Origin of the sequence: Pseudonocardia alni (genome assembly GCF_002813375.1) — a bacterium.
Taxonomy (GTDB): Bacteria; Actinomycetota; Actinomycetes; order Mycobacteriales; family Pseudonocardiaceae; genus Pseudonocardia; species Pseudonocardia alni.
This window is the reverse complement of record NZ_PHUJ01000003.1, coordinates 57,529-115,199: the sequence shown is the minus strand read 5'-3', so window position 1 is coordinate 115,199 and position 57,671 is coordinate 57,529. Positions and strand designations below refer to the sequence as shown.

Annotated in this window: 32 protein-coding genes and 1 pseudogene (2 of these 33 only partly in view); 16 read left to right on the top strand and 17 right to left on the bottom strand. The window is 70.3% G+C overall.

Annotated features, from left to right (window positions below):
• From ATL51_RS01845 to ATL51_RS01820, 6 genes are all read right to left on the bottom strand, one after another.
• Positions 1-286 carry the start of an ABC transporter ATP-binding protein gene (locus tag ATL51_RS01845; protein ID WP_073574472.1) on the bottom strand. It extends 719 nt beyond the left edge of the window, so the window shows 286 of its 1,005 coding nt (coding positions 1-286); the start codon lies at positions 284-286; the stop codon falls past the left edge of the window.
• Positions 283-1,257 (bottom strand): ABC transporter ATP-binding protein, encoded by a 975-nt coding sequence (locus ATL51_RS01840; RefSeq protein ID WP_073574471.1) that lies wholly within the window; start codon positions 1,255-1,257, stop codon positions 283-285. Before ATL51_RS01840 ends, ATL51_RS01845 begins: the two co-directional genes overlap by 4 nt.
• Positions 1,254-2,192, bottom strand: coding sequence for an ABC transporter permease (locus ATL51_RS01835; RefSeq protein ID WP_157818193.1), 939 nt, complete (start codon positions 2,190-2,192; stop codon positions 1,254-1,256). Before ATL51_RS01835 ends, ATL51_RS01840 begins: the two co-directional genes overlap by 4 nt.
• Positions 2,185-3,111: an ABC transporter permease gene (locus ATL51_RS01830; protein ID WP_073574469.1), complete on the bottom strand. Its 927-nt coding sequence runs from the start codon at positions 3,109-3,111 to the stop codon at positions 2,185-2,187. Before ATL51_RS01830 ends, ATL51_RS01835 begins: the two co-directional genes overlap by 8 nt.
• Before the next feature lie 95 nt (positions 3,112-3,206).
• Positions 3,207-4,817, bottom strand: a complete 1,611-nt coding sequence (locus ATL51_RS01825; protein WP_100877444.1) for a peptide ABC transporter substrate-binding protein — start codon at positions 4,815-4,817, stop codon at positions 3,207-3,209.
• A gap of 773 nt (positions 4,818-5,590) precedes the next feature.
• On the bottom strand, positions 5,591-6,901 hold the full coding sequence (locus tag ATL51_RS01820; protein WP_301548847.1) for a dienelactone hydrolase family protein: 1,311 nt from the start codon (positions 6,899-6,901) through the stop codon (positions 5,591-5,593).
• A gap of 333 nt (positions 6,902-7,234) precedes the next feature.
• Here ATL51_RS01820 and ATL51_RS01815 point away from each other — a divergent pair, with 333 nt between their 5' ends.
• On the top strand, positions 7,235-8,185 hold the full coding sequence (locus tag ATL51_RS01815; protein ID WP_100877443.1) for an SDR family oxidoreductase: 951 nt from the start codon (positions 7,235-7,237) through the stop codon (positions 8,183-8,185).
• A gap of 101 nt (positions 8,186-8,286) precedes the next feature.
• On the top strand, positions 8,287-9,207 hold the full coding sequence (locus tag ATL51_RS01810) for an alpha/beta fold hydrolase (RefSeq protein ID WP_100880408.1): 921 nt from the start codon (positions 8,287-8,289) through the stop codon (positions 9,205-9,207).
• 14 nt (positions 9,208-9,221) lie between these two features.
• Here ATL51_RS01810 and ATL51_RS01805 read toward each other — a convergent pair whose 3' ends face one another.
• Entirely contained in the window at positions 9,222-9,518 is a 297-nt protein-coding gene (locus ATL51_RS01805; protein WP_100877442.1) for a hypothetical protein, read from the bottom strand.
• Between ATL51_RS01805 and ATL51_RS01800 the strand changes: the two genes are divergently transcribed.
• Positions 9,513-9,827 (top strand): hypothetical protein, encoded by a 315-nt coding sequence (locus tag ATL51_RS01800; protein WP_100877441.1) that lies wholly within the window; start codon positions 9,513-9,515, stop codon positions 9,825-9,827. The genes ATL51_RS01805 and ATL51_RS01800 overlap by 6 nt on opposite strands.
• A gap of 552 nt (positions 9,828-10,379) precedes the next feature.
• Positions 10,380-10,439, top strand: a pseudogene (locus tag ATL51_RS29795) (hypothetical protein); the annotation flags it as partial.
• Here the strand turns inward: ATL51_RS29795 and ATL51_RS01790 are convergent.
• From ATL51_RS01790 to ATL51_RS01780, 3 genes are all read right to left on the bottom strand, one after another.
• Positions 10,433-11,260: a dienelactone hydrolase family protein gene (locus tag ATL51_RS01790; RefSeq protein ID WP_301548846.1), complete on the bottom strand. Its 828-nt coding sequence runs from the start codon at positions 11,258-11,260 to the stop codon at positions 10,433-10,435. The pseudogene ATL51_RS29795 and the gene ATL51_RS01790 sit on opposite strands and share 7 nt — an antisense overlap.
• Positions 11,261-11,747: 487 nt before the next feature.
• Entirely contained in the window at positions 11,748-13,859 is a 2,112-nt protein-coding gene (locus ATL51_RS01785; RefSeq protein ID WP_100877439.1) for a DEAD/DEAH box helicase, read from the bottom strand.
• 50 nt (positions 13,860-13,909) lie between these two features.
• Positions 13,910-14,464: a hypothetical protein gene (locus ATL51_RS01780; RefSeq protein ID WP_157818192.1), complete on the bottom strand. Its 555-nt coding sequence runs from the start codon at positions 14,462-14,464 to the stop codon at positions 13,910-13,912.
• 401 nt (positions 14,465-14,865) lie between these two features.
• Between ATL51_RS01780 and ATL51_RS01775 the strand changes: the two genes are divergently transcribed.
• The 6 genes from ATL51_RS01775 (at position 14,866) to ATL51_RS01750 (ending at position 32,191) form a co-directional block, all read left to right on the top strand.
• Positions 14,866-17,658 (top strand): helicase-related protein, encoded by a 2,793-nt coding sequence (locus tag ATL51_RS01775; protein WP_301548845.1) that lies wholly within the window; start codon positions 14,866-14,868, stop codon positions 17,656-17,658.
• On the top strand, positions 17,655-22,415 hold the full coding sequence (locus ATL51_RS01770) for a restriction endonuclease subunit M (RefSeq protein WP_100877436.1): 4,761 nt from the start codon (positions 17,655-17,657) through the stop codon (positions 22,413-22,415). The genes ATL51_RS01775 and ATL51_RS01770 overlap by 4 nt, the downstream gene beginning before the upstream one ends.
• Positions 22,412-28,786, top strand: a complete 6,375-nt coding sequence (locus ATL51_RS01765; protein ID WP_100877435.1) for a DEAD/DEAH box helicase — start codon at positions 22,412-22,414, stop codon at positions 28,784-28,786. Before ATL51_RS01770 ends, ATL51_RS01765 begins: the two co-directional genes overlap by 4 nt.
• Positions 28,787-30,991 carry a UvrD-helicase domain-containing protein gene (locus ATL51_RS01760; protein WP_100877434.1) on the top strand — a complete coding sequence of 735 codons (2,205 nt, stop codon included), beginning with the start codon at positions 28,787-28,789 and terminating at the stop codon, positions 30,989-30,991.
• Positions 30,988-31,176 carry a hypothetical protein gene (locus ATL51_RS01755; protein ID WP_073574115.1) on the top strand — a complete coding sequence of 63 codons (189 nt, stop codon included), beginning with the start codon at positions 30,988-30,990 and terminating at the stop codon, positions 31,174-31,176. Before ATL51_RS01760 ends, ATL51_RS01755 begins: the two co-directional genes overlap by 4 nt.
• Positions 31,177-31,450: 274 nt before the next feature.
• Complete coding sequence (locus ATL51_RS01750) at positions 31,451-32,191, top strand: hypothetical protein (protein ID WP_100877433.1); 741 nt, start codon at positions 31,451-31,453, stop codon at positions 32,189-32,191.
• Positions 32,192-33,080: 889 nt separating this feature from the next.
• Here the strand turns inward: ATL51_RS01750 and ATL51_RS29210 are convergent.
• Positions 33,081-33,203, bottom strand: coding sequence for a hypothetical protein (locus ATL51_RS29210; RefSeq protein ID WP_301548844.1), 123 nt, complete (start codon positions 33,201-33,203; stop codon positions 33,081-33,083).
• A gap of 93 nt (positions 33,204-33,296) precedes the next feature.
• On the opposite strand from ATL51_RS29210, the gene ATL51_RS01745 reads away from it, so the two are divergent.
• From ATL51_RS01745 to ATL51_RS01735, 3 genes are read left to right on the top strand one after another with little or no spacing between them, the layout of a single operon-like run.
• Positions 33,297-35,537, top strand: a complete 2,241-nt coding sequence (locus tag ATL51_RS01745; protein WP_100877432.1) for a hypothetical protein — start codon at positions 33,297-33,299, stop codon at positions 35,535-35,537.
• Between the two features lie 18 nt (positions 35,538-35,555).
• A complete protein-coding gene (locus tag ATL51_RS01740; protein WP_100877431.1) occupies positions 35,556-40,262 on the top strand; it encodes a DEAD/DEAH box helicase in 4,707 nt (1,568 codons plus the stop codon).
• Between the two features lie 3 nt (positions 40,263-40,265).
• Positions 40,266-41,537 carry a sigma-70 family RNA polymerase sigma factor gene (locus tag ATL51_RS01735; RefSeq protein WP_100877430.1) on the top strand — a complete coding sequence of 424 codons (1,272 nt, stop codon included), beginning with the start codon at positions 40,266-40,268 and terminating at the stop codon, positions 41,535-41,537.
• On the opposite strand, the gene ATL51_RS01730 is transcribed toward ATL51_RS01735, so the two are convergent.
• The 3 genes from ATL51_RS01730 to ATL51_RS01720 form a co-directional block, all read right to left on the bottom strand.
• Positions 41,516-43,981, bottom strand: coding sequence for a GmrSD restriction endonuclease domain-containing protein (locus ATL51_RS01730; protein ID WP_073574120.1), 2,466 nt, complete (start codon positions 43,979-43,981; stop codon positions 41,516-41,518). The genes ATL51_RS01735 and ATL51_RS01730 overlap by 22 nt on opposite strands.
• Positions 43,982-44,103: 122 nt before the next feature.
• On the bottom strand, positions 44,104-48,735 hold the full coding sequence (locus tag ATL51_RS01725; RefSeq protein ID WP_157818191.1) for an AAA domain-containing protein: 4,632 nt from the start codon (positions 48,733-48,735) through the stop codon (positions 44,104-44,106).
• A 707-nt stretch (positions 48,736-49,442) separates the two neighbouring features.
• On the bottom strand, positions 49,443-50,048 hold the full coding sequence (locus tag ATL51_RS01720) for a TetR/AcrR family transcriptional regulator (protein ID WP_100877428.1): 606 nt from the start codon (positions 50,046-50,048) through the stop codon (positions 49,443-49,445).
• Between the two features lie 46 nt (positions 50,049-50,094).
• Between ATL51_RS01720 and ATL51_RS01715 the strand changes: the two genes are divergently transcribed.
• Both ATL51_RS01715 and ATL51_RS01710 read left to right on the top strand, forming a co-directional pair.
• Positions 50,095-51,147: a hypothetical protein gene (locus ATL51_RS01715; protein WP_301548843.1), complete on the top strand. Its 1,053-nt coding sequence runs from the start codon at positions 50,095-50,097 to the stop codon at positions 51,145-51,147.
• Between the two features lie 68 nt (positions 51,148-51,215).
• Positions 51,216-51,422: a hypothetical protein gene (locus tag ATL51_RS01710; RefSeq protein ID WP_157818190.1), complete on the top strand. Its 207-nt coding sequence runs from the start codon at positions 51,216-51,218 to the stop codon at positions 51,420-51,422.
• A 311-nt stretch (positions 51,423-51,733) separates the two neighbouring features.
• On the opposite strand, the gene ATL51_RS01705 is transcribed toward ATL51_RS01710, so the two are convergent.
• A complete protein-coding gene (locus ATL51_RS01705) occupies positions 51,734-52,675 on the bottom strand; it encodes a restriction endonuclease (RefSeq protein WP_208622885.1) in 942 nt (313 codons plus the stop codon).
• 759 nt (positions 52,676-53,434) lie between these two features.
• Here ATL51_RS01705 and ATL51_RS27935 point away from each other — a divergent pair.
• The gene (locus tag ATL51_RS27935; protein WP_157818189.1) at positions 53,435-53,986 is read left to right on the top strand and encodes a GIY-YIG nuclease family protein; all 552 of its coding nucleotides are present in this window, start codon (positions 53,435-53,437) and stop codon (positions 53,984-53,986) included.
• Positions 53,987-55,143: 1,157 nt separating this feature from the next.
• Here the strand turns inward: ATL51_RS27935 and ATL51_RS28815 are convergent.
• Positions 55,144-55,935 carry a type I restriction endonuclease subunit R, EcoR124 family gene (locus tag ATL51_RS28815; protein WP_208622884.1) on the bottom strand — a complete coding sequence of 264 codons (792 nt, stop codon included), beginning with the start codon at positions 55,933-55,935 and terminating at the stop codon, positions 55,144-55,146.
• A gap of 63 nt (positions 55,936-55,998) precedes the next feature.
• Positions 55,999-57,671 carry the 3' portion of a type I restriction endonuclease subunit R gene (locus tag ATL51_RS01695; protein ID WP_208622883.1) on the bottom strand. It continues 628 nt past the right edge of the window, so 1,673 of the gene's 2,301 nt are visible here — the last part of the coding sequence; its start codon lies off the right edge, out of view; it ends in the stop codon at positions 55,999-56,001.

Genomic DNA, 57,671 nt, shown 5'->3' with positions numbered 1-57,671 from the left:
TCTGCCGGCGCAGCGCCCGCAGCTCCGCTCCTCGACGGGCGAAGATGTCCTCGCCGTGGAAGCGCACCGAGCCCGACGTCGGCGGCTCCAGCCGCATCAGCACCTGGGCCAGGGTCGACTTCCCGCAGCCGGACTCGCCGACGATGCCCAGCGTCTCGCCCTTGTTCAGCGCGAACGAGACGCCGTCGACGGCGCGCACGTGGCCGACGGTGCGCTTGACGACCGCGCCGACCTTCACCGGGAAGTGCTTGACGAGGTCGTCGACCTCGAGAACGGGCTCGCTCATACGAGGTCCTCCGCGAACAGGCACGCCGACGCCCGCGCTCCGGGCAGCGGGATCAGCGGCGGGTCGGTGCCGAGGCAGCGCTCCACCGCGCGCGGGCAGCGCGGGTGGAACGGGCAGCCGTCGGGGATGGCGGTGAGCGTCGGCGGGAGCCCGGTGATCGCGCGCAGCTCGGTGCCCTTGCTGTCGAGCCGCGGGATCGACGCGAGCAGCGCCTCGGTGTACGGGTGGGCCGGGTTCGCGAAGAGCTGGTGCACGTCGCCCTGCTCGACGATGCGGCCCGCGTACATCACCGCGATCCGGTCGGCGACCTCCGCGACGACGCCGAGGTCGTGGGTGATGAGGACCAGTCCCATCTCCCGTTCGCGCTGGATCTCGGCGAGCAGGTCCATGATCTGGGCCTGCACGGTGACGTCGAGCGCGGTCGTCGGCTCGTCGGCGATGAGCACGTCCGGGTCCAGCGCCAGCGACATCGCGATCATGACGCGCTGGCGCATCCCGCCGGAGAACTCGTGCGGGAAGTTCGTGACCCGCTGCGCCGCCCCGGGGATCCCGACGAGGTCGAGCAGCTCGACGGCGCGGGCCCGCGCGTCGCGCTTGCTCATCCCACGCCGCGTCCGCAGCTGCTCCCCGATCTGGAACCCGACGGTGAACACCGGGTTCAACGCCGACAGCGCGTCCTGGAAGATCATCGCGACGTTCTCGCCGCGCAGCTCACGGCGCCGTTCCTCGGTCGCGGTGAGCAGCTCCTCGCCGCGGTAGCGGACCGAGCCCGCGGTGACGGTCGCGGGCGGGGTAGGCAGGATGCCCATCACCGTGTTCGCGGTGACCGACTTCCCCGACCCCGATTCCCCCAGGACGGCGAGGGTCTCCCCCGCGTGCACCTGGTAGCCGACGCCGTTCAGCACCCGGGCGACGCCGTCGCGGGTGCCGAACTCGACGTGCAGGTCCTCCACCTCGAGCAGCGGGGTCATGACCGGCCCTTCGGGTCGAACGCGTCGCGCACCGCGTCGCCGAGCAGCACGAAGGCCAGCACGGTGACGACGAGGAACGCGCCGGGGAACAGGAGCAGGTGCGGCGAGGTCCGCAGATAGCTCTGCGCCTCGCTGATCATCACGCCCCACGAGACGACGGGGTCGCGCAGGCCGACGCCGAGGAACGACAACGTGGCCTCGGCCCCGATGAACGCACCGAGCGCGATCGTCGCGTACACCATCACCGGGGCGATGGTGTTGGGCAGCATGTGCCGCCGGATGATCCGCCACGGGCTCGCACCGAGCGCGCGGGCGGCCTTGACGTAGTCCTGGCTGCGGGCGGCGATCGCGGCGGACCGCATGATCCGCATGACGATCGGCCAGGACAGCAGCCCGATCGTGCCGATCACCAGGCCGCTGATGCCGATCACGCTCTGCCCGACCGACGCCCGGAAGGTGGAGAGCACGACGATCGCGCCGAGGATGAACGGCACGCCGAAGAAGACGTCGGCGACGCGGGCGAGCAGCGAGTCGACCCAGCCGCCGGCGAACCCGGCGACCAGGCCCATGACGGCGCCGACTCCCACGACCGCCGTCGTCGCCAGCACCCCGACGACGATCGAGACGCGGGTGCCGTAGACGGTGCGCGCGTAGACGTCGCGGCCGAGGTGGTCGTAGCCGAACCAGGCCTGGGCCGACGGGTCCTCGCGGGCCCGGGACAGGTCCCCGAGGGTGGGGTCGACCGAGGTGAACAGCTGCGGGAACGCGGCCATGACCAGCAGGAACGTGATGAGGCCCGCCGCGACGAGAAACAGCGGGCGACGGCGCAGGTCGTGCCAGGCGTCCCCGCTGAGGCTGCGGGTAGGGGCCGTCACCTCGGCGCGACCGGCGGCGGCGACGGGCGAGTCGGTGGTGGCAGTGGTGGGGTCAGTCAAGGCGGATCCTCGGGTCGAGCAGCGCGTAGGTGACGTCCACGACGAGGTTCGCGAGCAGGTAGACGATCACCAGCAGGACGACGACGCCGGTGACGACCACCCCGTCGAGCCGTTGGATGGAGCCGAAGATGAGCCCACCGATCCCGCGGATGTTGAAGATGCCCTCGGTGACGATCGCTCCGCCCATGAGCGTGCCGAAGTCCGCGCCGAGGAAGGTGATCACCGGGATCGCCGAGTTGCGGGTCAGGTGGACCCCGACGACACGTCGCCGGGTCAGGCCCTTCGCGGTCGCCGTACGGACGTAGTCGGCCCGCAGGTTCTCCGCGATCGACGTCCGGGTCAGCCGGGCCACGTAGGCCAGCGACAGGCTGCCGAGCACGTAGCCGGGCACGACGAGGTCCAGGAACCCCGGGTCCGCCGGGACGGTCGGCGGGATCAGGCCCAGCCGCAGCCCGAGGACCGACTGCAGCACGTAGCCGGTCACGAAGACCGGCACGGCGACCAGGAACAGCGTCGCGGTGAGCACGACGTTGTCGAGGAACCCGCCGGGCCGCAGCCCGGTGAGCACGCCCGCGGTCAGGCCGATGATCGCCTGGATGACCAGCGCGACGACCGCGAGCTTGATCGTGACCGGGTAGGCGTTCGCGATCAGCGTCGCGACCTCCTGGCCGCGGAAGTTCTCGCCGAAGTCGCCCTGCAGCAGGTTACCCAGGTACGTGACGTACTGGACGAAGATCGACTGGTCGAGCCCGTACTCCTCGCGCATGCGCTCGATGAACGCGGGCGGGCAGGCCTGGTCACCGCACTTGCCGGCGAGCGGGTCGCCGGGCAGCGCCCAGACCATGAAGTAGATGAGGAACGTGGTGCCGAGGAACACCGGCACGAGTTGCAGGAGTCGTCGCAGGACATAGCGCCCCACGGGTCACCTCCGGGTTCGGGGTCCGGCGGTTCGCGCCGGGCACGTGCACCGGCGGCCGGGGGTCGCCCGGCCGCCGGTGTGGTGGTGGGACGGCGTCACTCCTGGACGGTCACGCTCTCCAGGTCCAGCTCACGACCGTAGGTCAGCTCGACGTTCTGCAGACGCGGCGACCAGCCGAACTGCGCGGACTGGTCGTTGATCGCGACGGCGGGCATGTCCTGGATGAGGACGCGCTCGGCCTCGGCCCACAGCGCGTAGGCCTCCTCGGCGGTGGCCGCGGTCGAACCCTGGTTCACCAGGGCGTCGAAGCGCGGGTTGGTGTAGCCGCTGTTGTTGTTCGCCGCTCCCGTCGTGTACTGCGGGCGCAGCACGTACTCCATCGTCGGGGTCGAGGCGACCCAGCCGGAGCGGAAGATCCCGGTCAGGTTCTCGGCCCGGCGCTGGTCCAGGAACTCCGAGAAGGTCGGGACCGGGACGAAGTTGCAGGGCACGCCGAGGGTGTTGCTGATGCTGACGCAGGCGGCCTGCATCCACTCGCGGTTGATCGCCGAGTCGACGTTCGAGATCAGCTCGATCGGGCCGGTGAAGCCGGAGGCGTCGAACTGCTGCTTGGCCCGCTCCGGGGAGAAGGTGCACAGCTCGCCGCACTGGTCGTCGACCTTGCCGGGCACGCCCTCCGGGATGAACCCGGTGGCCGGCTGGACGAGTCCGTTGTAGACGTTGTCGATGATCGCCTGCCGGTCGACGGCCATGGAGATCGCCTGCCGCAGCTGCGGGTCGGCGTAGCGCTGGTCGTAGATCGGGAAGGTCATCGTGTTGATGCCGGCGTAGGGCTGGTTGCCGTTCCGGTCGGCCAGGTCCTGCTGGTACAGGTTGTCGATCAGGAACGAGCCCGGGATCGACTCGAGGAAGTCCAGGTTGCCGCTGACGACGTCCTGATAGGCGGCCTCGCTGTCGGCGTAGAAGCGGAACTCGACGCCGCCGACGGAGACCGGCTGCTCGCCGCCCCACTGCTCGTAGCGGGTCACGGTCACGTTCTGATCGGGGACGCGGGCCTCGAAGCGGAACGGGCCGTTGCCGACGGGGTTCGCCTCGAACGCGGCCGGGTCGGCGAAGAACGACTCGGGCATCGGGTAGAACGCCACGTCGCCGAGGGTGTTCACGAAGATCGGCGACGGCGCGGTCAGCGCGACGGTGAAGGTACGGTCGTCGACGACCTGCAGACCCGACATCGCCTGCGCCGTGGGCTCACCCTCGTCCGGGTTGACCTGGTCGAACCCGGCGATGTTGGAGAAGAACTCCGAGCTGGACTGCGCGTTGGTCTTCAGGGCCACGTAGTTCCACGCGTCGACGAAGCTCGTCGCTGTGACGGGCGTGCCGTCGTGGAAGGTCCAGCCCTCCTTCAGGCGGATCGTCCAGTTCTGCGAGTCGGGGGACTCGATGGACTCGGCGACCTTGTTCTCCGGCTCGCCCTGCTGGTTGTAGTCGACCAGGCCGGACCACAGCGCATCCAGGATCTTGCTGCCGCCGACCTCACGGGTGTTGCCCGGCAGCAGGGCGTTCTCCGGCTCGGTGCCGTAGACCGAGATCGTGGGGGCGCCCTGGGCGTCGCCCGTGGTGCCGCCTCCCCCGCCGCCACAGGCGCTGAGCACCAGCGCGGAGGTCAGGGAGAGCGCGAGCAGCGCCGCGACTCGAGGTGATCGCATCAGAGTCCTGTCTGTCCGGGACGGCCGCTCCCCGCGTGGTGTGCAGGCGGCCGGTGCGGTTCGGTGGTGGGTCGCACGGTAACCACAGCATCGCGGTTCTCCGGTTACGAATCCATTGCGTCCGCCGCCATTGCGCCGAGCAACACGGAATTGCGCGCGACGGTCGGTGAGCGGATCGCGACGTCCCGTCCGGCCCGATCCTCACGGAAAACACATCGGCGCAGGTCGGACGCATTCCGGTGCATTCTTCCGCTACGCAACATTGCATTGCGCATCGCAATTAGCCGGTCGAGTATGTGACGAGTACCACATCTACGAGTCAGTCCGAGCCCGTGAGCAGCAACGGCACCTCACGGAAACGCACCGACACCGGACGGCGAGTCGGGCACCGTCCCACGTCGTGGAACCGGATCGCCACGACGCGGGACCACCCGTCGCGCAAGAAACCACCGTCCGCGCGCATTTCCCGCCTGTCTTCCCGCGGAATGTCCGTCGGTATCGCGACGACAACCACCGAGCCCCGGGACACCGAATCCGACAGCGCACGGACCCGTTATCCGGTAATTCTGAAGAATGCACCGAGATCGCATCGGAAACGGGGCGCGGACACCGCCGGCGTGCGCTCCACCTGCGGAACCGCGGGATCGCGGCCCGACCGTCCCGCCTCCGGGGACGACGGCGCGCTCCCTCAGGGCGTCAAACGCTCGACGTGTGCATTCCAGGAGGATCGCCTGAAACGGTCATTCACGTACGGGCGTACCAATCATGGGCGGTCAGCGCGGCGACGCCTGCGTGAACAGATCGCCCTTCAGGTAGATGTTCCAGTCGGCCGCCTTGAGGCCGTGCCCACCGGAACGCAGGTGGTAGCTCATCGCCGGCCCGGAGAAGGCCGTGTCGGTGGCGGGCTTCCAGCCCGTCGTGCCCAGTCCGTTGTCGCCGAGGCCGTACAGGTCGTAGATCTCGCTCGCCGCCTCGTAGGCGAGGAACTCGCCCTCCGGGTCGGCGTTGGAGTCGTCGCTGGCGCTGGCGATCACCAGCTTGCGCGGCGCGACCAGCCCCATCAGCTCGTGCTGGTCGACGGGCAGCTCGTCGACCTTGTCCCCGTAGGCCTGGTAGGTCTTCGGGAACCAGTACGGGAAGGAGCTGTTGACCCGCGACACCGTCTCGGCGCCCACTCCCCCGTCGCCGCGGCGGGCGAGCTTCGCACCGGTCGACCCCGAGTTGTTGGAGATGACCGCGGCGAAGCGCGGGTCCTGGGCGCCGGCCCAGAGCGCGGCCTTGCCGCTGCGGGAGTGCCCGATGACCGCGATCTTCGACGGATCGATGTCCTTGTCGGTCTGGAGATAGTCCATCGCCCGGCTCGCGCCCCAGGCCCAGGCGGCGACGGCCCGGCCGGCGTCGTCGGGCAGGTCGCTCCCGGACGGGTGGAACAGGTTGATCATCTTGCTGCGGTAGCTGCCGCTGTCGTCCGGGGCGATGTCGTTGGCGTCGATCTGGGCGAAGGCGTACCCGGCCTTCGTGATCGTCGAGACCGGCGCGTAGTCCGAGGACTGCCCCGGGTCGTCGGAGACCGAGCCCCGGTGGTCGATCATCAGGAAGGTGCCGCGCGGGGTCTGGCCCTTCGGCACGAACAGCCGCAGTGGGAAGGACCCGGTGCCCTCCGGACCGGTGATGCCGATCGTGACCTTCTTGCTGACCACGTCGCCGTCCTCGGTGGTCTGCACGTCGGCGGTCTGCTTCGTCGGCCTGGGCAACGGCTGCCCGTAGACGTTCTCGCGGAAGGCCGTGAGCAGCTCCGCGCGCCGGGTGCCCTCCCACCGGGCCACGTCGGTGACCCCGGTGCCGTCGAGCAGGCGCAGCGGGTTCGGGTACTGCGTGCCGTCGATGGTCACCGTCGCCGCGACGGACAGGCCCGCCGCCGGGACCGACGTGGAGGCGGCGTGTGCGACCGGCGTCGCCGTGGCCCCCACCGCGCCCACGCACCCGGCCGCGGCGACCGCGCCGACGACGAACAGCGACGTCGCCGTCCTCGCGACGGGGAGCAGGACGCGACGACGACTGCGCGGGCTGATCGGAGTGGACACGGTCCGAACGCTACCGAGGCAGGGACCCTCTGCAACCGACGTTGCCGGTATCACGTCGATCGGGGGACATGATCACACACCTAACGTGTGACTCCTGTCGCCACAGGTGTTGCCGCAGGTGACAACGGGGTACGGCGGGTCCGCGCAGCACCCCGGAGGAGGTCTGCCGACGTTCGCGGCTGCGAACGGTCGGGGCCGCAGCGCGGTGTCGCGCGGTCCCCGGCCACCGACAGCGACCGCGGCTTCCCGACGGTCCTACCGCGCGCGCCGCGCCCGCAACCACGGATCGACGATCCGTGGATACCGCGCCGCGACCCGGCCAGGCTGGACCCCATGCCACGCACCCCTGACCTCACCCTCCCCGACCTGACCGGGCGCCGCGCCGTCGTCACCGGCGGCAGCGACGGCGTCGGGCTCGGCATCGCCGACCGGCTCGCCGCCGCCGGTGCCGAGGTCGTGCTGCCCGTCCGCAACGCCGCGAAGGGCGCCGCCGCCGCCGACCGGATCCGCGACCGGCACCCCGGTGCCGCCGTCTCGCTGCGCGAGCTCGACCTGTCCTCGCTGTCCTCGGTCGCCGCGCTCGGGGAGACCCTGCGCGCGGAGGGACGCCCCGTCCACCTGCTGATCAACAACGCCGGCGTGATGACCCCGCCGGAGCGGCGCACCACCGCCGACGGGTTCGAGCTGCAGTTCGGCACCAACCACCTCGGCCACGTCGCGCTCGTCGCGCACCTGCTGCCGCTGCTGCGCGAGGGCCGCGCCCGGGTGGTCTGCCAGATCAGCGTCGCCGCGGCCCGCGGCACGGTCCTGTGGGACGACCCGGACTCCGAGCGGTCCTACGACGGCATGGCCGCCTACCGGCACTCGAAGATCGCGTTCGGGCTGTTCGGCCTGGAGCTGGACCGGCGCAGCCGCGCCGCGGGCTGGGGCGTCACCGCGAACCTGTCGCACCCGGGCGTCGCGCCGACCAACCTCCTGAACGCCCGGCCCGATCTCGGCCGGGAACGGCGGTCCGCCGGGCGACGGGTGATCGGGGCGCTGTCCCGGGCCGGTCTGCTGGTCGGGACCGCCGACTCGGCGGGGCTGCCCGCGCTGCTCGCCGCGACCGCACCGGACGCCGGGCACGCCGTGTTCTACGGGCCGAAGGGTCCGGGCCGGGTGGGCGGACCACCCGCCGAGCAGGAGCTCTACCGCCCACTGCGCGACGCCGGCGCCGCCCGCCGGGTGTGGGACCTGTCGCAGCAGCGGGCCGGGGTGTCGTTCGACGGCGCGGCCACCCCCTGACAACCCCCCTCGCCGACGCCTCCAGGACACCGGCGGACCCCACCGCCGGGGGCCCGTCCGGAGGGGATCATGGAGACGTCGACGTACGGAGGTGCCCAGTGGTGGACCAGTCCCCCCAGGAGCGCGAGATCCTGCTGCACGGACAGCGTGTGAGCTACCGCGAGACCGGCCGCGGCGAGGGCCCGACGGTCCTGCTCGTGCACGGTCTCGCCGCGAGCTCACGCACCTGGGCCCCGGTGTTCGACGCGCTGGGCGGCGGGCTGCACGTGATCGCGCCGGACCTGCTCGGCCACGGTGCCAGCGAAGCCCCGCGCAGCGGCGACTACTCCCTCGGCGGCTACGCGACCGGGCTGCGGGACCTGCTGGCCGCGCTCGACGTCGAGCGGGCGACGATCGTGGGGCACTCGTTCGGCGGCGGCATCGCGATGCAGTTCGCGCACCAGTTCCCCGAGTTCACCGAGCGGGTCGTGCTCGTGTCCTCCGGCGGTCTCGGCCACGACCTGACCCTCGCGCTGCGCGCGGCGAGCCTGCCGGGCACCGAGCTGGTGCTCCGCTCGGCGGCGTCGCTGACCCCGCCGTGGATGCGCCGCGCCGCGCACCGGCTGGCCCACCGGGTCGGCGCCGCACCGCGCTCGGACATCGACGGTGTGCACACCGCACTGGAGACCTTCGCCGACCGCGGCACCCGCGGCGCGTTCGTCCAGACCGCGCGGGGTGCGCTGGAGCCGTCCGGCCAGCGCCTCGACGGGGCGCAGCGCCTGCACCTGCTCGAGGAGGTGCCCGTACTCCTGGTCGGGGGGAACCGCGACCGGGTCATCCCGCTCGCCCACACCCTCGCCGCACACGACCGGCTGCCCGACAGCCGACTGGAGGTGTTCGACGGTGCGGGGCACTTCCCGCACGCCGAGCAGCCGGACCGGTTCGTGGGGCTGCTGCGGGACTTCGTCGACGGGACCGCACCGGCCGACGGCGACCGGGACGCGCTGCGCCGCCGGATCCTGGGGATCCCCCGGGTCGGCTGACCCGGCCCGCGGGTCTACTCGTAGCCGTCGTCGCGCAGCGCGAAGCGGTAGCTCGCGTTCGTCGCGCGGCGGGTGAGCCCGTTCGTGGCGGTGGCCAGGCCGCGAGCGAGCGCCCGCATCGCACGTCCGCCCCGGGCGGCCAGGTGGGCGGCGCCGATCGCGGTCAGGTCCGGTACCGGACCCACCGGTTCCACCCGGAGCGCGTCGATGGTCGGGCACCGCACGAGCTCGGCGCTCCCGACCTCCGGCACGACGGCGGCGTCGGGCGCCGTGTCGCGCAGCGCCGTCGTCGCGAGCAGCGCCGGGTGCACGTCGACCGGGCGGTGCCGGCGAGCCGGACGGCGTCGCCGCGGCCCGGTACGACGGCGAACACCGACACCTCGGGGCAGGGCACCAACTTGTTGCAGGGTGTCGGCCCGTCGGTCCCCGCGGCGCTCGGCGAACGCGACGGTGTGCCCGTCGAGCACCGCAGCAGGCCCGGCCGGTCGCCCCGCGGGCTGGTATCGCCGTGGCCGTCGCCGTCGTCGTCGCCGTCGTGGGAGGTGACCACTGCGAACGGCGAGGTCGCGAGGAACCCCGCCACCGCCGGCGCGGCGAGCGCACCGCCCCCGGACGTGTGACGGCGACTGGGTCGGGCACCACCGTCGACAGCTCGGAGCGCAGCACGCGGCGTGCGCAGTGGAGGTAGCCCTCGGTCAGCCGGACCTGCACCCGGCTGTGGAAGGTTCCCTCCGCGGTCCCATTGCACCGGAAGGGTCTCGCCGCGGCCGGGGAGCAGGAACAGCATGGACACGCCCTCGCCGGGCCTGGCTACGGGGTGGTCCCGACCGGGACGACGCCGTGGACCGAGCCGACGGGCGTGCTCGTCACCCCGCTGGTCCAGGAGCTGATCGTGCCCCTGGGCACGGCCCACTCCCCCGCCCGGAGACAGGCCGAGCAGCTGCTCGTCGACCTGCTCGAATCCGTCCCGAGCACCACGCTCACCCTGCCCGTCCCCACCGACCCACGGCTGCGGACCATCACCGACGCCCTGGTCGCCGACTCCTCGGACGGACGCGACCTGGCTGCCTGGGCCGACCACGTCGCCGCCGGCGTCCGTACGCTGACCCGGCTGTTCCAGGCGGAGACGGGCATGACCTTCGCGCAGTGGCGCACCCACGCCCGCACACGCGCTGATCCTGCTCACGAACGGCACGCCGGTCGGCGCGACGGCCCGGGCGGTCGGCTACCGCAAGCCCGGCGCGTTCGCCGAGGCGTTCCGGCGGGTGACCGGCCGGTCCCCCGGCGAGATAGGCTGACTGCTCACCTCAGCCGCGGGTCTCAGGTGCCGGATGAGGAATCGGGCGGCGTCGTCGCCCTCGAAGGCGGGGACGCCGGTGTGCCCACCGATGTTGGCGTGCAGCGTCTTCTCGCGGCTGCCGAGGGCCTCGAACAGGCCCAGTGCCTGCTGCCGATCGTTGCCCTCGTCGTCCCACTGCAGCAGCACCAGCATCGGGACGGTGACCGTCCGGGCCTCCTCGACGATCGCGCGGGGCACGTAGCTTCCGGCGAACAGGACCGCGGCCGCGATGCGCGGCTCGACCACGGCCATCCGGACGCCGAGCGAGATGTTCCCGCCCGACCAGGCGACCGGCCCACACAGGTCCGGCCGGGCGAGCAGCGCGTCCAGCGCGGCCCGCCACTCCGGGGCCGCCTGCTCGACCAACGGGAGGACGAGCCGGTCGACGACGTCGTCGGGCACCGGCTCACCGGCCCGTACCGCGCGTCGCAGGTCTGCCCGGGCCCGGTCGACTCCGGGGTGGCGGGGCCGCTCACCGGTTCCCGGGAGCTCGAGGGTCGCCGCGGCGAATCCGGCCGCCACGCAGGATCGGGCCCGGGCCAGCAGCCGGGGATGCATCCGGCTCAGGTCGCCGGGGTGGCCGAGGAGGACCAGCGGGGACGGGGTGGTCGCGGCGGCCGGGGTGGTCGGCGTCCAGAGGATGCCGGGGACGTCGTCGAGGGAGAACGCCGTCTCGACCAGGTCGTCGTGGCGCTGTTCGGTGCGGAGTCGCATGGTCGTACCCTTCGGGAGAGGGCGCTCCCGGGCGACCTACCGCCCGGCCGTGTCCCCGGAGGGGAGCACCCGGCTGTCTGCTGCGGTCACGGGTCCCACCTCCTCGGTTCGGCGCACTGCTACGGGAACGGTAGTGCGGGCCGCGGATGGTCGGCCAGCGGTTTCCCGCGACCGGGCGCGGTTCAGCCCCCGGTGCCGGACGGGCCCCGGCCGCCGGAACGGGCCGGACACCGAACCGCTCCGCGACCCGGCGCGCGGTGAGGTCCCCCTGGGCCTCCCGCGCCCGGGCCAGCACCTCCGGGGGCGCCATGTCCGGGGTGCCGGCGTCGAACGGGGGCTCCGGGTCATACTGCATGCCCATTCGGCGGCCGCCAGCCCCTGAAGGAGGTCCGCTTGCGGAGATGGCCACACTGAGCGGCCTCGCCCGCTCGATGAAGCGGAGGCTCTCTTGGCGGACCTGATCGACCGGACGACTACCGGTCACCACCTACAGACTCAGACGCTCCCGCTCAGCGGCTACGACCTGCCGTTCCACTGAGCCGGGGTCGATCGCACGAGCGTCGCGCTCCTTGGCCTCGCTGCGCCGAGCGAAGGCATCGAACAGCTGGGTCTTGCCCTGCTGGATCTCGACGATCCGCTCGTCGATGGAGTCCTTGGCCAGGATGCGGTGTACATGGACGGGCCGGACCTGGCCCATCCGGTGGGCGCGCGCGATCGCCTGTTCCTCCACGCTCGGCTTCCAGTGCGGCTCTGCCAGAACGACGACGGACGCGGCCTGGATGTTCAGGCCCACCCCGCCGGCCTCGATCTGGCTGAGCAGGACGGCGTGGTCCTCGCGGTCGGCGAAGTCCTGGACGAGCTCCTGGCGCGATGCAGGCGCCACCGAGCCGTCGATGCGGCCGCACACCGAGGGCAGCTCCCGAACCAGTAGGTCCAGCACCGGCAGGAACGTGCTGAACACGAGGACCTTCATCCCGTCGTCCGCCGCCTCGGCCACGATCTCTTTGATCCGCTCGAGCTTCGCCGAGTCGGCCGACTCCAGGGCGGCCCGTCGCATCGCCATCACGTTGCCCGCGGCGACCGCGGCTCGGTAGCGCGCGGCGTCGTCCGTCGTCAGCTGCACCCACGCCTCGGTCTCGATGCGCTCCGGCAGCTCGTCGAGGACATCGTCCTGGTTGCGTCGGAGGTAGACGTCCGCGACCGCACGGCGGAAGGCCGTGGCGCCGGCGAGCGCGTCCCGGGCGTCGATCCGTGCGGCGAGCCGCGGCTGCAGGTGCCCGACGAGCGCCCGGAACTCCTCGACCCGGTTCTCCATCGGGGTGCCGGTGAGGAACAGGGCGCGCTGGGCGCGGCCCGCAGCGGCTGCGATCGCCTGGGTACGTGCCGCGGCGGGGTTCTTCGCGTAGTGCGCCTCGTCGACCACGAGGAGGGCAGTCTCGGCGTCCCGCACCGCCTCGGGCAGCCGGGCCAGGGTGCCGAACGTCGTCACTCCGATCCCGCCGTCCCGCAGCCAGCGGGCACCCGCGTCTTCCCGCTCGGGCCCGTGCAGCACGTACGCGGACAGCGTCGTGAACCGCTCGGTCTCCTTGAGCCAGTTGACCAGCACGCTGGCCGGGCAGACGACCAGGAACCGGCGCTGCCGGTTCGCGGCGAGGTGACACATCGTCGCCAGGGCCTGCAGCGTCTTGCCGAGGCCCATCTCGTCACCGAGCATCGACCGCTGCTGATGCAGGGCGTACTGGGCGCCGAACTGCTGGTAGCCGCGCAGGGTCGCACGCAGGAGCGAGGTGTCCAGCGGCACCGCGACGATCCGCTGCCGCAGCTCGTCCGGCACGAACCCCTGCGCAGACGCCTCGTCCACGCGGTCGTCCATCGTGGACAGCAGCGCGTTGACGGCCGCGGCCTCCCGCCCGTAGTCCGCCCACAGCTGCCGCTGCCGGTAGGCGCCTGGATCCACACGCTGCTCGTGCTCCGCGATGCCCGCGACCACCGCGCTCGTCGAGGGTTCGGCGAGGAGGCCCGCCAGGTCGTCGAGCGCACGCTGGGCCTCGGCGCGCCGCCGCCGCCCGGCCAGGTTCCGCTTCCACCAGCTGCCGAGCAGCGCGGCCTGGTCGGCGAGCGGCTCGGTGCGGTCCAGCAGCCGACCCAGGTGCGGCCGGAGCGTCTGCGCCTCCTCGGCGGCCCGCAAGGCGGCGAGGGTGACCAGGAGCTCGGCCTGTGCCCGCGTGGCCCGGTCGGGATCGAACCGGAACCGGGTCTCGCTCCGGACCGCGACCGCCGCCGCCCGCGCGGCCCGCGTCACCTGCTCCGCGGTGCGCTCCCCCACGCCGGGCACTCCGACGAGCCGGCGCGTGTTCTGCACGTCGGCGACGCTCCGCAGGCCGGCCTGCTCGATCGCGGCCCATCGCACGCCCCGACCGGCCGCCTCCTTGAGCGCGGACACCGGCATGGCCTGCAGCCGCCGCTGCACCTCGTCCGCCTTCAGGGCGTCGAGTTGGCGCGAGGCGCGGGCACGGAGTTCCTCGACCCGACCCAACAGGGCGGTGCCGCGAGCGGCCAGGTCGCGGGCGGCCGCCACCGTGGTCCGAGCGTCCGCCATCAGCTCCCCCTCAGACGATCACCGACCCCTCGATCTTCGCAGAACTCGGGTCATTGCTGCTGCCACCGGGTTCGGTGCTCGGCCACGATCTCGTCCAGCCGCCGCTCCAGCAGCTCGGTGAGCTCCTGCTTCGTCCGGTCCTTCGCCAACGCCCGAAAACACGGGCAGGAGAGGACCTCTCCGTTCCCCACCAGGCACACGAAGACCCCCGTCACCCGCAGCCCGTGGACGACCGCGTCCGCCTGCTCGTCCCCGGGCAGCGGGAACCGGCGGGCGAACGCCGCCAGGATCTGCTGTTCGAGCGAGCGCCGACCCAGTCGCTCCGCCGCTCGCGCAGCGACCTTCCCGACGGCGTCGTGGACGGTCTTCTTCGCCGCGTCCACCTCGTTCGCGAGCTCGGCGAGGATCGAGCAGTCGACGCGGCCGACCCGCCACTGCGGGGCGGACCGCCACACGTCGTCGTTCAGCGCCGTGGCGAGCTGCTCAGCGACCGTCCGCCGCCAGCCGACGGTGAGCACGGACCGCGCGATCTCTGCCTTCTGCCGCTCGGTCAGCCGACCGGTCGGAGCGGGCTCCCGAGGTCGCGGAATGCGCGCGACGGCCAAGCGCTCACGCTGCCGCTCGGCCCGACCACTGCGGTACTCGGCCCACAGCCGCGAACACGGCGTCTCGTGCTGATAGCACCGATCCCAGGACTCGACCACCGGTCTAGTGCAGTGCCCCGGGATCGTCCGATTCTTCGCCCCACATAGATGTCTGCTTCCCCCCATTCGTCCAGAATTCGGCCCGGCGCTGGGGAAGTCACTCCGCTCGACGAGTGGAGTTCACCCGATCGTGAGCCCGCGTGAGCATCACGTGACGACCCCACTAAGTTGGACACGCCCGATCTTGGGGGGCTCGGTGGTGTATCCCGCCAGAAGTCTCGCCGCACGAAGGGGGAGCCGCCATCACAGCGACCAGTGAGTCCCAGGTCCGGCAGGCGCTCGCGCCCGGTTCCGTGGTGGTCGTGCGGGACGAGGACTGGTTCGTCCAGTCCACCGAGCAGACCGCGGACGGGCTCCTGGTCCACGTGCGCGGGCTCACCGAGCTGGTGCGGGACACCACCGCCAGCTTCTACGCGAGCCTCGACACGATCGAGCCCCTCGACCCCGCCCACGCGCGGGTCGTGGCGGACGCGAGCCCGCACTACCGCACCGCGCGGCTCTGGGTGGAGTCCACCTTCCGCAAGACCCCCATCCCGCTCGGCGACCGCTCCCTGACCGTCGCGACGCAGGGCCTCGCGGATGCGCTGAGCTACCAGCAGGCCGCGGTGCGCCGCGCCCTCGACCCGGAGAACCTCCGCCCGCGCATCCTGCTGACGGACGCCGTCGGGCTCGGGAAGACCCTCGAGATCGGGATGATCCTCTCCGAGCTGGTCCGACGCGGGCGGGGCGAGCGGATCCTGATCGTCACCCCGCGGCACGTGCTGGAGCAGATGCAGCACGAGATGTGGACGCGGTTCGCGCTGCCCTTCGTCCGCCTCGATTCCGCGGGCATCCAGCGGGTGCGCCAGAAGCTGCCCGCCACGCGCAACCCGTTCACCTACTTCAAGCGCGTGATCATCTCCATCGACACGCTCAAGTCGGACCGCTACCTCGCGAGCCTCAAGAAGCAGCGCTGGGACGCCGTCGTGATCGACGAGTCCCACAACCTCGCCAACAACGCCACGCAGAACAACCGGCTCGCCCGCATCCTGGCCCGCAACGCCGAGGCACTGATCCTCGCCTCCGCCACCCCGCACAACGGCAAGGCCGAGTCGTTCGCCGAGCTCATCCGCCTGCTGGACCCGTCCGCGGTGCCGCCGTCCGGCGAGCTGAACGCCAAGGAGATCGAGCACCTCGTCATCCGACGCCACCGGCACAGCCCCGAGGTGGAGTCGGTCGTCGGGGCGGACTGGGCCGAGCGGCAGCCCCCGCACAACGTCCTGGTGCCGGCGAACCCCGCCGAGAACGCGATCGCCCGCGAGCTCGAGGACGTGTGGCTGTGGCCCGAGAAAGGCGCGAGCCCCTACTCCGGCAAGAACTCCGCGCTGTTCCCCTGGACCCTGGCGAAGGCGTTCCTCTCCTCCCCCGCGGCGCTGCAGGAGTCGATCAAGGAGCGCACGAACCGTCTTGGCCCGGATGCGGACGTCGAACGCGCGGCACTGCAGCGCCTCATGGATCTCACCGAGGACGCCCTCGCGCAGCCGTCGGCGAAGTACACGGCACTCGTCGAGCAACTGAAGGGCACCGGCGTCGGCAAGAATTCCCCGAAGCGGGCCGTGGTGTTCGCCGAGCGCGTCAAGACCCTGCGTTGGCTCGCCGAAAAGCTCCCCAAGGACCTCGGCCTCGACCCGATCGCTGTCGAGATCATGCACGGCGGCCTGGCGGACGACGAGCAGCAGCGCGTGGTCCGGGAGTTCAAGCAGGAGAGCGCGAAGGTCCGGATCCTGGTGACCGGCGACGTCGCGTCGGAGGGCGTGAACCTGCATGCCCAGTGCCACGAGCTGGTTCACTACGACATCCCGTGGAGCCTGATCCGCATCGAGCAGCGCAACGGCCGCATCGACCGCTACGGCCAGAAACACCCGCCGCGGATCACCGCCCTGCTCCTCGATCCGGCGAGCGAGCGCTTCGCGGGGGACGTCCGCATCCTGCGCAGCCTCATGGAGAAGGAGAGTGAGGCGCACACCGCCCTCGGCGACGCCGCCTCCCTCATGGGCTCCTACGACGTGAAGGCCGAGGAGGAGCAGATCCGCAGCGTGCTGGCGCAGGAGAAGTCTCTCGACGACGTCGTCCGCACCCCCGCGCAGGTCCAGGCCGGCACCGACCTCTCCAGCCTGTTCGCCCAGCTCAGCAACGCCGACCCCGCGCCCGAGCCGACCCCGGCCGCGCCGCCCACCGCGGGCACCGGCCTCTTCGAGGACGACTTCACCTACCTCGACACCGCCCTCGCCGCCGCGTTCACCGATCCCACGAACCCCGTCTCGAACGACGGCGTGGAGTGGCGGCCGAATACCGGCTTCGGCACGGCGTCCCTCGTCCCGCCGGACGACCTCGCCCAACGTCTGGAGGTCCTCCCCCAGACCTACCTCACCGACCGCAAGGTCACCTCGCAGCTCATGTTGGCGACGACGACCTCCCGCGGGAAGGACCGGCTGGCCGCCGCTCTCAAGGACGAGACCGGCTCGAACTGGCCGGACGCCCACTACCTCAGCCCGCTGCACCCCGTCCTCGGCTGGGCCGCGGACCGGGCGCTGTCGTCGTTGGGGCGCAACGAGATCTTCGCCGTCCGCGGGGAGGTCGACGACCCGACGGTGCTGCTGCTCGGCACGCTCACCAACCGCGGAGGCGAGATCGTGGCCGCGACCTGGTTGAGCGTGGCGTTCCCGATGCCGGACCTCGCGCTGCTCACCCCGCACGAGTCCGCGGCGGCGATGCTCGCGGCGGTCGGCTGGGACCGCAGGCGCGACAACCCCGGTGGGGTTCCAGACGTCGGGGACCTGCAGCGGCTCGTGCCTCCCGCCGTCGAGAAGGCGCAGGCGCAGATGGGGTCGCTGGTGGCCGCCAATGAAGCGGACGTCGCCCGCCGGGTGGACTCGTGGTCCCAGCGCCTCGACCGCTGGGACGCCGAGGCGGAGAAGGCCACCCAGAACGCGGGCATGAAGCAGCGCCGGGTCACGGTGGCGCAGGAGAAGGAACTGGTGGAGGCGATGCGACCGGACCGGCAGCTGGTGCGGCCGCTGCTGGTCGTGGTCCCCGAGAACGGAGCGCAGCAGTGAGCGGGTCGGACGCGATCCTCGTCGGCGAGAGCTGGATCTCCGAGCACTACTTCAGCTCCGAGGCCGCCTCCCAGTCGTTCCACGCCGAGGTCCTGGCGCGGCGCAAGACGTGGGACGCCGAGGAGAAGGCCGACCGCCCCACCCCGCGCACCCGGTTCACGAAGGTCCGGCAGAAGCTGGAGGTCGACCTCGCCGCGCTGGCCGAGCTCGCCGACCGCGAGTCCGCCGTGATGCAGGACGACGAGACCGTCGCCAAGGCCACCCGCGAGGTCTACACGGAGATCGTGCAGGTCCTGGAGCTACGCCAGCACGGCCTGCAGGTCGTCGAGACCGGGCCGCTGTGGCGGATCTCCGCGGCGGGCATCACCGAGCGGGCGCCGCTGGCCGTGGTGCTCGCCCGCCCCGCCGTCACGCACGAGGACGCCCTGGCGAAGGACCAGCCCACGCTGCTGGAGCCGCTCGCGCTGGAGGAGGACGGGCCGGAGTTCACGTCCGCCGCGCGGCTGGTGTCGGCGCTGTTCGTCGACGAGTCCGCCGCCCCGGACCTCGCCCTGATCCTGGCCGGGCGGTGGATCATCCTCGCCGAGCAGGAGCGCTGGGCCGAGGGCCGCTACCTCGCCGTGGACCTGCAGCTCATCTGCGAGCGCAACGAGACCAAGCGCGGCGGGGAGATCGACCGCGCGCTGACCTGCCTGTCCGCCGAGTCCGTCGCGCCGGACGCCGCCGGGAAGCTCTGGTGGCTGGAGACCCTCGAGAAGTCGGTCAAGCACACCGTCGGGGTGTCCAAGGACCTCCGCGAGGGCGTGCGGCTCTCCATCGAGATCATCGCGAACGAGGTGGTGGCCCGGCGCAAGGCGCAGGGTCTCGACCCGCTGCCGGGTGCGGAGGCCAACGAGCTGGCCAAGCAGTCCCTGCGGTTCCTCTACCGCGTGCTGTTCCTGCTCTACGCCGAGGCCTCCCCCGAGCTGGGCGTGCTGCCCGCGGGCGCCGCAGAGTACGACGCCGGCTATAGCCTCGACCGCCTCCGCGAGCTGGTGCAGGTCGAGCTCGCCACCCCACGGGCGCAGGCGGGCACGCACCTCTACGAGTCGCTGGCGGTGCTGTTCGGGCTGGTCGACACCGGGCACGCGCCCGCGGTGGTCACGTCCGAGGCCGACGACGAGGACGGGGCCGGCCCCTCCGACGGGCTTTACTTCAACGCCCTGCGCGCGGACCTCTTCCTGCCCAAGGCCACGCGGTTCATCGACGCCGTCGGGCTGGGGAACGCGGCGCTGCAGAAGGTGCTCGCGCATCTCCTGTTGAGCAAGGAGCGCAGCGGAAAGGACCGCGGCTTCATCTCCTACGCCGAGCTCGGCATCAACCAGCTCGGCGCGGTGTACGAGGGCCTGATGTCCTACACCGGCTTCTTCGCCGAGACCGATCTCTACGAGGTCGCGAAGGGCGGGGACAGCAGCAAGGGCTCGTGGGTCGTACCGGTGAGCCGGTCCGAGGGCATCGCCGCCGCGGACTTCGTGAAGGCCGAGGATCCGCGGACGGGCGAGAAGAAGCCGGTCCTGCACCAGGCCGGGTCGTTCGTGTTCCGGCTCGCGGGCCGGGAGCGCCAGCAGTCCGCCTCCTACTACACCCCCGAGGTGCTGACCCGGTTCACCGTCGGGCAGGCCCTCGAAGAGCTGCTCGACCAGGACGGTTCGCGCACCAGCGCCGAGGAGATCCTCGGCCTCACGGTGTGCGAGCCCGCGCTGGGCTCGGGCGCATTCGCCATCGAAGCGGTGCGGCAGCTCGCGGAGCAGTACCTCAAGCGCCGGCAGGAGGAACTCGGCGAGCGCATCGACCCGGACGAATACCCACGCCGGTTGCAGGAGGTCAAGGCATACCTGGCCCTGCACAACGTCTACGGCGTGGACCTCAACGCCACCGCGGTCGAGCTCGCCGAGATCTCGTTGTGGCTGGACACCATGGTCTCCGGACTCTCCGCCCCGTGGTTCGGCCTGCACCTCAAGCGCGGCAACTCGCTCATCGGCGCCCGCCGCGCGGTGTACCGGCGCAGCCAGGTCGCCGACAAGAGCTGGCTCTCCGCGGTGCCTGTCGACCTCCCGATCACCTCGCTGCCCACGGACATCGAGGCGGGCCGGATCGCCTCCGACCTCGGCGACGGCATCCACCACTTCCTCCTCCCTGCCGACGGCTGGGGCGCGGCCGCCGATGCGAAGGAGGCCGCGAGCCTGGTCCCGGACGCGGTGAAGAAGCTCAAGACCTGGCGCGGCTCCACGAAGACCAAGCCGTCCAAGGCGCAGGTCGCGGCCCTGGCGGAGCTGGCGAACCGTGTGGAGGCGTTGTGGCAGATCAGCTACCGACGCCTGCACATCGCCGAGCAGCAGATCCGCCGGTCCATTCCGGTCTGGGGCGCAGGCTCGCTCCCCGCGGGCGGTGAGGTGACGCGCGAGGAGATCGAGCAGTCGCTGGAGGACGAGTCCGGCGCCTACCGGCGGTTGCGGCGGGTCATGGACGCCTGGACCGCACTGTGGTTCTGGCCCCTCACCGACGCCGCCGTGACGGTCGACGGGGTTCGAGCCGAACCGCCCACTGTGGACCAGTGGGTCGCGGGGCTGCAGGCTCTGCTCGGCCGCAATCCGGAGTTCGGCAAGGAGCACACAAAGAAGGCTGTGAAGACGGCCGGCCAGATCTCGTTGGGTGAGGCGACGAGCTGGGAGGAGCTGGGCGAGACTGAAGAGCTGGCCCTGGACTTCGCCGGCGCCCGCCCGATCAAGGCGCTGCTGATTGAGCATCCGTGGTTGGTGGTGTGCGAGCGAGTCTCGCAGCAGCAAGGCTTCTTCCACTGGAACCTCGACTTCGCCACGGTATTTGCCACGCGTGGCGGCTTCGATTTGCAGGCAGGAAACCCACCATGGGTTCGACCAGACGTCGACGTTGACGCCTTGATGGCCGAGGCTGACCCATGGTGGAAGCTGTCCACGAGGCCCAGCCAATCCACAATTGCGGCAAAACGCGAGGAAACACTGGCGCTTGGTGGAGTAGCTGACGTCGTTATCAACGGAACCACCGAAACGGCCGCCATGGCCGAGTTCGTCGGCTCGTTAGCCCAGTTTCCACACCTGGCTGGCCTACGTCCTGACCTCTATAGATGCTTCATGGAGAAGATGTGGCAGCACAACTCGTCGTGTGGCACAATTGGCATGATCCATCTTGAGTCACACTTTACGGACGAAAAGGCAGGGCACTATCGGTCGGAGATCTATCTCCGCCTTCGTCGCCATTGGCATTTTCAGAACAAGCTAAATCTGTTCGAGATCAAAGACGAGAAGATGTTCGGCGTCACCATCCACGGGCAACGAAACGCCGCGCCTGCATTCTTGCAGGCGTGCTGGCTGTATCACCCGGATACCGCCACCCGATCGCTCATCCACGATGGCTGCGGCGCAGAGCCGGGCATGAAGAATGAGGCCGGAAAGTGGGATCTTCGGCCACACAAGGGACGAATAACCCAGGTGACCGAGAGGATGCTAGAGACATGGCACGAGGCACTGGAAAGTCCTGATACGCCCGTTCGACACACACGAATGCTGTACACAGTGAACCGCACAACCGCAGACGTGCTCGACAAGATCTCCCAGCGCACACGAATCAAGGACCTAGGGCTGCAGTTCTCGCTTGGCTGGGACGAGACAGCCGCACGCAAGAAGGGCCTCCTGGAAGCCGAATGGGGAGCACCCCACTCGTGGCGCACGGCAATTCTTCAGGGACCCCATCTTTACGTTTCAAATCCGATGTACAAGCGACCGAACGCAAGCATGCTCCACAATCAAGACTGGCAAGAGACGGATCTTGAGTCGATCCCGACAGAATTCTTGCCAGAGACGATCTACAAAATCGCACGGAACCTTAGCGAGCTACTTCCTGCATACCCAAACTGGGAGATCGGAGGTTCCCGAAATCCTACAGCCTCATTCTATCGGGTCGCCTGGCGAAGCATGGCGGCACCAACCGGCGAGCGAACGCTAGCGCCAGCACTGATCCCCCCGGGGGCCATGCACCTGACGCAGAGCGTGTACTCCGCTGGATTTCCAGGCGGACCGCGAATAGCTCTAGTCGAGGCGACTGGCTGGCTCAGCAGCCTGGTAGCCGATCTATTTGTACGCGCCGCACCGAAATCTAGTCTACCCAAGAGCATCATCAATCGGATTCCTTACGCTCGCAACGTCTACCTGACGGCCGAGCTATGCATTCGCGCGCTCCGTCTAAACTGCGTGACGTCCGCCTACGCCGACATCTGGGAAGAGTCTGTTTCACAACTTCCACGAGTAAGTAAGTGGAGCGGCGGCATTGAATACCCGAGTCGCCCGCGACTGTCCGACTTCGAGGAGTCCTGGACGCCCGACTCACCGCTGCGGATCGCCTCAGATCGTCGCCAAGCGCTTGTCGAGATCGATGCCCTTGTTGCGCTGATGCTCGGCCTCACCGCCGACGAGCTGTGCACCATCTATCGCACCCAGTTCGCGGTGCTCTACGGCTACGACCGCAACACGTACTTCTACGACGCGAACGGCCGTTTGGTCCCGAACTCCGTGCTCACTGTCTGGCGCAAGAAGGGCGAGCGGATCTCCGAGGAGGAGCGCACCGCTACGAACCAGGCGGGCAACACCTACGTCTACGAACTCCCCTTCCAGACTCTCGACCGTGAGCACGACATGCGGGTCGCGTATGCGGAGTTCGAGCGGCGGCTTGCGGAGCGTTCATGAGTGAGCTCCTTCCAACGATCCAGGCCGGGAGCATCCGGCACAGCCTGGTCGACTACCTGACCACGACGTTCGGACTCACCGATCCCGGCGCGCGCGACGCCCTCGATCGCTTCCTCGGCGATCCCGAGTCCGGGATGTTCAAGGGGCCGTACGTGCGACTGCGGCTGCCCTTCCGGCCCGCCGACAAGGGCTGGCGGCAGAGCCTGGAGTGGTACGAGGGGCACACGCCGTACGGGCATCAGGCGGCGGCGTTCGCGCGGCTCTCCTCGCTCGTCAACGACAGACCACTGCCCACGCTCGTCACCACCGGAACCGGGTCCGGCAAGACGGAGGCGTTCCTCTACCCACTCCTCGACCACGTGCTGCGGGCGAAGCGCGAGGGCGTGACCGGGACGAAGGCGCTGATCCTCTACCCGATGAACGCCCTGGCCAACGACCAGGCCGCCCGCCTCACCAGCTTCATCACCCAGAACTCGGCGCTGCGCTCGGTCACCGCCGCGCTCTACACCGGGCAGAAGGACGCGCCCCGCACGATGGTCACCGAGGACGGACTGATCACCGACCGCGGGATCATCCAGGACGAGCCGCCGGACATCCTGCTCACCAACTACAAGATGCTCGACCAGCTCCTGCTGCGGCACGCGGACCGCAACATCTGGCGCGCGTCCGCGACGAGCCTGCGCTACCTCGTCCTCGACGAGTTCCACACCTACGACGGCGCGCAAGGCACGGATGTCGCGATGCTGCTGCGGCGGCTCGGGATGACGCTCAAGAGCTACTGGAGCGACACCGACCCCCGACTATCCGATGCGGACCGGGCGCGGCCGCTCGGCCGGATCACGCCCGTCGCCACCTCCGCGACATTGGGAGACAAGGGCGATCCCGACGTCATGCTCGGGTTCGCCGAGACCGTGTTCGGGGAGCCGTTCGGGCCGGACGCGGTGGTCACGGAGTCGCGGCTCACCCAGGACGAGTGGGCCGAAGACTCGACCGCGGTGGTCGGCGCGATGGGCTACCCCCCCACCCCGATCTCCGAGCTGCGTGTCGCCGAGATCAACACCGCGCTCGACCTGCTCGGCGAGGATCCCGACGGCGCCGAGCTCGCGCGGGATGTGTTCGCGCTGCTCTACGGCAAGCAGCCCGGCGACTTCGCCACCGCGGACGCGGACCTGCTGCTGCGGCTGAGTCAGGCCCATCCCCTCGTCGCGGCCATGGCGCGCGAGTCCGGGGACGCACTCAGTCTGAGCGCACTCGTCGAGCGGGTCGTGGGGCCGACCGCGACGCCGAGCCTCGCCGCGACCGGGCGCGACCCGGCGTGGGAGAGCCTGCTGTCCCGCGTCGTCGCCGCGCTCGGGCACGTCCGGGCCGCGATGGGGCGAGACGCGCTGTCCGTCGAGGCGCACCTGTGGGTGCGCGAGCTGACCCGCATCGACCGCGCGGCGGACCCGACCGCCGTGTTCCGGTGGGGAGACGACGGCCCGCCGACTGGGGTGCACGACGCCGAGGACGTCCGGCCGTCGTTCCCCGCGCTGTACTGCCGGCGGTGCGGGCGGTCCGGCTGGGGCATCGGGCTGGCGCCGGTCGGCGGCAGCCTCGCCGTGAACGACGACTCCATCCGCCGCGACCACGCCAGCCGCGAAGGCCGCTTCCGGCCGCTCATGTCCGCGGCCACGGAAGCCGACGCCGTGTTCGGAGGTGAGGCGCCCGCGTCGGGACTGGCCTGGTTCTCGGTCCGCACCCGTGAGCTGCTCACCGCCACCCCGGCCGAGGACGATCCCGACCTGCGCGACGGCTGGGTGCTGCCCGTGCTCACCCACGCCGGGCAGGAGGCGGACGAGGACTCCCGCAAGGACACCTGCCCCGCCTGCGGGCAGGAAGACGGGATCCGGTTCCTGGGCAGCGCGATCGCGACGCTGCTGTCCGTGTCCCTGTCCACCCTGTTCGGGTCCGCGCGGGTGGCCCCCGGGGAGAAGAAGGCGCTGGTCTTCACCGACTCCGTGCAGGACGCCGCGCACCGCGCCGGGTTCGTGCAGGCCCGCTCGCACACCCTGACCCTGCGCGCGGTGCTGCGCGAGGCCGTCGCGGACGGGCCGCTCACGCTGGACGGTCTGGTCGACGAGGTCATGCGCAGCGCAGGAGACAAGGCCTCGGCCCGCTACCGCCTCCTCGCGCCGGACTGCGCGGATCGCGAATCGTTCACCCCGTTCTGGACGGCCGAGAAGTACCGTCAGATCCCGATCGCCGTGCGGTCGCGGGTGCAGAAGCGGCTCGCGCTGGACGCGATGCTGGAGTTCGGGCTCAACTCACGCACCGGCCGCACCCTGGAGCTCACCGGCTCCGCGGCCGTCGGCGTCGAGGCCGGGCAGCCGCCCAAGATGATCGCTGCGGCGCGGAAGGTGCTGTCCGGCGTCGCCGTCCAGACCCGATCGGACACCGCGGACGGCGAACAGCCGGACGACGAGCTGCTGCAGTGGGTGCGCGGGCTGCTGGACCGGATGCGGTCGCTCGGCGCCATCGAGCACCCGTGGTTCGAGCGCTACCGCCAGGAGGACGGCAACCGCTGGTTCGTCACCGGCGGCCGGCCTCCCCGTTCCGAAGGCATGCCCACCTTCCCCAAGGGCCGCCCGGCACCCGGCTACCCCCGAATCGGCGGGAGCGGGGACCCCGCGGGCGAGGGCCTGGAGCCGGTCACCCCGCCCAAGTCCTGGTACGCGCAGTGGACCTCCCGGGTGCTCGACGTCAGCCCCACCGACGGCGGCCGGCTGGCCCGGCTGCTGCTCGAACAGCTGACCCGCGACGGCGTGCTCACCTCGATCACCAGCACCTCCGGGGCCGCGGTGTTCGCCATCCCGGCGGGCGGCGTCGTCGTCAGCCCGACGTCCGCGGCGGACCTCGCCGCAGGCCGGAACCTGCTGGTCTGCGGCACCTGCCGGGCCCCGGTCACCGGCTCGACGACCACCGTCACGCAGCTCACCGGCGCCCCGTGCATGCTCGTGAGCTGCACCGGACGGCTGCAGGCGAGCCCACTCGCGGAGAACTTCTACCAGCGGCTCTACGCCTCCCCGGACATGCGGCGGGTCGTCGCGCGGGAGCACACGAGCCTGCTGGAGGACGAGGTCCGGCTTGCCTACGAGAACGGGTTCAAGGGCGCGCAGGACAGCCCGGCCGCGCCGAACGTCCTCGTCGCCACGCCGACGTTGGAGATGGGCATCGACATCGGCGACCTCTCCGCCGTCGTCCTGGCCTCGCTCCCCCGCACCGTCGCCTCCTACCTGCAGCGCGTCGGCCGCGCGGGCCGGCTCACCGGCAACGCGCTCAACCTCGCGTTCATCACCGGGCGCGGTGAGCAGCTGCCCAAGCTCGGCGACCCGCTCTCGGTGATCAACGGCGAGGTCCGGCCGCCCGCGACCTACCTGCGCGCCGAGGAGATCCTGCGCCGCCAGTACACCGCGCACCTCGCGGACGAGTTCGCCCGCGACGAGACCCGACCCCACCCGCGTCGCGCCCGCAGCGCCATCGGCTCCAGCCAGCCCGGCACGTTCCTCGGCGACCTGATCAGCCACGCCGAGACCCACGCGTCGGCCCATCTCGACCGCTTCCTCGGCGTGTTCAGCGCGCTGTCCGACGATGTCGTCGGTGGCCTCCGGGCGTGGCTGGCCGTGCCCGGCGGGCCCGGGACCAGCGCGTTCGCCGCCCAGGTGCACGCCGCGAGCGGCCGCTGGCAGAGCACCGTCGAGGAGCTGAAGCACCGGCAGCAGGCGATCGACGACGCCCTGCCCACCCTCATCGCACAGGCCCAGTCCACCGCCGCCACCGAGGACGACCGCCGTGCCCAACGCTCCGCCGAGACCGCGCGGAAGCTGACCTCCGGGCAGCTCGCGCACCTGCAGGGCGAGTACTGGATCGGGGTGCTCGAGGAGTACGGCCTGCTGCCCAACTACACCTTGCTGGACGACAACGTCACCCTCGACGTCGGGCTGAGCTGGATGAACCCGGACTCGAAGGAGTTCCAGACCGACCACGCCCGGATCCAGCGCGGCTCCGCGCAGGCCATCCGGGAGTTCGCGCCCGGCGCCCGCTTCTACGCGCGAGGGCTGGAGATCACCATCGACGCCGTCGACCTCGGGGTGGACGGGGTGGCGATCCGGCCGTGGGTGTTCTGCCCGGCCTGCGGCTACGCCGTGGACGTCGACGCGGAGGGCAAGACCAAGTCTGTGCCGACGTGCCCGCGGTGCGGGAGCAGCGGGGTCGGCGACATGGGGCAGCGGCTCGGGGTCGTCGAGCTGGCGCACGTCACCGCGGAGATCCGCCGCGACGAGGCGACGATCACCGACCGGCGCGATCAGCGGGACAACCGCTACTTCCAGGTCGTCACGGCGGCGGACGTGGACCCGGCGGACTTCGGAGACCGATGGTTCGCCGAGGACGTGGGGCTCGGCTGCACGTATCTGAAAGCGCTGACGATCCGCTGGGTCAACCTCGGCACCGCCGGGCACGGCGCCACTCGGACGATCGCCGGAGAGGACATCTCCGGCGCGCTGTTCCGGGTGTGCGAGGGCTGCGGGAAGCTGGACACGGACGCGGGCCAGAACAAGGCCCACGAGCACCGGCCGTGGTGTCGGCACCGAACCTCGACGGACGAGCACACCACCACCGTCGCGCTCTCCCGGACGCTACGGACGCAGGGCCTGCTGCTGCGGCTACCCAGCGCGGTGACCATCGGGGACGACTTCGCCGCGCCCAGCCTGGCCGCCGCGCTGCTGCTCGGGCTGCGGGAGCAGCTGGGCGGGCATCCCGACCACATCCGGGTGGAGCATGTCGTCGACCCGACGCTCAGCGACGGCTCGGACAACCACGAGGCGATCCTGCTGCACGACGCAGTCCCCGGTGGGACCGGCTACCTGGCGGAGCTCGTCCAGTCTGACGTGCTGCGATCGCTGCTGGCGACGGCGTGGGAGCGGGTGCGGGACTGCGGGTGCCGCACCGAGCCTCGTCTGGCCTGCCACCGCTGCCTGCTCCCGTTCGTCGCGCCCGGCCAGGTCCGACGGGCATCCCGGGCGTCGGCGGAACGGCACCTGCGCACGCTGCTCGGGTTCCGGCCTGACGATTCCAGCCTCGAAGACGTGCCGGCTTGGACGATCACGGAGGTCCCGCCGGCCGAGGACCCCGAGTCCCACCTCGAACAGCGCTTCCGGAAGGTGTTCGTGGAGCGGCTCAAGAAGATCGGCGCAGCGACCCAAGAAGTCCCCGGCCCGTTCGGCAACTCCGTGCGGTTCACGATCCCGGGGCAGCCGCGGCAGTGGACGCTGACGCCGCAGGTGAACGTCGAAAACTCGCGCCCGGACTTCGTGCTGGAGACCAACGACGCCTCGGTGCCCGCGGTCGCGATCTTCACCGACGGGCTCACGTTCCACGCGACGGTGACGCACAACCGGCTCGCCGACGACGCCGCCAAGCGGCAGATCCTGCGGGACACCGGGCGGGTGGTGGTCTCGGTGTCGGCGCGGGACGTGGTCGCGGCGGAAGAGTGCTCTGTGACCGCACCGGCCTGGTACTCGGACGCCCCCGTCGGACAGCTCATGGCGAACGTGCAGTTCATGGCCTCGCCCGCCGCCTACCAGGCGCTGCGCTCGGGCCCGGTCGACTGGCTGCTCGGCTGGGTGTCCTCCCCCGAGCCGGTGCACGTTCGGTCGGTGGCGCGGGCGGTGCCGATGTTTCTGCTGGCCCAGACCACGGTCGTCCTGCTCCCGGCGGAGGCCGAGCTCTCCGAGGCAGCCCGGAGGGTGCTGTTGGGCACGGACGCGGCGTCCTCAGGTCCACGCAAGGCGATGGTCTGGCGTTCCGGGTCCTGTGCGGTCGCCATCGAGCTGGACGGCCCGCTCGTCGGCACCGCACTCGTCCTCGACGACCGCCCCGAGGTGCTGGACTCCGCGCACGGCGACTCGTGGCGGGAGTGGCTGCAGCTCTCGAACGCGCTCGCCCTGCGCGACTGGCCGACGGCCGTCTCGACGACGACGCTCGGAGCCACGCCCGTTGCCGTCCCGGTGACTGCGCCCGCGATTTCAGCGGTGGCCGATCCTCCGGAGCTTCCCGAAGACTGGGCGCAGGTGGTCGATCAGGCGCGCCCAGGGTCCGAGCGTGAGCTCGTGCTCGCCCTCGCCGCGGCGGGCGCCCCGCTGGCGCCCGCGATCGGCGGGGAGAGCCCTGAGGGGATCATGATCGACGTCGCCTGGCCGAGCCTGAACCTCGTCGTCGAGACCCAGGACATGCCCGCCGAGGACCGCACGGACCTGGCGGCAGCCGGTTGGGTCGTCGTCCCGCCCGATCCGGCGGAGATCATCGCGCAGCTCAGCAAGGCCGGGGAGGCGTAAGTGCCCACGCTCATCATGACTAAATGGCCGAAGAAGCTCGACGGCTCGGTGCGATCGAAGGCGATGGCCTTCCTGCAGAAGCTGTCGGCGGACGACACCGTCCCGGGGCTGCACGTCGAGCCGATCCAGGGGTCCGCGGACCCGCGGGTGCGCACCGGCCGGGTCGACGATTTCTGGCGCGCGGTCATGTTCCGCCTCGACGGCGACGGGGAGCGGCACTACGTCATTCACGGCGTCTGGCCACACGACGAGGCGAACAAGGTCGCCGAACGCGTCCGGCTGAAGGTCAACCCGATCAACGGGCTACCGCAGATCGAGGAGACGCCCGCAGGGACGGACACACCCGCCGTGCCCGAACCGACGGTGCCGGAGCCGGGCGCCACTGTTGTCGCCGAACCGGAGGCCGTCGTGCAGGCGGGCGAACCGGTCGTCGATAAGCCGCTGCTGGCCCGGCGCGGGCGGACGCGGACCGCGCTCGTTGACCGGCTCGGCCTGCCCGAGGAGATCGCCGACGCGGCCCTCGCCGCGCCGGATGAGGACGCCGTCCTCGCCCTCGCACAGCGGCACGAGGGCTGGATTGGGCTCCTACTCGTTGACCTGACCAGCACGGACTCGATCGACGAGATCCACGACAAGCTCCAGTTGGACGACCCGGCGCCGACGACCGGCACCGAGGACGACCAGCTCCTCGTCTCACTCCGCAAGCCGGCCGCCGCCGCGCAGTTCGCCTTCATCGACGACCAGGACGAGCTGCGTCGGGTCATCGAGGACGGGGACTTCGGCGCGTGGCGGGTGTTCCTGCATCCCGAGCAGCGCACCTACGTCACGAAGGACTACAACGGGCCGTTCCGGCTGTCCGGCGGCGCGGGGACCGGCAAGACGGTCGTGCTCGTCCACCGCGCGCGGCGGCTGGCTCGGCAGAACCCGCAGGCCCGCATCGTTCTGACGACGTTCACCACGAACCTTGCCGACGCTCTCCGCGAAAGCCTGGCGCAGCTCGACCCGCGGGTGCCACAGGCCGCGAAGCTCGGCGATCCCGGTGTGTTCGTCGCGGGCGTCGATGCTCTCGCCGCCGCGGTGATCCGCGGCGTCGACGTGGCGAAGGCCGTGCAGTCGGTGCTGGGTGAGGAGCGGTCGAGCCCGAACGGCCGCGTCCCCGGCACCCGCTGGCGGGCCGTCCTCGACACGGCGGGCACCGACCTGCCGCCCGAGATCGCCAACGAGACGTTCCTGGCCACCGAGTACGCGCTGATCGTCCTGCCGCACGCCGTGCGCACCGAGGCCGAGTACCTCCGCGTCCGGCGCCCCGGCCGCGGCGTCGCACTCGACCGGGGCAAGCGCGCCGCCGTGTGGGCGTTGATCTCCGCCTACCGAGCCCAGAACCGCATCGACGGGACGTTGGACTTCGGCGAGGCCGCCGCCGTCGCCGCCGCGCGGTTGCGAGAGACCGGCCCGCTCGCCGACCACGTCCTGGTCGACGAGGGCCAGGACCTCTCCCCCGCCCACTGGCAGCTGCTCCGCGCCCTCGCGGCCGACGGCACGGACGATCTGTTCATCGCGGAGGACTCCCACCAGCGCATCTACGGCCCGCGGACTGTGCTGAGCCACTACGGCATCAAGATCGTCGGCCGCTCCCGGCGGCTCACACTCAACTACCGCACGACCGCCCAGAACCTGCACTACGCGCTCTCGATCCTCGACGGCGGTTCCTATGTGGACCTAGAGGAGGAACCTGAGGCGACGGGCTACCGGTCGGCCCGCTCCGGCCCGAACCCGCGGATCGAGCCGGTCACCTCACTGACCGGCGAGCTCGACACGATCGCCGCCCGGTTGACAGGCTGGCTCGAGGCCGGCGAGGCCCCCGAGACCATCGCGGTCCTGGTCCAGGACCGCTTCCAGCGCGAACGCGTGGTCACCGGCCTCGCCGAACGCGGCGTCCCGGTCCGCGCCGTGGACCGCGAGCAGCCGACCGCGGGAAAGCCGCTGGTCATGACCATGCACCGGGCCAAGGGCATGGAGTTCATCAAGGTCGTCCTCGCGGACGTCGGGCAACGCACTGCCGCTGAAACCGCCCGCCTTGCCGTCCTCGACGAGTCCGGCCGCCACGATGCCGAACTCCGCACCCGCTCCCTGATCTACGTCGCCGCCACCCGAGCCCGCGACGAACTGTCGGTGATCCAACGGTCGTCGAGTGGCCGGACGTGAGCCCGCAGCCGCTGAGGAGCGATGTCCGTCGATCATGGCGGGCCGACGACACGGACCTGGCGCGACTCCTCTGGCAGCAGATCGACAGGTTGCAGCCGCTGCGCGGCAGGAAGTGCAGCGCCCATCGCCCGGAGAACGCCGCCTACTTCGTCCGGCACCGGGAGAACGTGTTCGTCTCCGCCTGAGCCGGTCTACGGAGCTTCGAAGAGTCCGGCGGCGTCGATGGGAGGCGCCCTGGACCAACTCGGCACGGACTGCGCGGAGAGGTTCCGCCGCCTCGTAGTCGGCGCCGCGGTACCTGCCACCACCGGAAGTGCGGGTCGTCGCACGGTTCACTTATCGAGTCCTCGTCATCTGTTTTGAGGATCAGGCGAAACGGGCGAACGCCCTCCCCCGACACGGAGGTGAATCGGCCGTTCGGCCGCAGCACATCCGGCCGTCAGGCCCGAGGAGCACGGGATGTCCGAGACCACGCAGCCGCCTTCCACCGACTCGTTCGTCGCGGGGTACGTGACGACGGCGCCGAGTGTTCCCAAGCCGGTGTCGCTGCGCCCGCGTCGGTGGCCGCTGCTACTCGTACTCGCAGGATTCGTCGCAGGCGCCCTATCGGCGTCCCTGCTTGCGGTCGCCATCGGCTCCACCACCGTGCCGTCCGCGCCCGGTATCGCGACCGCTAGACCCGGCTCTCAGTCGACGGGGACCGGCTCTGCGCAGGCCACAAACCGAGCAGACAGCCCGCCGCCCGCGACCGCCCAGATCGGCGAGACCGTGACAAACGGCGGAATCGCCGTGACCGTCACTTCTGCCTCGGAAGTGCCATCGATCCTCGTCAACGAGACAAGCACCACGCGGGGATCCGGTTACGAGCCGTACACGCCAAGAGAGCCAGGCGACGGAGCGAAGTACTTCGCGGTATCTACTCGCCTGTTCAACGACACGACGGCGAGCATCGACCTCACTTGCGCGCTCCCTGTCGCGGACTTCCTGATCGACGACAAGGGCCGCCGCTACGACTCGATCGACGACCTCTACCGGATGCAGGTCAATCCTGACTGCAACGACAACCTCCAACCGGGCTTCGAGACGAACATGACCTACCTCTACCGTGTTCCGACGGCCGCCACGATCACAACATGGTCGTTCGCCGACTCGTCGAAGACGTCCTACGGACTCTCCCCCACCGTTGTCGAGGTCGACTGATGACCACCCGCTGGCACTGGATCACTCCCGCCCCCGGCTATCAGGGCGGGGAGCGACCGCGGAGCGCCTCGCTGCCCGCAGGCGAGTGGTGTTCCGAGCCGAGCACCCGCGTCGGTGATCTCGCCCTGCTGTATAGCCCCGGGCGGGAGAGCATTCTCGGGATCCTCTCGGTTCGTTCGGAGCCGCGGCCCTTGTGGAGTCCCGTCGGTGCCTAAGCCTGCCGGTCCGACATCGTCACGCGGTTCGAGTGGCCGAACCCAGTCCGTGAGGTCCCCGACGTCCCGTGGCGTCGATGGTCGGGGCTCTCGCCCTCGGAGCCAGTTCGGCTCAGCGCACAACAGTGGGACGCGGTCCCTCGTCGAGGGCTCGCCGTTCTCGTATGGCCCCTGCGCAACACCGTCACCCGCAGGGGTGGAACGATCACACTCCGCCGCGCGTCCGCGCTGGATCGATCATGCGTGGCGCGGTAGGGGTAAGGGCGAGGGGGACGGGCATGAGGCTGCCGACGCTCCGTGATGACGAACCGCCCACGTCCGCGTCCGTTCGGCCTCGTGATCTGCTCGACGACTCAGAGCGCCTGTACGACGGGGATCTCGTCGACGCGATCGGCGCCGATCCCGACCCGGGCGAAGCCCACCGCCGTGAGCTTCTCCTCCAAGCGCTCGCGGCGTACGAGCGGCTCCGTCTCCGCGAGGCGCCCGATTCCGATCCTGGCACGGTCTTCGCCAAGTGGCCCGCCTGCACCCTCATCGCGACGGCGTGGCTGGCCCGGCGCGCTGAGGATCTCACGGCCTCCCTGGCGGCGGTGCTCGGCGGTCCGGCGACCGGTTGGCTCGCAGGATGGGCTCACGCATGGGCCATGCACCCGGAACTGCGAGGCCACATTCACTCACCGGGCCTGACCGCTGCTGTGCGGGCCAGCGGCGCCGTCGGGTCGGTGGTGGCTGCGCCACTCCTGCGGCTCGATCTCGAACGAGGTGCACTCGTCGTCGCCTTCCCCGACGAACGCCACGGGGCTTCCGTCCTGGTGGGCGGGGGCGAGTGTCCTCGCGCCGGTAACGGGTTCCTGCTGGCGCGGCCTTCGCGGATCGCAACCTGCACGGACGTGCTCAGTGGCGTCCACGTCGTCGACGTCGTCGACATCACGGACCCGCTCATCATTTTCGACGAGACAGGATCCCGGCTGCCCGCCGGTGCCGCCCTACCCGCAGGCGAGGTCTGGGTTCTCCACCTCGGTACCCCCACGGCGGACGCGGTCGACGGGACCTGGCAGGTCCTGGAGCACGCGACGCCGCCCGTCGGGTGGTCCCGGTGGTGGCTCGCGCGGGTGTCGCTCGCCGGCGCGGCTGCCATCCGCTCGGCGGTGGACTTCGGGCCGCCGCCGGGTCCTTGGCGGCCGGTGCAGAGCACCGAACGAGCCGACCTGCTGCTCGGCGAACCCATCGAGGGGCTCCTGGGGCCGGACGGCGAGCCGGTCCACGGGGAGCCCCCGCGGCTCCGTCTGCCCGGAGGCGCGAGCCAGACCTGGACCGTCGAGCTGCTCCGCGACGGCGCGGCGCTCCCCCGGCGGTGGACCGCCTTCGGTGGTGCCGTCGTCTCACTCGCGGACGGGTCGACGGGGCCGTTGGTGGGGCGGTTCCGTGTCGCCGCCTCGGCGCCGGGGCATTCGCCGGTGCGGGCATCGGTAACCCTCGCCCAGGGCGTCACGCTGACGACGAAGCGCCGGCTGCGGCTGCTTCGTGAGAGCGGCGGACTCACCTCCGCCGACGTCAGGCTCAGCGCCCCTGCCGGGGTGCTGGTCCCCTCCGTCGTGTCGCTGAAGTCGATCGAGATGCGGACGTCGGTGACGATCCGTGCCGCGGACTCGACGCACCGCCTGGACGCCGTGGTCGAACTCCCCCACTGCGCGCTGCGGCGCCGGGTGGCGGGCGAGAACGGAGTCTGGGGCGTCCGGCCCGAGGCCTTCACCCTCGACGACCTTGCCCACGGCGCATGCCTCGACGTGCAGCTGCCCGCCCGCCTCCGCGAGGCGCTCGGTCACGTCCCCGCGCTGGTCGCCACCGATCCCGCGGGCGGCCGTGACCAGCTGGTCCGCGGAGCCCGAGTGGCCGACGGCGTGTACCGGTACCGGCTCGCCGAGCTGCTCGACTCTGTGCGCTCCGACGGCAGCCTCGCGCTCTCGCTCGTGCTCGGCGACGGCTTCACCGCGCAGGTCGCCCGGATCCGCGGTTCCGCCGTGGCCGAGGCGGTGCTCCGCCGCGGCGACGAGCTGCGTCTGGTCGACCGGGACCCCGCACCGGAGCTCGTCGTGCGGGTGACGTCGCCGCTCACGCCATGGCTCCGGCCGTGGGAGGTCACCGTCGCGCCCGGCGAGTCCGCCGTGCCGCTCGGCCCGGGTTATGTCCACGGTGGGCTGCTGGACGTCCGGGTTGGCGCACCCCACCTCGCCAGCCGGACAGACCGGTCCTTCCGCATCGGCGACCCGAACCGGGTGCCGACCGCCCTGTCCGGAGTGGAATTCCAGGCGGCTGCTTACCTGGCCGGCCAGGCGCCCCCGCCCACCGGGATCGCCGCCTACCGCCTCCTCTGGGCGGCCGCGGACGCAGGCGGACCCGCGACCGACGCGGGCAGCCGAGCGCTCGTCACCCAGGAGTGCGCCGCGGTCCTCGGCGAGCGTCCGTACGCCGCGCTGGTCGCCGGGGCCCGTACGGCGATGCCCGCGCACCGAACCGTGCCCATCCTGGTCCGCTCCGGGCTCGCCGCCCACCGGTTCGCCCGGGTCGACCGGCCCGAGACGATCACGCTGCTCTGGGAGAGCAGCCCCCTGCTGTCGCTGCTCCTCACCTCGCCGCTGCTGCCCTACCGCAGCGGAGCCGTGGACTGGTCTCCCGCTGAGCTGAGCACGGAGGAGGCCCTGCTCCTCGACGCCGCGGAACGATATGCCAGTCCCGCGGGGTTGGACATCCTGACCGGCGAGCGACGGTGGGACGGGCCCGTGCCCCCGCAGCCGCTTCTCGACGTGACGGACGCTCCATCTCCTGCCGCCACCACCGCGCTCACCGGTCTGGACGAGCTGCGCGCGTTCGCGCACGCCTCAGCGTTCGGCGAGCTGTTCTCGGTGCTCACGCACGTGCGCGCACCCGGAGCCTCCTCCCCACGGGAGGTCTCGCTCGGATTCGCGATCGTCGCCCGGCTCGCCGCGCACGGGGACCCGGACGCGGCGGAGGCCGAGCCCGGCCTGCGTGTCGCCTGGCTCGCCGTCGTCGCCGCCGACCCCGGCACGGCCGCCTCCGACCTCGCCCTGGCCGAGTACCTCGTCTCCCACTGGCACGCCCACCGTGCCTGACACCGCGAAGGAGCAACGGTGACGTTCGATCCGCTGGAGTCCAGCCGGGAGATCACCCTCGGCTACCGCCGATACCTGCGTTCCCTGCTTCCCCTGCGCGACGCCTCCCTGGCCTCGGCGCTGGAGCACATGATCGACACGAGCCCGCTGCTGACCAAGGGACCGCTGCTGGAGGCGACGCCCGCCTATATGCCCGGCGCGACCCTCGCGGAGCTCGTGGCCGAGGGAGTGCTCCCGGAGAGGTTCCTATCCCTCACCGGGCCCGAGCTCCCCGCGGACCGCCCGCTCTACCGGCATCAGGAGCAGGCGATCCGCAAGGTCCGGGCCGGACGCAACGTCGTGGTCGCCACCGGCACCGGCTCGGGCAAAACCGAGAGCTTCCTGCTGCCGATCCTCGGCCACCTCGCCGAGGAGTCCGCCGCCGGTCGGCTCGGGCCGGGTGTGCGAGCGCTGCTGCTCTACCCCATGAACGCGCTGGCCAACGACCAGATGAAGCGGCTCCGGCACCTGCTCGCGGACTCGCCGGAGATCACCTTCGGCCGCTACACCGGCGAGACCCGTGACTCTGTGCGGGACGCGGAGGCGACCTTCGCCCAGCTCCATCCACACGAACGCCGGCTGCCCAACGAGCTGCTCAGCCGCGCCGAGATGCGCGCCACGCCGCCGCACATCCTGCTGACCAACTACGCGATGCTCGAGTACCTCCTGCTCCGGCCGAAGGACCTCGATCTCTTCGAGGGCGACCACGCCGGGCAGTGGCGGTTCGTCGTCGTCGACGAGGCCCACGTCTACGACGGAGCCAAGGGGGCGGAGCTCGCGATGCTCCTGCGCAGGCTCCGCGACCGGGTGTCGTCGGGCCGGGACCTGCAGGCGATCGCGACGAGCGCGACGGTCGGGGCCAAGGACTCCCCGGCCGCGGTGACCCGCTTCGCGACCGACCTCTTCGACCTGCCCTTCGAGTGGAACGACGACACACCGGGCAGGCAGGACCTCGTGACCTCGACCGTCGTCGCGGCCCCGGACCGACCGACGTGGGGGCCGCTCCCTGCCGGCGACTACGCCCGGCTGGGTGCGCACGTCGATCACACCGACGTGCTGAAGGCCGCCCGCGACCACGGCTGGGACGGGCCCGATGACGCGGTCGCCGCCCTCCGCTCGGAGTCCCGGCTGACCGCGTTCCGCACCGCGCTGTCCACGGGACCACGCCCGTTCGCCGACGTCGCCCGCACGGTCTTCGGTGAGGACGTCGAGCAGGAGCGGCACCTGACCGACCTCGTCCGCCTGGCGGGGGCGCTACGGGCCCCCGACCGGTCCCCGGCGCTCTCGTCGCGGTTCCACCTCTTCGTGCGGGCCACCGAGGGCGCATTCAGTTGCCTCGGCCCGGACGGCCCTCACCTCGGGTTGAGCCGTCGGGAACGCTGCGAGACGTGCGAGCGGGTCGTCTTCGAGCTCGGTGGCTGCCAGCGCTGCGGTGCCGCCCACCTGCACGGCGCGCTCGACGACAGCGGCCCGGTCCCCCGCCACGTCCCGTGGAAGGCGGGCGGGCACCGACGCCACGCCTGGCTGCTGCTGGAGGACGGCGACAGCACCGATCGCACGCCCCACGACGAGGACGACGCCGCACTCGAGGAGGAGAAGGCCACCGAGGGCGACCGGCGTTACCTCTGCACCGGCTGCGGAGCCGTGCACCTCGACCAGCCGCTGAACTGCGGTGCGGGCGACTGCACCGCCGGCGACTTCCGGACGGTCCAGCTGCTGTCGTCCGAGTCCGCGGCCCTCGGCTCCTGTGCTGCGTGCGGGGCGCGGGGCACCCGGTTGATCCGGCTCCTGGAGAGCGGCGGCGAGGCCTCGGCGTCGGTACTCGGCTCCGCGCTCTATCAGGCACTCCCCGCCGCGGACGGGCCCTCGTCGGATCTGCCCGGCAACGGTCGGAAGCTCCTGTTCTTCAGCGACAGCAGGCAGACGGCCGCCTACTTCGCGCCCTACCTGGAGGACACCCACCGCAAGCTCGCACAGCGCCGGATCCTCACGATGGCGCTGGCCGACCACCAGCGGATGGAGCGAGAACCGGCGAAGCTCGACGGCCTCGCCCACTATGCCTACCTGGCCGCCAAGCGGGAGGGGGTCTTCGACGAGGACGCCTCCTCCGTCGTCGCCCGCCGCGAGGCCCTCGAGTGGACGGTCCACGAGGTGATCAGCTTCGACGACCGCCAGTCGCTCGAAGGTGTCGGGCTGATGCGCGTCGAGATGGTCCACAAGGCCACATGGGCGCTGCCGGGCTGCCTGGCCGGCCTCGGCATGACCGACGAGGAGGGCTGGAACCTCCTGCAGGAGCTAGTCCGCACCCTACGGTTCCAGGGCGCCATCGACATGCCTGAGGAGGTGCCGCCCAACTCGCCGATCTTCGAACCGCGCACCGGCCCCATCTACGTCCGCGGCGACGGCTCCGACGCCAAGCGGAAGGTGCTGAGCTGGCTCCCGACGACGGGTACCAACCGGCGGATCGACTACCTCACCCGTGTGCTCGAGTCCGTGGGATCGACGGCGGCGCCGCGCGCGCTGCTCGATGCGGTCTGGATGGCGCTCGACCCCGTCGGCACACCGGGCAAGGAGGGTCCGCACAGCTGGTTCTCGGTCGTCTCGCCCAAGGACCTCGGCCCCGTGCGCAGGCTCAACCACCTACGGTTCCGAATCCGACCGGTCGAGGAACAGGAGCAGCTCTTCCGGTGCGAACGGTGCCGTCGGATGGCCGGGGTGTCCGTGCGCGGGGTCTGCCCCACGCTGCGCTGCGACGGCATGCTCGAGCCGTGGGTCCGGCCCCGCGCCGCGGAGGAGCGCGACCATTACCGGCACCTCTACCTTGACGCCAAGCCGGTGCCCATGAAAGTCATGGAGCACACCGCCCAATGGACGAGCCAGAAGGCCGCCGAGATCCAGGGGCAGTTCGTCAGGGGCGAGGTCAACGCGCTCTCCTGCTCGACGACCTTCGAGCTCGGCGTGGACGTCGGCGAGCTGCAGGCGGTGGTGCTGCGCAACATGCCACCGTCAACCGCCAACTATGTCCAGCGCGCCGGTCGGGCGGGCCGACGCTCCGACTCCGCCGCCCTCGTGCTGACCTACGCTCAGCGTCGGTCGCACGACCTCACCCGGTTCGCCGAGCCGGAGAAGATGATCGCGGGTGAGATGCGCCCGCCGATCGTGCCGCTGGAGAACGTGCGCATCGACCGGAGGCACGCCCACTCCGTGGCAATCGCCGCGTTCTTCGGCACGATGAAGCGGCAGTTCGCCCGCGAGTGGACCACCGCGGGCGAGTTCTTCCTGCCGCCTGTTCCCACACCGCCCGACTGGGTCGGCCCGGTCGCCCAGCTGCGGCGGTTCCTCACCCCCGTCCCCCGCCGGGTCCGGGACAGCCTGCTGGAGGTCCTGCCCGCGGACGTCGCCGCTGAGATCGACGTCGGGTCCGGCGCCTGGGCCGAGGTCCTCCTGGACCTCGTCGAACAGGCGGGGCAACAGCTCGCGCAGGATGTCGAGGACTTCACCGAACGCGAACGCACCGCCGCGGCCGAGGCGAACTACGCCCTCGCGGGCCAGTGCAAGCGGGTCATCGCCACCCTGCGCAGCCGCCAGCTGATCGGATACCTGGCCAACCGGAACGTGCTCCCCAAATACGGCTTCCCGGTCGACACGGTGGAGCTGCGCACCGACCGGCTGCAGGGTGGCATCGACAAGCCGCTGGAGCTGACCCGGGACCTCACCATGGCGATCAACGAGTACGCCCCGGGTGCCCAGGTGATCGCGGGCGGGTACCGATGGACCTCGGGCGGGGTCTACCGGCTCCCTGGGAAAGACCTCTTCCGGCAGTACTACACCGTCTGCGAGACCTGCGGGCACTACCGGCAGGATGCCTCACCGCCCGCAGCCGAGTGTCCCGCCTGCGAGACCATCCAGACCAAGGCCGCAAAGGCGTACGTGGTGCCGGAGTTCGGGTTCGTCGCCTCGGAGAGCGTCCGTCAAGGATCGGGGCAGGCACCTCGTCGTTCCTGGTCCGGGGCCACCTACATCATCGACTCCCACGCCGACGTCGAGGAGGACGTCGTCCGGTTTCCCACCGGAGCGGAGCTGCGCTGGCGCTCCGGTGCTCGCGGTGAGTTCGTCGTGGTCAACGAGGGCCCGAACCGGGGCGGCTACCAGCTGTGCGACTGGTGCGGGTTCGGCACCTCGATGGTCGCCGGGCGCAAGAAGGCGAAGAGCCACAAGCACCTGCTCAAGGGGACCGAGTGCGCCGGCCCGATGCGGTCGCAGAGCCTGGCGCACCAGTACCAGACGGACTTCGTGGAGCTGGAGCTGCCGCCCGACACGACGACGGTTGTTCCCGAGCCGGGGCTGCGATCCACCGTGTACGCCCTCCTGGAGGGTGCCGCCGCCGAGCTCGAGATCAGCCGGGACGACATCGACGGCACCGTGCACCACGGTGGAGACGGCGTTCCGTCGTTGATCCTCTTCGACACGACGCCAGGAGGCGCGGGGAACACCCCTCGGATCGCGCGGCAGCTGGCCACCGTGCTGGAGGCGGCCGTCCGACGGGTGGCCTCGTGCGAGTGCGGGCCGGAGACCAGCTGCTACGGCTGCCTACGCGCCTTCCGCAATGAGCGCTATCACGAGCAGCTCAGCCGAGCGGGTGCCCTCAACCTGCTGGGCAGGTTCGTCCCGGTCCCCGAGGTCTGACGGATGCCCCTCGCCGGATCCGCCCCCGTCCCGGGCGCGGTCGACCTCGCGCACGGCGCGCTCCGGGCCCGTGAGCTCACGGTCGTGGCGATCTCGACGGTGGCGCGCGACCACGGGCTGAGCGAGGCCGACTTGGCCGTCCTCCTCCGGCGGCTCGTCGACGACGGTGCCCGGGTACCGAGGCCGCTCCGTCCGTTGGTCGCCTCGGTCCCGGTCCCGGCGGCTTTGGCTGAGGCGTTCTCGGAGCACACGACCCTCGATCTCGACTCGATCTCACTGGCCGACCTCGGGCTGGTTGCCACACGGGACGGGGTCCCCCTCCCCCGAGCAGCGGTGTGGGATCCGCCCGTCGAGCGGCTGCCGGCGCCCCCGGTGGTCGAGGCCACCGAGGAGCCGGACGAGTCTGTCCCGGACCTCGACGAGGACGCGGAGGCCACGGACTCGTTCTGGCGGTACCGGCAGGAGACCGGCCGCGCAGGGCTGCTCGACGCGGCCGAGGAGGTCGCGCTGGCGCGGGCGATCGAGGTCGGTCTCCTCGCCGCCGAACGCCTCGAGAACAGCGATGAGACAACACCGGCCGCTCTCCCGCTGCGGTTGCTGATCGCGGCCGGCGAGGGCGCGTACCAGCGTTTCGTCACGGCCAACCTCCGACTCGTGCTCTCCATCGCGAGCGGGTACGGAGCTCCGGGTCTGGACGCCCTCGACCTCGTACAGGAGGGCGCTCTCGGCCTGATCAGGGCCGTGCAGAAGTTCGACATCGCCCAGGGCACGAAGTTCTCGACGTATGCGACCTGGTGGATCCGGCAGGCCATCACCCGCGCCATCGCCGACCAGTCGCGCACCATCCGTTACCCGGTACACATCGTCGAGCGCCTGAACACCTTCGCTCGCCGCGCCCACCCGGACGACGATCCCGCCACGGCCGAGCTGGCCGCCACGCTGCCGACGACGGTGCCGTACGAGAGTGCACAGAACGCCCTCGGTGAGGAGAGCCTGCAGGGCGTCGCAGAACGCCACCTCGACCCACCCGCCCCGGACCTGCGGGGATTCGACGCCGAGGACATCGCAGCCGCCCTCTCGATCCTGTCCGAGCGCGAGCGAACGATCATCGATCGTCGCTTCGGGTTCGTCGGCGACGCCTCGACGTTGGACACCATCGGCGGCGAGCTCGGGGTGACCCGCGAGCGCATCCGACAGATCCAGAGCAAGGCACTCGGGAAGCTGGAAACCGAGCTGCGTGCGGCCCGCCGTCGTCAAGCCCGGGCGGCCTCGTAGTCGAACTCCCCCAGCCGAGCGCGCGCCGTGGCCCGCTCCTCGTCAGTGAACAGGTCGTGGAAGCGCTCGTCCAGCATGACGGCCTCGACGCTGAGATCGAGCCGCCTGCGCTCCCAGAGGAACGAGAACGTGTCGTTGGCGGGCTTCCGGAGAGCCCGACGCACCGCGTCGACCGGGCCGTATTCGACGAGCAGCCCCACGAACAGTCGCGGGTTGTGCTTCAGCTCGCCCTTGCAGACATCGAGCACCTCGACGAGGCGCGCTTCCAGAAGGGCCTCGGCCTGCGTGGTCTCCGGCGCGACGACGGGCTCCGGCTCGACGCTCGGCGCGGGAACGTGGACCGGGGCAGCGGGCTCCGGCGTGGCCGCAGCCGCGGGCGTCTCCGCGGGAGCCTGTTGCTCGACCTCCGGGAGCTCGAGCTGCGCGACCTCGGGTTCGATGAGCTCCAACTGCCGAGCCGGGCCTACGACGGGCTCGGCCTCGGGTGCGGGTTCCACGAGTGCGACGCCGGGGGCGCCCGTGCCCTCGTCGTCCCGATCCCCCGCCGCAATCTCGTTGCGGCGCTGGACGAAGCCGCGCAGAGCGTCGACCGAGGTGAAGACCTCGAAGCCCAGCTCGGCGAGCCGGGGCAGGTCCGCCTCGTCCGGGTCCAGCTCCAGCACCACGGGCGAGCCCTGCCCGGCCTGCAGTCCCTCGGGCCAGTACGCCTCCGCCACGGCCAGCGCCCGGCTCGTCTCGGGGTCGGCGATCTCCGCATCCAACGCCGGGTTCGCGTACCCGGCCGCCCCCAGCTCGGTGAGCAGGTCGCGGATCTGCACCGCGCGGGCGTCCCGCTCGTCGGTGTCCTCGGCGACCCGTACCTGCGGCAAGCCCTCTGTCCACGCGACCTCGGCGCCGACGAGGCGCCCGAGGAACGCGTTCGCATCCGCCGCAACCAGCTTGCGACGGGCGTCGAGGAAGGCGCGATAGTTCTCGACGCGCCACAGCTCGGGGTCGGCCGGGATCCACTGGCTCGCCAACGCCTCCGCCGAGCAGAACATCAGGTACTCGTGGGGGCTGCGACGATTCAAGGTGGTCGCGGTGCCGGGCACCGCAAAGGCCAGGTTCCCGACGGCGTTCGCCTCGGACCGGGAGTAGCCGTGCCGGTAAAGAGCGTCCTTCGGGAAAATCTCGTGCACCCGCAGCTCGCCGCTCTCGCCGTCGAGCAGGCCGCCGGTTCCGAGGTCCCGCCCACCGCTGACCCGGGTGAGCATGTAGAGCAACGCGTAGGCGCGCGCCCCGCGGCCGACCCCCTCGAGATCCTGCGGCTCGACGGTCAGGCCGCCCCGACGGGAGCGTTCGAGCGCAGTGATCAGTCCATCCACACCGGACCTGTCGACGATGTCGAGGTCCTTAGCCAGCGCGGTCTCGGCGGAGCCCGCGAACCGGCCGCGCAGGGCGGCATGGACGAACCAGTAGAGAGCCTTGTCCGCCTCCGCACCGTCCGCGAACCGGCCCTGTCCGTTGTGGAGCAGCCGGGTGACGATCGGGAACGCGTAGCGGCCACTGCTGATCACGCGGTCGTGGTCGATGCCCAGCCGCCCACCGACGAGGCCGAGGAAGTGCTCGATGTTCTGCGACGCGTGGTCGAGCGCCGTACGGAACTCGTCCGCGGACACCCCCTCCAACGCGGCGAAGGGCGCCCTTCCCGTGGCCACCGCGTTGACGTTGCGCAGCAGCCAGTCCAGCGAGAACGTGAACTGCCGCGCCCGCCAGCCCTCCAGCACCCGGCGCATCGACGGACGGGCGTCGCCCCACTCCGCGCAGATCCGCGCGAGCGCCAGGTCGCCCTTGGACAGCCTCGTGCCACCCGAGTTGACCCGGTTGAAGATGTCGACGACGACGTCCACCGTCTTGTCCGCACCGGTGATCCGGTCGACGAAGAAGTCTCGCTCGAGGATGCTCTCGAGCTGCAGCAGCCGGGACAGGTACACGCCGAGGTTCGGGCGCATCCACTGCTCGTCGATCAGCTGGTCGTACTTCTTGGCCTGGTCGGCGTTGAAGAGGCCGGTGACGTCCACCCACAGCAGGTCGGCCCGCGCGGTGGACGGAGCGAGGAACTGGAAGGCCTCGGTCTCCACGTTGAAGTAGAGCCGGGTGAAAATCGCCGGGTCACCCTCGAAGAACGCGGGTGGGCGCCCGCGGATGATGCCGTAGAGCGTGGTGATCCGCTGCTGACCGTCGAGGAGGAGTTGCTTGGTGCCGCTGCCGGCCTCCGCGCCACGGACTGCCTGCTGGTGCCCCTCCGCCTCCCAGACGAGCAGCGCGCCGACGGGGAAGCCCTTGTAGAGCGACCGCATGAGGCCGCGGATCTGGTCCTTGTTCCACACGTAGCCGCGCTGGAACTCCGGGAGCAGCATCGACCCCGAGTCGATCTGATCCAGGATGGTGCTGAGCCGCGCCATGTCCGCCCCTCCATTGCCGCCGTGCTGCGCCTTCCCGATCCCAGGGCGCCCGTTGATGATGTACCGAACGTGACCGTGTTGCCGTCCTCGCCCCAATCGGACACCCCGATCGTGTCGGCGACTCAATCCGCCGTGCCGGGCAGGACGTAGCGGGTGCCCTTCGTCCGCCCCACCTTCTCGAGACGGCCGTCTTCCACGAGCGCGGTGAGGATCAAGCGTGCCTCCGGCAGGCTCACGGCCAGGAGGTCCGCGACCTGGCTCGTCGACAGCGCGCCTCGGCCGGCCAACATGAGGACGAGGCCGGAGCGATCCGCGTCGGGGTCCTCGTCCGGCTGTTCAACGACGGGTGGTAGGACCACCGGGACGCCGAGGACGGGTGTGGGGGCCTCGTCCTCCATAAGCTCCGGCGCTACCGTCACCTCCGCCGTCTCGGCGAACTCGGGCATCTCAGGGCTCTCGGCCGGTGCGTCGCTCGCCACCAACGGTCCGATCCCCAGGGTGTCGAGCTCGGCCCACACCGGGGCCAGGGCGCGCTCCTCGTTCAGGACGTACTCGGACTGCCGGATCCGCTGGAACGTCCACCCGCACCGCTTGAGCTCCTGCTCACGGTGGAGGTCCGCGAGCTGCTGTTCCGGCGTGGTGTGGAACGCGTCCCCGTCGCACTCCACGGCGAGCTTGCCCGCCGCCCCGGTGACGACCAGGTCGATGAAGCGCCCGTTGGCCTCCACCTGCGGGGTCACGTGGAAGCCGCGACCGAGAAGGCCAAGGAAGACCCGCTGCTCGAAGAGCGAGTCGAAGGCGTCGTGGCGGCGGGTCCGGGTCACGTCGGCGAGCACCGGGGGGAGCTCCGCGCCGGCGCCGGACGTCATGTGGTCCAGCAGCGACCGCCGCAGGTCCGTCGGGCGCAGCAGATCAGCGGTCACCGAGTGGAACAGCCATAGCTGGTCCTGGGCACGGGAGACGGCCACGTTGAAACGCTGCTCCGCGTCCCGCTTGGTGAAGGGGAACGCGGCCCGCTCCTTCGGGGCCACGACCATGGACAGGAACACGACGTTGCGCTCGTCGCCCTGGAATTCGGGCGGGGTGCCGACTCGGATCCGCCGCCGGTCCCACTCCTCCGGATCGATCACCCGCTTCAGCGCGGAGGCGATGATCTCTACCTGCGCCTGTCCCTGGAGGACTACGACCCCGAACGACAGCCCGTCGTACGCCTCGTCCGCCAGGCATGCGGCCAGTGCCGCCGCGATCTCCTCCGCCTCGGCGACGTTGGCCGCCCGGCTGCCCGTGCCCTCGGTGAACCCGCCCTCGACGTAGGTAGCGCGCAGCGGCGGGAGCCGGTCGGCCCCGAACTGCCGGAGTGGGACGAGCGGCGCGTCCCGGTAGAACGAGTTCGAGCACCAGCTGATGATCTCCGGCATGCACCGGAAGTGCTCCCGCAGCCGGATGACCTGGCCGAACCGGCTGCGCAGCAGCGAGAAGATGCTGTCGCGTGGCGTGAAGCTCGTGCGCAGGTACTGGGGAATGTCGTGCAGCTCCGAGTCGATGCGGTCGAAGATGGGCTGCAAGGAGCCACTCGTGACCTCGGACGGTGTGCACTGCTTGTCGTCGCCGACGACGATCACCCGCGGCGCGAGCCACAGCAGGAACGCGCTCGTCAGTTCGGCCTGGCTCGCCTCGTCGACGATCACGACGTCGAAGGTGTTCGCCCGCGGCGGGACCGAGGCCAGGACCTGCTGGATCGGCATGACCCAGGCGGGGACCGCGCCCTGCGCCACGCGCATGGCGTCCCGCGCGGCCTGCCGGTAACGCTCGGCGTACTTTCCGGTGCCCTTACCGACGTTCGCCATGTTGTTCTTGTACGACTGCAGGGCCTGCACCTGGGTCGCGTTCATCCGGCTCAGGCAGGCGCGCCAGGACCGGGCGGCGGCCAGGCGGCCGGTCAGCCGGGCCAGGTCCTTGGTCGCGATCGCCAGGTCGGCCTCGAGGCGCTGCTCCCGGCCCGGATCGATCTGGACCTGCAGCCAGGTCGCCGCGCACGCCCGCGCCCAAGCCTCCGGCCAGCGGCGGAGACGGTCCGTCCAGCCGTCGAGCGGGTGCTCGCGGAGGTCCGCGGCGAGGTGCGGCGCCGCGACGTGGACGCGGTCGAGCAGCTCGTCGCAGCGCAGCTGGGCCGTCTGCTGGTCCGCGGCACGGGCCAGCGAGGCGAGGGCCTCTGCGTAGGCGCCCTGGTCCGCCGCCTCGAACGCCCGCAGGGCATGTGCCAGCTCGTGCGGGCGCACCTCCAGCGGCACCGCGGCCACGAGGTCGTCGCGAGCGGCGTCGAGCTCGGCACGGGCGATCGCGGCCGACCGGGCGTGGGTCACCTGGACCGCGACAGCCGTGACCTGCTCTACGGCCCCGATGTCGTACAGCGCGGGCCTCGCGGCAGGCGGCAACGTGGCGAGCACCGCGCGGAGGGCGTCAGTGGCGGCCAGGACCCGCGCGATCACCCCGCACACCGTCCGGAGCTGCTGGAGGAGGTCGATCAGCACCACGCGGGGCTCGCCGAGGCCGACGCCGATGCGAAGGGGCCCGAAGGCCACGTTGATCTGCTGCCCGATCGCGAGGACCGCCAGGTGATGGGCTGCAGCGTGCGCCGCGGCCGCGGAGTCCACCGGCCGTCCGCCCACGAGCACGGCCGCCTCGAACGGTGCGACGGCCTTCTGCTCGGGGCTTTTGAACATCTTGCGGAGGGAGCCACCACCGTCGAGGTGGGCGCCGAGCGCAGCGAAGGCGTGCGCGGCGGCGTCCAGATCGACCTGGGCGTGGACGGAGACGTCCGCGAACCCGGCCGCCTGGTCGTGCTGCACCGCGGCGTCCACCAGCCCCAGACGCTCCACTGCGCGCTGCCAGGCGTGCGGCCCCGTTCCGCCCAGCAGTGCGGACGTCATGTCCCGCGCCCAGTCCCGGTGCGCGGGCAGGTCCCGCAACGCCAGGAGGCTCTCGTCGGCTTCGGTGCAGGCGGGACCCAGCCGGACGAGCTGCTCACCGTCGAGAGTCTCGAGCGTGGCCACCAACAGCGACGTGTCGCCCCGCCGGACCGACTCACCCAGCGCGACCGCCTCCGCTAGCTCACCGAAGCGGCGCTGGTCGAGCAGACCGGTAGGAATCCGCTGGTCACGACGGCTACGGCGTTCGTCGGTCTCTTCGCCGAGCAGCCGCACCAGCTCACCGAGCTCGGCGGCCGACACCGGGAGCTCGCCCGCGACGCCCTCCCCCAGCCAGCCGTCCCGCTCCTGCGTGCGACCGAGCTCTGCCGCGATCCGGGCGAGCGTGCCCCGGAAGCCGACGGCCACCTCGGGGTGCTCGAAGGTCTCCGCCTCGCGGACGGCGCGAATCTGCTCCAGGAGCCGCGCGCGGTCCCGACGGACGGCCTCGCGCTTCTCGGTGAGGTCCGTGATCTCGCGGTCGGCCCGGGAGGGGTTGAAGTCGGTCTTGCGCCCGGCGAGGGTCGCCACGCTGCGCGAGAGGTCGGAGTTCCCCTTCGCGGAGGCGTCGGTGAGCGACACGCACAGCTCCTGCATCTCGGGCGGCAGCTTGTCCCGCAGGACCCGGAGGGCCTGCGCCTTCTCCGCGGTGACCAGGACCCGCTTGCCCTGGGCGAGCAGCGCGCTGACCAGGTTGGCGATGGTGTGGGTCTTCCCGGTGCCGGGCGGACCCTCGACCACGACGCCGCTGTCCGCATCGAGCCGATGGATGATCTGAGACTGTTCCTCGTTCGCGGCCAGAGGGAAGAGCGGGGCCTCCCCCGCCGTGGCAGTGCCGAAGCCGGTGCGCTCCAGCCAGGCGAGGCGCTGCTCAGGCTCGATTGCCTCAACAAGCTGCGCGAGCCCCAGCGGCACGGGCGAGGACTCATCCGCGAGGGACGTGGCGATCGCGTCGTAGTACGCCCTGATCGCGTAGGCGCCGCGCGGCCGGGCGACGAGTGCCGGACTCATCGACACCAAGGAGTGCTCGGTCCGCTCAGGCTCCCAACCGTCACTCACCTTGTGCGCGACCTGCAGAACCCGGGCCGCCCACTCCTTCAGGAACTCGGGCAGAGCGGGTTCGATCGGGCTCACAGCCCGCTCGAGGAGCTTGTCCCGCAGGATCGCGCTACCGGACAGGTCGAAGGAGTCCAGCCCGCCCAGGAGCTCGTCGTCCTCGAGGCGGAGGCCGGACTCGTCGGCGAGGACGCAGATCATGTCGCCGGACTCGAGGTCCTGGTCGATCCGCACGGCCTGGCTGATCATGTGGACCCGCACGCCGGGGGTCTGCAACAGCCCGGAGGCGAGCACGAGCTCGACGGACTCCGGCTGGTCCTGTGCGAGCCGGTGCATGTCGAACAGCGCCTCGAAGACCTGGCGACGAGGCCTCCGCAGCCGCTCCTGCTCCGCCCACGCCCGCCAGCCGACGAGCCACGCGTCGAACTGCCCGCGGATGTGGGGGTGCTCGTTGATCGGGACCTCGCCCTGCCCTCGGACGACCACGCGCTCCTTGAGCCGCGGCTCGCTGAGGTCGTCGGTGACGGAGCGGTCCAGCCACCGCTTGAGCTCGCGGGACACCGCCGGTTCGGGATCGCGGTGCACCCGGGAGACACGGAGCACCTCGGCCCCAGGTCCGTCCGGGCTCTGGATCGTGGTCGCCTGCTGGGCGTAGTGCAGCCACAAGGTCCGGTGGTAGCGGTCGACGCTTCGCACAGGCGCGAAGCGGGCCGCGGCCATCTGCCGTAGCACGCCCATCAACCGTGTCACGCGATCCCTGGTCAACGGGTCGTGCTCGTGCGTCATCGACTTCCTCCCCCGAAGTGCCCGATCTGAGCGCCACACCCCTCATCGAAGGCAAGCACAACACCGTCACCGAGACGAGGAAGATTCACTCGAATCGCGCAAGGGATTCGGGACTCGCTACGAGGCACGTGCGGATTCGCACTCCGCTGCCTGGCCAGATGGCCGGATACGCGGGCTAGTTGTACTCGACCCCCGGGACGTTGAAGCTGATGTCATCCGGGCTTTCCACCCGCCCATCAACGTCGACCACGCCCCGGGGCAGGCCACCGAGGTCGTCAAGGCAGCCCGACGCCGCCAGTACGACAGCGCCGGGCCGCGCCCGTCCGACGGGCAGCCGTAGCCAGTTTGGAAGGCCTCGTAAGACTGGCGTTCTCCGTCATCGACTAGCAAGAACAGCGGACTACACACCCCTGCGGCTGACCTGGTTGACCGCCGGTAGGTGCACGCCAATTGCACGCTCCGAGCACTGCGGCTCTCGGTCACGACCCTTCCGTGTGAAGCAACCGGACCGTCGAGCAGACGGGCGGTAGTGCCCGTCTCATCCCCGGGCGTCCGCAGGACGCTGCCGTAGTGATCAGTCGCCGTCAGGCAGTTGGTCGAGCAGACCGTGGTCACGTCGGTGCCGCTCCCTGGATCCGGGGAGACGAGATCCGCTACGTCAGCCCGCACCCGGAGAGACCCCGTCCACGGATGAGCGGCATGAAGAGCTCGTCGATGATCTCCATCAGGACCTCGTCCGGTACGGCTGGAACACCGCGCAGGGCGTACTCGCCACGCAACACCGTCATGGGGAGCGCCGCCACCCGCGGATGAACGGCCTCCGGCGGAGCTTCGCCGCGTGCCACTGCCTGGTCCACGATCGCCACCCAGGCGGCGTCCAGCGCGCCCCCTCCGGCCTGCTCGCGCAGCAGCTCCAGCAGCGCGGGCTCGTCGGCGGCCGCGGCCAGGAGATCACGCAGGATCTCCCCATGAGACGAGGACCAGGTGGAGTTGACCTGCCGCAGCAGCTCGACGGCATCACCGCGGAGTTCGCCCGTGTCCGGCGTCAGAGTGCGAGCGTCCGCGACGTAGGTGTAGGCGGCGACGCCGAGCGCGGCGCGCCCGGGCCAGCGCCGGTAGATCGCGTTCTTGTTCGTGCCGGCGCGCCGAGCGACCTTGTCCATCGTCATACCGGCGTAGCCGGATGCAACGAGTTCATCGGCGGCCGCACGCAGGATCGCCTGCTCCAGTTCCGCACCGCGCCGCCGCCCCCCTGTCACGGTACGTGAGCGTACCTCCTACCTGATACGGTACTGCTCGTACCTTATGGAGGTTGCGATGCGCGCATGGGGCGTCACCTACGACACCGGCTTCACCAACTGCGGAAGCACGACACACGAACCGTTCGACCCCACGGTCGTCGCCGAGGACATGCGGATCATCCGTGAAGAGCTTCTCGCCGACGCCGTACGAATCACCGGCGGAGTCGCCGACCGCCTGGAGACCGCCGCACGGCACGCGGCAGCCGTCGGACTGGAGGTCTGGTACTGCCCGTTCACCCATGACCTGACCACCGACGAGCTGTTGGCATTCCTGCTGGACGCAGCCGAGCGCGCGGAGCGCATCCGACAGGAAGGTGCGGACATCCGGTTCCTCACCGGCTCGGAGATCAGCATCATGACGATCGGCCTGATGCCCGGGCAGACGCTGGCCGAACGATCCGCCGTACTCACGGACGCGGCGCGTGTTCGCGAGATCCTCCCGGGAGTGCAGCACAGGACCAACGCGCTACTGGCCCGAGCAGTCGAGGGGGCACGCGAGCGATTCGGAGGCCTCATCGGCTACGCGTCACTCCCCCTGGAGGGAGTGGACTGGACGCCGTTCGACTTCATCGCGACCGACGCGGGTTACCGCGATGCCGGCAACGCTGACGCCCTTCCCGCGAACCTCGCCGCCATGACCTCGCACGGAAAACCGTTCGCAGTGACCGAGTTCGGCTGTGCAGCCTTCTCCGGAGCCGCCGATCGGGGTAGCCGGGGCGACATCATCGGCTACGACGACCGGACCGGGCACGCAACGCACCTCACAGAGACCGTCGAGCGCAACGAATACGAACAAGCCGCCTACCTCCTCGACCTCCTCCACCTCTACGACTCGGGAGGCGTGGACACGGCGTTCGTGTACACCTTCGCCTCTCGACACCTGCCGACCTCCGATCAGCCAGAGCGGGACTTCGACCTGGGGAGCTTCGGGATCGTCAAGACCCTTACCCACGGGCGCACCGGCAACGCCTACCCAGGGATGCCGTGGGAGCCAAAAGCAGCCTTCTCGGCACTAGCCGAGTACGGCCGAATGCGGACCGGCCACCCCGTGACCTGAAGCTTCGACGAGCCGCCGCGTACCACCCGTTTCCCTGTGGAGGGCTCCGCGGATGTCGGCTGCACCGCATGCCTACCGGCACAGACGACTCACGCAGGAGGCAGCGCCGGCTCGTCGACGACGGCGTCCCGCCGAACATGGTGCAGCGGGTCCTGGGCCGCGAGCGGTCCTCGACGACGTTGGACCTCCACGCCCGGCGGACCGACAACAGCGAGCGCATCCTCCGGGCCCTCGGCGACGAGGACGATCGCGGAACGTCCGTCGCTCCGGAATGAGCGATGCTCCGGGAACACCCCGGGGAACGACGAAACCCCTGGTCACATCCGGCTCGCTGAGCCTGTGACCAGGGGTTTTGACTGTGGGCGATACTGGGATCGAACCAGTGACCTCTTCGGTGTGAAGGCGGTAGCGTACGACCAGCTCATGTCGTCTGGTGGCGTCGTGTGCGACCTGAGCTGGGCGTTCGTGTCGGAGCGTCGTTCTGTGTGCTGGGCGATCGTTGGCAGTCCGCTCCGGGATTGCTCCGGCTGAGTCCGGTCGTCGCGGCGCAGCATCAGAGGCTCCCCGAGGTCGCCCGGTCCGCTGACTACTCGAAGTAGTCCTCGTCAAGCTTGACGATCGTGTACGTCTGCACTGCCTGTACGCCGACCCCGCGATCGATCATGAGGTTCGCGAACCGTTCCCCATTGATGAGGATCACGCTCGCGTTGACAGAGCGTGCGTATTCGACAGCCTCCCGGGAGAAGGTGCTCGTGGTGATGAAGACACCTTGAGTGGCTTGTTGACCATGAAGGGCGCCGACGAACCCCTGTACCTGCGGTCGACCGACAACCGTGTCCGGTGCATACCGCTTGGCCTGGACGTAGATGCGAGCCAGACCGAGAGGATCTTGGTCGATGACGCCGTCGACCCCGCCATCTCCGCTACCGCCGATGCGACGGGCGCGCTGCTCGACCCCTCCGTAACCCATCGCGACCAACACGTCGAGGACCGATTGCTCGAGGAAATCAGGGCTGGCGGAGCGCAACCGTTCGAGCAGCTGTGTGCTGACCTCCGCTCGGAGCCGGGCGGTGCCGGCCTCGATCTGCTCGATCGGATCAAGCTCAGAGTTGTACTGGTTCTCTTGGACCGGTGGTGTGTTGTTCGACGGGACCTGCACACGCCGGGCCGGGACATGGTCGCGGTACGCCGGAATCTGTCTCAGATCGACCTCGTCCAGCCGGTGCGGGTGCTCGGCGAGCAGGCGCCGCCCCACATCGGTCACGGTGTACGACCCACGTCGCGGACGGTCGAGCGCTCCGGCTCGGGCCAGCGAGGAGACTGCCCAACCGACGCGGTTTCGGAACCGCTGCTGCCCGGAATCGAGGACCTCGTCTCGTTGGGCATCGGTGAGCTTGACATGGTCAGCGACGCGATCCTGAACCTCGCGAGCCTGGACCGTCTCCCCGTCGCTGAGGACCTGAAGGACGGGCAGCAAGAAGCCGTCCCACGTCGGCATCTCGCTGACGGGCTGCGGAGCGTCAACCATGCGCGGCAGGCTATCTGTCTGATCAAGCTGGCTGCGAGCGCGTGACACCCAGGCAGGACGGGCGGCAGGGGGCTCGTTCGTCCCGAAGCAACCGTGACTCCGGCTCGACAGGCGACGATGCCCAGATGGGCGGCATCGTCGAGTCCGTAGACGTCCGCTAGACGATTCCTCAGGCAGGGGCCGCTGTCAGGCGGTTGGTCAAGCAGCTCCGCCATCACGTGCACCCTGAATCCGCGGAGACAAGATCCACTACTTCCGGCGACGCTCGACGTTCGCCGTTACCCCCGTGCGCTGCACGAACTCGCTGTCGCGTCTTCCACGGGCGACGGTCCGTCATCGGCTTCTGCCGTTGATTCCCGGGGGTTGCCCGGGGGCAAGCCCGCCCCCTGCGCCTTCCGAGTGCCATCCCGTCGACCTGTCGTCAGACCGACCGCGCGGACGCCCGTGGGCGGCCCTTGACGCAACCGCACCCGACCATGCCACGCTCCGCCCGCGGGCGTCCGTGCGGTACGCCCTCAGGGAGGTCGGCGGGATGGCACGGCGCAACCATCCCGGAGACCTGCCCGCCCGGCGAGGGCTCAGACGTTGAAGCGGAACGAATCAGCGCGATCCGCGGACCTGCGGCGTTCGCGATCCAACATGCCCCGACCAGCATGAATCTGCTCGGAGACGGTCGCTGTCTATCGCCGTTGGTGGACGCGCTGACGAACGACTGACGAACAGCTAGCTAAGTGCTCGCCTGCTCGGCAGACTGCCATGGTGTCGCCTGCTCCCCCACCGATCGAGGCCGTCATCGACGCGCTGATCGACAAGCCGGTCCGCACCGAGCACGTCCGCACTCTGGCGCCACCGGCTCCGGGCCTCTACGCCTGGTGGGCGCCTCCGGCCATCCTGCCCGACCTGCCGGGCCTACCCCACCCCGCGGTGCCGGACCTACGGCTCCTCTACGTCGGCCTCGCCACAAAGCTCCGCTCCCGGCTCGCATCGAACCACCTTCGCCGGAGCGGCAGCTCCACCCTGCGACGCACACTCGCCGGCCTGTTACTCGATGAACAGGAATACCGGACCTGTTGGACCGATCGCGTCGTCCTTGTCGAAGAGGACGAAGCCCGGCTCACCGAGTGGATCGACGGGAACCTGAGCGTCTCGTGGTGCGAACATCCAACCCCGCGCGACGTTGAAGCCGATGTCATCCGGGCCTTACACCCGCCTCTCAACGTAAACCACGCCTCAGGCCCCGCCGCCCAGATCGTCAAGGCAGCTCGACGTCGCTACTACGACAGCGCCGGACCACGCCCGTCCGATGGATAGCCGTCGCCAGTTTGGAAGGCGTCGCAAGACTGGCGCTCTGCGGCGTTGAGCTGCAGGAACAAGGGACGGCCAGCCCCGCGGGTGGCCGTGGTTGACCGCCGTTAGTTGCACGCCAATTGCACGCTCTGGTCGGTGATCCCCCGCCAACGACTATCAAGCGAGCCGAGCGACAGAGGTGCCGAACTGACCTGAACTCAACTTCAGCTCATACGTTCGCGGCATGAACGAGACGGTTGCTGCACCCACCCAAGACGACGAAGGGCGCATCCGCGATGTCGTGGCAGAGGCAAGCCGCGCACAGAGCGACATCGAAGCCCTGCTGGCCCTCCGTACTCCGGACGCCGTCGTCGTCAAACTTCCCCGGCAGGCGAGTTCTCGGTCGGGCGGCATTGGCCGAGGCCATGGCAGGCGCACTGAGTCCGCCTCTCTCCGAGGTCCTAACCGCTGTCGAGGTCATCGATATCCGCTTCCCCGGCGTGGACGTCGCCCTGGTCAGTTGCGTCAAGTCCGTGCGCGACCAACGGTCCGACTCGGCAGATGCACTACCGGCGGGTTCGGGCGCGCTGACGTACTTGATGGTCAAGCGCGACGAAGGATGGCGGCGCCCCCGTGAGAGACCGTTGTCAGGCAGTTGGTCAGGCAGACCGCTGCCTTGCTTCCACGGCTGTTGCTCGCGCCATCTCGTCGACCTGGCGCAGCCCGATCACGTCGCGATCAGGGGGCAACCCGCCAGCTCGGCTGGACCACCTACGGCGCGACGCCCCGCGCTTGGGCGTCGGCCGCACCCGACCACCTGCCCACGCTTGCCCGCTGATCGCGACGTGATAGCCCCCGGGAGGTCGTCGAGATGGCGCGCCCATCGCCCACCCACGACGGAACCGCAGCGGGTCGCCGCCCTCGTCCATCTCGGAGATCCTGCCCGCCCGGCGAGGGCATCATCGATTGCTTGTGAACTGGGCCCCCAGGCACATTCTGGTCCGCGACACCCCAGATTTCTGATTCGTGCCGTTTGGTGTCGTCTCGTGACGGGCCAGATCGGACCGGACCTGTACCGGCTTTGTACCGGAACGAGACCAGCCTGATAGCCGATATCTACACTGGGACGCTTAGTCGAATCCTCGCGGCGCCTCGATGCGTACGGCATGCGGACATAGTCGTCACTCACTTCCAGCACTCAGCCCGAAGAATCGCTCGAAGAACTCCCCGAGACGCGCAAGGACGTGTTGCTTCTTCTCGCCGTGACCGCCACCGGCTGTGAACCGTGATCCGGGCGGAAGGATCTTGGTAATCGCCGTACCGGTCGTCGGGATCGAGCCATCTCGGAAGGCGTGCTCGATGAAGGTCCGCGTCTCGTCGGGCTTGAGTCTCTCCTCGGCAATGATCGCTTCGAGTTCGGCTATCCTCTGGACCGAGACGAAGGCACGCCATTCCTCGTCGATCTCGCCGGACGCGGATACGCGGTCGACGAAGTCCATGACGAGGTCCTTCTTGTTGCGCAGCGTCGGGCTGGAGTCGACAGACCGTTGGATGTCGGCGAGCGCGGACATCTCCTTGTCCTTGCCGTTACCGCGGATCTCGCGCCACTTGCCGACCAGCATGAGGATGTAGTCGACGTTGATCTCGACCTGCTTGATCAGCTCAATCTCGAAGACGACATCGTCGTTGATCGACTCTTTCTCGCCCCGGTCTTCCTTACGGAACTCGGCGTAGAGGTTCAGGTAGATACTTCGGTAGTCCTGCATCTGGCGTTCGGTGAGGATCTCGTTGCCGGCGAAGTCATCGAACGAAGTCAGGATGTTCTGCAGCCGCAGGATCGCGCCGAGCAGGCCGATGAACTCCTTCTGTGCCGCTTCCCCGATGATCGGCTGACCGAGGGGGAACTTGGCCAGCAGCTCGTTGGCCTTCTCGGTGTACTCGGCGTAGTTTTCGGTGTAGGGCTTGAGCAGCACGATGCCGCGGGCGTCCTTGTTTCCAAAAAGCGCGATGGCCTCGTTAGTCTCTTCTTCCAGGTCTCAGAAGGAGACGATATTGCCGTAGGTCTTGACCGAGTTCAAAATCCGGTTGGTGCGCGAGTACGCCTGTATGAGGCCGTGGTTGACCAAGCGCTTGTCGACGAACAGCGTGTTCATTGTAGTGGCATCGAAGCCGGTCAGGAACATATTGACGACGATGACCATGTCGAGTTCGCGGTTCTTCAGCCGCAGGGACAGGTCCTTGTAGTAGTTCTGGAACTTGTCGGCGCTGGTGTCGTAGCTGGTCCCGAAGAGGGCGTTGTAGTCCGCGATGGCGTCGTCGAGGAAGTCCCGCGAGGACTGATCCAGCGCGCTGGTCTCGAAGCCTTCTTCGTCGAGGTAGTCGTCGCCGACGTCCTCGTTGGCGGCGTAGGAGAAGATCGTGGCGACCTTGAGCCGCCGGTCGGGTGTGAGTTCGGCCTGCTGCTTCTTGAACTCCAGGTAGTACCGCTTAGCTGCGTCGATCGAGGCAGTGGCGAAGATGGCGTTGAAGCCCTTGACTCGGCTGGCCTGCTTTAGCTCCGCGACCTTGTTCCGGCTGCCAACCACGTCAGCGACGTTCGCGACGACCGAGTAGTTGTAGCTCTGTGTGCGCTTGGTCTTCTGGTCGAAGTGCTCCAGCGTGTAGCCAACGACCTGGGTCAGACGCTCGGGCGCGAGCAAGGCCCGCTCGGTGTCGATGGCGCTGACCTGCTTGTCGGAGAGTCCCTCAGGCAGCTTGATTGTGTTGACATAGTCGATCCGGAACGGCAGTACGTTCTTGTCGTTGATGGCATCCACGATCGTGTAGGTGTGGATGGCCATCTGGTGGTCTTCCCGCGGACAGACCACCGGGTCGCCGTGCTGGTAGCAGCCGAACGCCTGAGGAGTTGTCCGCAGGTTCGGGTTGCCGCCCGTACCGGAGTTGACTGCGAAGATCGGCGTGCCGGTGAAGCCGAAGATGTTGTAGCGCTTGAACGACTTGGTGATCGCGGCGTGCATGTCGCCGAACTGGGAGCGGTGGCACTCGTCGAAAATCAGGACGACGTGCCCATCGTATATTGCGTGGCCTTTGTTGGCGTTGATGAATGTCGCGAGCTTCTGGATCGTCGTGATGATGATCTTGGCGCTCGGGTCTTCGAGCTGCTTCTTCAGAACCGCTGTCGACGTATTGGAGTTGGCGGCGCCCCTCTCGAAACGGTCGTACTCGCGCATGGTCTGGTAGTCGAGGTCCTTGCGGTCAACCACGAACAACACCTTGTCGACGCTCTGCAACCGCGAGGCGAGCTGCGCCGTCTTGAAGGAGGTCAGCGTCTTGCCGGAGCCGGTGGTGTGCCAGACGTAGCCACCCGCGGCGAGGGAGCCGAGCTGCTTGTAGTTGGTGGCGATCTCGATGCGCTGGATGACTCGCTCGGTTGCAACGATCTGATACGGCCGCATCACCAGGAGCAGCCGGTCGGCGGTCAGCACGCAGTAGCGCGTCAACACGTTGAGCAAGGAGTGCTTGGCGAAGAACGTCTTGGTGAACCCAGTCAGCTCCTGGATCGGCCGGTTCTGGCCGTCAGCCCACCACGAGGTGAACTCGAAGGAGTTGGACGTCTTCTTGGTCTTCTTGGCTGAGGCCTGCTCCGACAGGTGCTCACGGCGAGTGGTGTTAGAGTAGTATTTGGTCAGCGTGCCGTTACTGATCACGA

What these genes read in the sequence shown, in the direction of transcription:
- ATL51_RS01715 (WP_301548843.1), top strand. Translation starts at nt 50,095, where the DNA reads ATGGAGGTTGCGATGCGCGCATGGGGCGTCACCTACGACACCGGCTTC.
- ATL51_RS01825 (WP_100877444.1), bottom strand. Translation starts at nt 4,817, where the DNA reads ATGCGATCACCTCGAGTCGCGGCGCTGCTCGCGCTCTCCCTGACCTCC.
- ATL51_RS01790 (WP_301548846.1), bottom strand. Translation starts at nt 11,260, where the DNA reads ATGCGACTCCGCACCGAACAGCGCCACGACGACCTGGTCGAGACGGCG.
- ATL51_RS01815 (WP_100877443.1), top strand. Translation starts at nt 7,235, where the DNA reads ATGCCACGCACCCCTGACCTCACCCTCCCCGACCTGACCGGGCGCCGC.
- ATL51_RS01765 (WP_100877435.1), top strand. Translation starts at nt 22,412, where the DNA reads ATGAGTGAGCTCCTTCCAACGATCCAGGCCGGGAGCATCCGGCACAGC.
- ATL51_RS01750 (WP_100877433.1), top strand. Translation starts at nt 31,451, where the DNA reads ATGTCCGAGACCACGCAGCCGCCTTCCACCGACTCGTTCGTCGCGGGG.
- ATL51_RS01735 (WP_100877430.1), top strand. Translation starts at nt 40,266, where the DNA reads ATGCCCCTCGCCGGATCCGCCCCCGTCCCGGGCGCGGTCGACCTCGCG.
- ATL51_RS01840 (WP_073574471.1), bottom strand. Translation starts at nt 1,257, where the DNA reads ATGACCCCGCTGCTCGAGGTGGAGGACCTGCACGTCGAGTTCGGCACC.
- ATL51_RS01785 (WP_100877439.1), bottom strand. Translation starts at nt 13,859, where the DNA reads ATGGCGGACGCTCGGACCACGGTGGCGGCCGCCCGCGACCTGGCCGCT.
- ATL51_RS01710 (WP_157818190.1), top strand. Translation starts at nt 51,216, where the DNA reads ATGCCTACCGGCACAGACGACTCACGCAGGAGGCAGCGCCGGCTCGTC.
- ATL51_RS01730 (WP_073574120.1), bottom strand. Translation starts at nt 43,981, where the DNA reads ATGGCGCGGCTCAGCACCATCCTGGATCAGATCGACTCGGGGTCGATG.
- ATL51_RS01705 (WP_208622885.1), bottom strand. Translation starts at nt 52,675, where the DNA reads ATGGTTGACGCTCCGCAGCCCGTCAGCGAGATGCCGACGTGGGACGGC.